The 57,671-nt window shown below is 44.3% G+C and carries 54 protein-coding genes, 3 tRNA genes and 3 pseudogenes (2 of these 60 only partly in view); 22 read left to right on the forward strand and 38 right to left on the reverse strand.

Annotated features, from left to right (window positions below; all coding sequences use genetic code 11):
* Positions 1 to 67 carry the 5' end (the start) of a glycoside hydrolase family 31 protein gene (locus ACVFI8_RS08200; protein ID WP_457873567.1) on the reverse strand. Its footprint begins 2,348 nt before the window's first position, so only the first 67 of its 2,415 coding nucleotides appear in the window; the start codon lies at positions 65 to 67; its stop codon lies off the left edge, out of view.
* Between the two features lie 374 nt (positions 68 to 441).
* Between ACVFI8_RS08200 and ACVFI8_RS08205 the strand changes: the two genes are divergently transcribed.
* Positions 442 to 2,139 (forward strand): hypothetical protein, encoded by a 1,698-nt coding sequence (locus tag ACVFI8_RS08205; RefSeq protein ID WP_457873568.1) that lies wholly within the window; start codon positions 442 to 444, stop codon positions 2,137 to 2,139.
* A gap of 49 nt (positions 2,140 to 2,188) precedes the next feature.
* Here the strand turns inward: ACVFI8_RS08205 and ACVFI8_RS08210 are convergent, their stop codons facing one another.
* Positions 2,189 to 2,362: a hypothetical protein gene (locus ACVFI8_RS08210; protein WP_457873569.1), complete on the reverse strand. Its 174-nt coding sequence runs from the start codon at positions 2,360 to 2,362 to the stop codon at positions 2,189 to 2,191.
* A 524-nt stretch (positions 2,363 to 2,886) separates the two neighbouring features.
* Here ACVFI8_RS08210 and ACVFI8_RS08215 point away from each other — a divergent pair.
* A complete protein-coding gene (locus ACVFI8_RS08215; RefSeq protein WP_457873570.1) occupies positions 2,887 to 3,198 on the forward strand; it encodes a hypothetical protein in 312 nt (103 codons plus the stop codon).
* 242 nt (positions 3,199 to 3,440) lie between these two features.
* Here the strand turns inward: ACVFI8_RS08215 and ACVFI8_RS08220 are convergent.
* The 5 genes and pseudogenes from ACVFI8_RS08220 to ACVFI8_RS08240 all read right to left on the reverse strand — a co-directional run.
* Positions 3,441 to 3,743: pseudogene (locus ACVFI8_RS08220) on the reverse strand (GNAT family N-acetyltransferase); the annotation flags it as partial.
* Positions 3,744 to 3,748: 5 nt separating this feature from the next.
* The gene (locus ACVFI8_RS08225; RefSeq protein ID WP_457873571.1) at positions 3,749 to 3,907 is read right to left on the reverse strand and encodes a hypothetical protein; all 159 of its coding nucleotides are present in this window, start codon (positions 3,905 to 3,907) and stop codon (positions 3,749 to 3,751) included.
* Between the two features lie 93 nt (positions 3,908 to 4,000).
* Positions 4,001 to 4,408: a GNAT family N-acetyltransferase gene (locus ACVFI8_RS08230; RefSeq protein WP_248713948.1), complete on the reverse strand. Its 408-nt coding sequence runs from the start codon at positions 4,406 to 4,408 to the stop codon at positions 4,001 to 4,003.
* 382 nt (positions 4,409 to 4,790) lie between these two features.
* The gene (locus ACVFI8_RS08235; RefSeq protein WP_248713947.1) at positions 4,791 to 5,228 is read right to left on the reverse strand and encodes a GNAT family N-acetyltransferase; all 438 of its coding nucleotides are present in this window, start codon (positions 5,226 to 5,228) and stop codon (positions 4,791 to 4,793) included.
* Between the two features lie 158 nt (positions 5,229 to 5,386).
* Positions 5,387 to 5,929, reverse strand: coding sequence for a DUF1993 family protein (locus ACVFI8_RS08240; protein WP_457873572.1), 543 nt, complete (start codon positions 5,927 to 5,929; stop codon positions 5,387 to 5,389).
* 68 nt (positions 5,930 to 5,997) lie between these two features.
* On the opposite strand from ACVFI8_RS08240, the gene ACVFI8_RS08245 reads away from it, so the two are divergent.
* Positions 5,998 to 6,261, forward strand: coding sequence for a hypothetical protein (locus tag ACVFI8_RS08245; RefSeq protein ID WP_457873573.1), 264 nt, complete (start codon positions 5,998 to 6,000; stop codon positions 6,259 to 6,261).
* Positions 6,262 to 6,384: 123 nt separating this feature from the next.
* Here ACVFI8_RS08245 and ACVFI8_RS08250 read toward each other — a convergent pair whose 3' ends face one another.
* Positions 6,385 to 7,740: a DUF4397 domain-containing protein gene (locus ACVFI8_RS08250; RefSeq protein ID WP_457873574.1), complete on the reverse strand. Its 1,356-nt coding sequence runs from the start codon at positions 7,738 to 7,740 to the stop codon at positions 6,385 to 6,387.
* 265 nt (positions 7,741 to 8,005) lie between these two features.
* On the opposite strand from ACVFI8_RS08250, the gene ACVFI8_RS08255 reads away from it, so the two are divergent.
* Complete coding sequence (locus ACVFI8_RS08255; protein WP_457873575.1) at positions 8,006 to 9,874, forward strand: choice-of-anchor I family protein; 1,869 nt, start codon at positions 8,006 to 8,008, stop codon at positions 9,872 to 9,874.
* Positions 9,875 to 10,325: 451 nt separating this feature from the next.
* Positions 10,326 to 12,545, forward strand: a complete 2,220-nt coding sequence (locus ACVFI8_RS08260; protein WP_457873576.1) for a glycoside hydrolase family 3 N-terminal domain-containing protein — start codon at positions 10,326 to 10,328, stop codon at positions 12,543 to 12,545.
* Between the two features lie 51 nt (positions 12,546 to 12,596).
* Here ACVFI8_RS08260 and ACVFI8_RS08265 read toward each other — a convergent pair whose 3' ends face one another.
* The 5 genes from ACVFI8_RS08265 to ACVFI8_RS08285 all read right to left on the reverse strand — a co-directional run bounded on the left by ACVFI8_RS08265 (position 12,597) and on the right by ACVFI8_RS08285 (position 15,486).
* The gene (locus ACVFI8_RS08265; RefSeq protein WP_457873577.1) at positions 12,597 to 13,124 is read right to left on the reverse strand and encodes a DinB family protein; all 528 of its coding nucleotides are present in this window, start codon (positions 13,122 to 13,124) and stop codon (positions 12,597 to 12,599) included.
* Between the two features lie 15 nt (positions 13,125 to 13,139).
* Positions 13,140 to 13,601 carry a GNAT family N-acetyltransferase gene (locus tag ACVFI8_RS08270; RefSeq protein WP_457873578.1) on the reverse strand — a complete coding sequence of 154 codons (462 nt, stop codon included), beginning with the start codon at positions 13,599 to 13,601 and terminating at the stop codon, positions 13,140 to 13,142.
* An 88-nt stretch (positions 13,602 to 13,689) separates the two neighbouring features.
* Entirely contained in the window at positions 13,690 to 14,139 is a 450-nt protein-coding gene (yiaA, locus tag ACVFI8_RS08275; protein ID WP_457873579.1) for an inner membrane protein YiaA, read from the reverse strand.
* 127 nt (positions 14,140 to 14,266) lie between these two features.
* Positions 14,267 to 15,073, reverse strand: coding sequence for a DUF2145 domain-containing protein (locus ACVFI8_RS08280; RefSeq protein ID WP_248713938.1), 807 nt, complete (start codon positions 15,071 to 15,073; stop codon positions 14,267 to 14,269).
* A 32-nt stretch (positions 15,074 to 15,105) separates the two neighbouring features.
* Positions 15,106 to 15,486, reverse strand: coding sequence for a hypothetical protein (locus ACVFI8_RS08285; protein ID WP_457873580.1), 381 nt, complete (start codon positions 15,484 to 15,486; stop codon positions 15,106 to 15,108).
* A gap of 113 nt (positions 15,487 to 15,599) precedes the next feature.
* On the opposite strand from ACVFI8_RS08285, the gene ACVFI8_RS08290 reads away from it, so the two are divergent.
* Positions 15,600 to 16,346: a helix-turn-helix domain-containing protein gene (locus ACVFI8_RS08290; protein WP_248713936.1), complete on the forward strand. Its 747-nt coding sequence runs from the start codon at positions 15,600 to 15,602 to the stop codon at positions 16,344 to 16,346.
* Between the two features lie 75 nt (positions 16,347 to 16,421).
* Positions 16,422 to 17,792 (forward strand): alpha/beta hydrolase, encoded by a 1,371-nt coding sequence (locus ACVFI8_RS08295; protein WP_457873581.1) that lies wholly within the window; start codon positions 16,422 to 16,424, stop codon positions 17,790 to 17,792.
* Here ACVFI8_RS08295 and ACVFI8_RS08300 read toward each other — a convergent pair.
* A complete protein-coding gene (locus tag ACVFI8_RS08300) occupies positions 17,789 to 18,919 on the reverse strand; it encodes a GGDEF domain-containing protein (RefSeq protein ID WP_457873582.1) in 1,131 nt (376 codons plus the stop codon). The two genes, ACVFI8_RS08295 and ACVFI8_RS08300, sit on opposite strands and share 4 nt — an antisense overlap.
* A 492-nt stretch (positions 18,920 to 19,411) precedes the next feature.
* Between ACVFI8_RS08300 and ACVFI8_RS08305 the strand changes: the two genes are divergently transcribed.
* Complete coding sequence (locus tag ACVFI8_RS08305; protein WP_457873583.1) at positions 19,412 to 20,977, forward strand: AbgT family transporter; 1,566 nt, start codon at positions 19,412 to 19,414, stop codon at positions 20,975 to 20,977.
* A 61-nt stretch (positions 20,978 to 21,038) separates the two neighbouring features.
* On the opposite strand, the gene ACVFI8_RS08310 is transcribed toward ACVFI8_RS08305, so the two are convergent.
* From ACVFI8_RS08310 to ACVFI8_RS08340, 7 genes are all read right to left on the reverse strand, one after another.
* Entirely contained in the window at positions 21,039 to 22,322 is a 1,284-nt protein-coding gene (locus ACVFI8_RS08310) for a TRAP transporter large permease (protein WP_248713932.1), read from the reverse strand.
* Positions 22,323 to 22,349: 27 nt separating this feature from the next.
* Positions 22,350 to 22,865: a TRAP transporter small permease gene (locus ACVFI8_RS08315; RefSeq protein WP_248713931.1), complete on the reverse strand. Its 516-nt coding sequence runs from the start codon at positions 22,863 to 22,865 to the stop codon at positions 22,350 to 22,352.
* 78 nt (positions 22,866 to 22,943) lie between these two features.
* Positions 22,944 to 23,930, reverse strand: coding sequence for a TRAP transporter substrate-binding protein (locus ACVFI8_RS08320; RefSeq protein ID WP_457873584.1), 987 nt, complete (start codon positions 23,928 to 23,930; stop codon positions 22,944 to 22,946).
* A gap of 369 nt (positions 23,931 to 24,299) precedes the next feature.
* On the reverse strand, positions 24,300 to 25,103 hold the full coding sequence (locus ACVFI8_RS08325; RefSeq protein WP_457873585.1) for a pentapeptide repeat-containing protein: 804 nt from the start codon (positions 25,101 to 25,103) through the stop codon (positions 24,300 to 24,302).
* Between the two features lie 9 nt (positions 25,104 to 25,112).
* On the reverse strand, positions 25,113 to 27,098 hold the full coding sequence (locus ACVFI8_RS08330) for a DNA topoisomerase III (RefSeq protein WP_457873586.1): 1,986 nt from the start codon (positions 27,096 to 27,098) through the stop codon (positions 25,113 to 25,115).
* A 51-nt stretch (positions 27,099 to 27,149) separates the two neighbouring features.
* Positions 27,150 to 28,295, reverse strand: coding sequence for a glycerate kinase (locus ACVFI8_RS08335; RefSeq protein ID WP_248713927.1), 1,146 nt, complete (start codon positions 28,293 to 28,295; stop codon positions 27,150 to 27,152).
* Between the two features lie 40 nt (positions 28,296 to 28,335).
* The gene (locus ACVFI8_RS08340; protein WP_457873587.1) at positions 28,336 to 29,277 is read right to left on the reverse strand and encodes a LysR family transcriptional regulator ArgP; all 942 of its coding nucleotides are present in this window, start codon (positions 29,275 to 29,277) and stop codon (positions 28,336 to 28,338) included.
* A 105-nt stretch (positions 29,278 to 29,382) separates the two neighbouring features.
* Here ACVFI8_RS08340 and ACVFI8_RS08345 point away from each other — a divergent pair, with 105 nt between their 5' ends.
* Both ACVFI8_RS08345 and ACVFI8_RS08350 read left to right on the forward strand, forming a co-directional pair.
* Positions 29,383 to 29,961 (forward strand): LysE/ArgO family amino acid transporter, encoded by a 579-nt coding sequence (locus ACVFI8_RS08345; RefSeq protein WP_457873588.1) that lies wholly within the window; start codon positions 29,383 to 29,385, stop codon positions 29,959 to 29,961.
* A gap of 203 nt (positions 29,962 to 30,164) precedes the next feature.
* Complete coding sequence (locus ACVFI8_RS08350; RefSeq protein WP_248713924.1) at positions 30,165 to 30,977, forward strand: substrate-binding periplasmic protein; 813 nt, start codon at positions 30,165 to 30,167, stop codon at positions 30,975 to 30,977.
* A 65-nt stretch (positions 30,978 to 31,042) separates the two neighbouring features.
* On the opposite strand, the gene ACVFI8_RS08355 is transcribed toward ACVFI8_RS08350, so the two are convergent.
* The 4 genes from ACVFI8_RS08355 to ACVFI8_RS08370 form a co-directional block, all read right to left on the reverse strand.
* Entirely contained in the window at positions 31,043 to 31,519 is a 477-nt protein-coding gene (locus tag ACVFI8_RS08355) for a YcxB family protein (protein WP_248713923.1), read from the reverse strand.
* A 207-nt stretch (positions 31,520 to 31,726) separates the two neighbouring features.
* On the reverse strand, positions 31,727 to 32,131 hold the full coding sequence (locus tag ACVFI8_RS08360) for a DUF1801 domain-containing protein (protein WP_457873589.1): 405 nt from the start codon (positions 32,129 to 32,131) through the stop codon (positions 31,727 to 31,729).
* Positions 32,132 to 32,201: 70 nt separating this feature from the next.
* The gene (locus ACVFI8_RS08365) at positions 32,202 to 32,540 is read right to left on the reverse strand and encodes a thioredoxin family protein (RefSeq protein WP_457873590.1); all 339 of its coding nucleotides are present in this window, start codon (positions 32,538 to 32,540) and stop codon (positions 32,202 to 32,204) included.
* 278 nt (positions 32,541 to 32,818) lie between these two features.
* Positions 32,819 to 33,568: a metallophosphoesterase family protein gene (locus ACVFI8_RS08370; protein WP_248713920.1), complete on the reverse strand. Its 750-nt coding sequence runs from the start codon at positions 33,566 to 33,568 to the stop codon at positions 32,819 to 32,821.
* Between the two features lie 310 nt (positions 33,569 to 33,878).
* Here ACVFI8_RS08370 and ACVFI8_RS08375 point away from each other — a divergent pair.
* Both ACVFI8_RS08375 and ACVFI8_RS08380 read left to right on the forward strand, forming a co-directional pair.
* A pseudogene (locus ACVFI8_RS08375) lies at positions 33,879 to 34,793 on the forward strand (aspartate/glutamate racemase family protein).
* A gap of 249 nt (positions 34,794 to 35,042) precedes the next feature.
* A complete protein-coding gene (locus ACVFI8_RS08380) occupies positions 35,043 to 36,077 on the forward strand; it encodes a glycosyltransferase family 10 domain-containing protein (RefSeq protein WP_457873591.1) in 1,035 nt (344 codons plus the stop codon).
* Between the two features lie 48 nt (positions 36,078 to 36,125).
* Here the strand turns inward: ACVFI8_RS08380 and ACVFI8_RS08385 are convergent.
* Positions 36,126 to 36,262, reverse strand: a pseudogene (locus ACVFI8_RS08385) (ISAs1 family transposase); the annotation flags it as partial.
* Between the two features lie 92 nt (positions 36,263 to 36,354).
* On the opposite strand from ACVFI8_RS08385, the gene ACVFI8_RS08390 reads away from it, so the two are divergent.
* Together ACVFI8_RS08390 and ACVFI8_RS08395 are read left to right on the forward strand one after the other, a co-directional pair.
* On the forward strand, positions 36,355 to 37,134 hold the full coding sequence (locus ACVFI8_RS08390; RefSeq protein ID WP_457873592.1) for an aspartate/glutamate racemase family protein: 780 nt from the start codon (positions 36,355 to 36,357) through the stop codon (positions 37,132 to 37,134).
* A 299-nt stretch (positions 37,135 to 37,433) separates the two neighbouring features.
* Complete coding sequence (locus ACVFI8_RS08395) at positions 37,434 to 38,360, forward strand: choice-of-anchor A family protein (protein ID WP_457873593.1); 927 nt, start codon at positions 37,434 to 37,436, stop codon at positions 38,358 to 38,360.
* A gap of 56 nt (positions 38,361 to 38,416) precedes the next feature.
* Here the strand turns inward: ACVFI8_RS08395 and ACVFI8_RS08400 are convergent, their stop codons facing one another.
* Together ACVFI8_RS08400 and galM are read right to left on the reverse strand one after the other, a co-directional pair.
* Positions 38,417 to 38,962, reverse strand: a complete 546-nt coding sequence (locus ACVFI8_RS08400) for a YSC84-related protein (RefSeq protein ID WP_248713915.1) — start codon at positions 38,960 to 38,962, stop codon at positions 38,417 to 38,419.
* Positions 38,963 to 39,066: 104 nt separating this feature from the next.
* Entirely contained in the window at positions 39,067 to 40,095 is a 1,029-nt protein-coding gene (gene galM, locus ACVFI8_RS08405) for a galactose-1-epimerase (protein WP_248713914.1), read from the reverse strand.
* 276 nt (positions 40,096 to 40,371) lie between these two features.
* On the opposite strand from galM, the gene ACVFI8_RS08410 reads away from it, so the two are divergent.
* Positions 40,372 to 40,740, forward strand: coding sequence for a hypothetical protein (locus ACVFI8_RS08410; RefSeq protein ID WP_457873594.1), 369 nt, complete (start codon positions 40,372 to 40,374; stop codon positions 40,738 to 40,740).
* On the opposite strand, the gene ACVFI8_RS08415 is transcribed toward ACVFI8_RS08410, so the two are convergent.
* From ACVFI8_RS08415 to ACVFI8_RS08445, 7 genes are all read right to left on the reverse strand, one after another.
* The gene (locus tag ACVFI8_RS08415; protein WP_457873595.1) at positions 40,737 to 41,603 is read right to left on the reverse strand and encodes a hypothetical protein; all 867 of its coding nucleotides are present in this window, start codon (positions 41,601 to 41,603) and stop codon (positions 40,737 to 40,739) included. The genes ACVFI8_RS08410 and ACVFI8_RS08415 overlap by 4 nt on opposite strands.
* 1,034 nt (positions 41,604 to 42,637) lie before the next feature.
* Positions 42,638 to 42,714 (reverse strand) — tRNA-Pro (locus tag ACVFI8_RS08420).
* Between the two features lie 163 nt (positions 42,715 to 42,877).
* Positions 42,878 to 42,953: transfer RNA gene (locus ACVFI8_RS08425), tRNA-His, on the reverse strand.
* A gap of 30 nt (positions 42,954 to 42,983) precedes the next feature.
* Positions 42,984 to 43,060 (reverse strand) — tRNA-Arg (locus tag ACVFI8_RS08430).
* Positions 43,061 to 43,211: 151 nt separating this feature from the next.
* Positions 43,212 to 44,753: a glutamate synthase-related protein gene (locus tag ACVFI8_RS08435; protein ID WP_248713911.1), complete on the reverse strand. Its 1,542-nt coding sequence runs from the start codon at positions 44,751 to 44,753 to the stop codon at positions 43,212 to 43,214.
* 82 nt (positions 44,754 to 44,835) lie between these two features.
* On the reverse strand, positions 44,836 to 45,282 hold the full coding sequence (locus ACVFI8_RS08440) for a DUF3291 domain-containing protein (RefSeq protein ID WP_248713910.1): 447 nt from the start codon (positions 45,280 to 45,282) through the stop codon (positions 44,836 to 44,838).
* Positions 45,273 to 45,788: a GNAT family N-acetyltransferase gene (locus tag ACVFI8_RS08445; protein WP_248713909.1), complete on the reverse strand. Its 516-nt coding sequence runs from the start codon at positions 45,786 to 45,788 to the stop codon at positions 45,273 to 45,275. The genes ACVFI8_RS08440 and ACVFI8_RS08445 overlap by 10 nt, the downstream gene beginning before the upstream one ends.
* A 232-nt stretch (positions 45,789 to 46,020) precedes the next feature.
* Here ACVFI8_RS08445 and ACVFI8_RS08450 point away from each other — a divergent pair, with 232 nt between their 5' ends.
* Positions 46,021 to 47,343, forward strand: a complete 1,323-nt coding sequence (locus ACVFI8_RS08450; protein WP_457873596.1) for an MATE family efflux transporter — start codon at positions 46,021 to 46,023, stop codon at positions 47,341 to 47,343.
* A 63-nt stretch (positions 47,344 to 47,406) separates the two neighbouring features.
* Here ACVFI8_RS08450 and ACVFI8_RS08455 read toward each other — a convergent pair whose 3' ends face one another.
* From ACVFI8_RS08455 to ACVFI8_RS08465, 3 genes are all read right to left on the reverse strand, one after another.
* Positions 47,407 to 48,378, reverse strand: coding sequence for an aldo/keto reductase (locus ACVFI8_RS08455; RefSeq protein ID WP_457873597.1), 972 nt, complete (start codon positions 48,376 to 48,378; stop codon positions 47,407 to 47,409).
* A 147-nt stretch (positions 48,379 to 48,525) separates the two neighbouring features.
* Positions 48,526 to 49,803: an NAD(P)/FAD-dependent oxidoreductase gene (locus ACVFI8_RS08460; protein ID WP_248713906.1), complete on the reverse strand. Its 1,278-nt coding sequence runs from the start codon at positions 49,801 to 49,803 to the stop codon at positions 48,526 to 48,528.
* A 49-nt stretch (positions 49,804 to 49,852) separates the two neighbouring features.
* Positions 49,853 to 51,223: a glutamine synthetase family protein gene (locus ACVFI8_RS08465; protein WP_457873598.1), complete on the reverse strand. Its 1,371-nt coding sequence runs from the start codon at positions 51,221 to 51,223 to the stop codon at positions 49,853 to 49,855.
* A 234-nt stretch (positions 51,224 to 51,457) separates the two neighbouring features.
* Between ACVFI8_RS08465 and ACVFI8_RS08470 the strand changes: the two genes are divergently transcribed.
* The 6 genes from ACVFI8_RS08470 to ACVFI8_RS08495 form a co-directional block, all read left to right on the forward strand.
* The gene (locus tag ACVFI8_RS08470) at positions 51,458 to 52,792 is read left to right on the forward strand and encodes a glutamine synthetase family protein (protein WP_248713904.1); all 1,335 of its coding nucleotides are present in this window, start codon (positions 51,458 to 51,460) and stop codon (positions 52,790 to 52,792) included.
* A gap of 32 nt (positions 52,793 to 52,824) precedes the next feature.
* Positions 52,825 to 54,183, forward strand: coding sequence for an aspartate aminotransferase family protein (locus ACVFI8_RS08475; protein WP_248713903.1), 1,359 nt, complete (start codon positions 52,825 to 52,827; stop codon positions 54,181 to 54,183).
* A 47-nt stretch (positions 54,184 to 54,230) separates the two neighbouring features.
* Entirely contained in the window at positions 54,231 to 55,340 is a 1,110-nt protein-coding gene (locus ACVFI8_RS08480; RefSeq protein WP_248713902.1) for an extracellular solute-binding protein, read from the forward strand.
* Between the two features lie 63 nt (positions 55,341 to 55,403).
* Positions 55,404 to 56,543: a putrescine ABC transporter ATP-binding subunit PotG gene (potG, locus tag ACVFI8_RS08485; protein WP_457873599.1), complete on the forward strand. Its 1,140-nt coding sequence runs from the start codon at positions 55,404 to 55,406 to the stop codon at positions 56,541 to 56,543.
* Positions 56,540 to 57,466, forward strand: coding sequence for a putrescine ABC transporter permease PotH (gene potH, locus ACVFI8_RS08490; protein WP_248713900.1), 927 nt, complete (start codon positions 56,540 to 56,542; stop codon positions 57,464 to 57,466). Before potG ends, potH begins: the two co-directional genes overlap by 4 nt.
* Positions 57,466 to 57,671, forward strand: partial view of an ABC transporter permease subunit gene (locus ACVFI8_RS08495; protein WP_248713899.1) — the 5' portion only. Its footprint extends 640 nt past the window's final position; only the first 206 of its 846 coding nucleotides appear in the window; it begins with the start codon at positions 57,466 to 57,468; its stop codon lies off the right edge, out of view. Before potH ends, ACVFI8_RS08495 begins: the two co-directional genes overlap by 1 nt.

Genomic DNA, 57,671 nt, shown 5'->3' on the forward strand with positions numbered 1-57,671 from the left:
TAAACGCCCCCAAGCTAATGAGCAGTGCCAACACTACGTTCGCAATAAATTGCCCAGCCATTTTCATGCTTATTCCTTTAATCCATGCCACATTAAACTACCGACATTATCAGTAATTAACTCGCTTAATAAGTTAATTCACCCAGCCCTTGTAAAACTGTGAGATAAAATTGAATAGGTCTTAGTGATAATCTAAAAAACTGCATAAATGCCCAATACTCTCAAACAATAAGGCGTCCAGCGAGAAACTAACAGCGCAGCATTTAAAGCATAATTAATAACAAAAATTAGACTTATCAACTACCAATTTATATATTTGTAACTTTTAATAGAGCTTTAGTGATAAAAATATAGTTTTACTTTTTGACTCAAATAAAAGACATTCTCAACCTTATAGTTCAGCATTTGCTGATCTTTTAATATAATGGATTGAGAGATATTATGAATAAGTTTTTGGTACTCACCAGTAGTGCCTTAGTAACTTTAGCCCTAAGTGGCTGCGGTGGAAGTGATGGAAACAACGATGATGAAAAACCACCTATAGACGAAACCATCACGGGCACATTTATAGATGCTGCGGTAGAAGGTTTGTATTACAGCGCATCACCTAGTGGCACTAATGGTTACACCGACGCTGAAGGTAATTTTAACGCAGCACCTGATGATGTAGTGTCTTTCTACTTAGGTGGTAAAGATGGCATGTTTATCGGTAATAGTTCTTACCGTAAAGTCGTTTCACCTTTTGAAGTTACCGCCGACAATACGTCTGCAATGAACTTAGCTCGTATCTTACAATCATTAGATGACGCCAGCACTGGCAGCATTGTAATCCCAGAAGACATTGCTAAACCACAACCAGAGAGCAATACCTTAATTGCTTTGCAACAGGTAAAGCTAAATAATTTGGGCTCGGCTGATGCCTTACTTGAAGAAGTAGAAGCAAATGAATGGGTGAGTGAAGAAGACGCAGCAGCTCACCTTGACGAATCTTTAGATGGCATTGAGCGTGGCGATAGCAACGTAATAGCGGCCTTTAGTCAAGGTAGCGGCGAATACTTACGTTTATCGGAGGTGGTTATTACCAGTAAGAATGGCAGCAACCCTAGCATGCAAAATGTGCATATGGATCGCACTATTCCCGATGAAGCCTTTAAAAATAGTAGCTTCGGAATCAGCTCTGAGATACTGCATTTAGCACCACAAGCCTTAGTCATTAAAGCAGGGGCATCTGATCATCGTTATAGCTCTGTATATGCTCAAGAATTTATTGCTTGCCACTTAAATGGTGGTGACTTTGACATTGAGCAATCAGGTCCAGAATGTCACAACAATACGTCTAATGATTATCACGCCAATGATTTTGCGATTGAAGCAGGTTTTGAGCTGGTAGTTAAAGATCCAAGTAAAGTGAATGAAGAAGACGAATCCATTGCTTACGAAGACGTAGCTGGGTTTGGCGGTTTATTCGAGTGTATGAACCAGAAAAACTGTACTCAAGCTTCCCTGACTACACGTGGTAGTACTCAGTTTGACGACGAAGAACAGCAACAACAGTTTTACAACACCAGCTACGATACCGCTACTGGCATCTATACCGACAAAACCACAGAGCTAACCTTTGACGGCGACGGTAATACCATTCGCGAAACAGAGTCTATTGCTTACAGCTACTTAGTAAACCCTGGTGTTGATAACGCAGAGCGTTATATTGATTTTACTGGTACATGGACAGCCAATACCAACATCGAGGGTTGTAGTTTACGTGGCCAGCTTAGCTACACATTTGGTAAAGATAATGTGCAGGTTGTGGGTAAAGAACTTCATACTCAACAGGGTGGCGAATGTACTTTAGAAGACATGGACGAAACCGTGTCTTATGCTGAATTAGCTAACATGGCATTTTGGTGGTTTGGCGTTAATGAAGGTCAACAAACCAAGGCTACATTGGCTCAATTGAATTCGACAGTTCGTTGGTGTGATGATGACGAAGTGCTCGAAGGTCAATTATGCCAACAGCCCAAAATTGAGCAGTGGACTTATGTTGCTGCTGGCCAAAACTGGGATCAAGGTGTATTGACTTCTACAGCGTTTATTCAAGGTAAACAAAGCTTCATTACCACTTTCAGTAAATCTATCTAAGCGAAAAAATTCATCAAGGCGCTTTAGGGCGCCTTTTTTATTGACGCAATTATTGCTTAAGCGGCTCAATCACTTCTTTAAGGGCTACAGCGTGTAATTGCATAATACATGTTGTCGCTTTAGCATTTTTATAGCTTACTTTCATGTCGCATAAAGCATACATGTGCTGGAGATTTCTGCCGGTATTGTAAGCTTTAGTTAAGGCTTGCTGCGCTTTGTTCACCTCGAAGGGCTCTAACGATAAACCATATACATACCAACAATGGGCATTACTTGGCTCAAGCTCGGTAGCTTGCAGAAAGTACTCAGTCGCTAACTCCGCTTGTTTTTGCCTTCACACACTCAAACCTGCGCTATAGCGCAACACACCACTTTGTTGGCTGAGCGACTATCCCTTATTGTAAGGAATACACTGAACTCGACCATCAGCAAATTCCACCAGGTAATGTTGTAGGGGATAAAACCAAAGGTGAAACTAACAGGGTAATTATGAAATAAGCCATCTGGACCTTCAATGTTCACCCATCACTGCTCATCTTTACGAAATAAGCGGTTGTTTTTAAAAGCAAATTAAAAACAGGCAGCGTCAAAATCACCTAACGCAGACTCCTGATCCGCATGGCGCATTGCCATATGATGCTCTGCGTCGTTTTTGTACGTTAAGTACCAAGTAACATTTTCAAGCCGTTCACATGCGTACTACTCAATGTATACTGGACGGCTTTATAAATATTATTTGGAGCGACTATGTTCAATATAAGTGATACCGATTGGCATCTAGCTGGCATCGAAAGTGAATTGAGAGAACAAACTCGTCTCATGAAAGAAGCCAGAAGGAAGAAGTCCAAGAACAACACCGCTAAAGATGGTGAAGTTCAATTTACAATTCCTGCCTACGCAAAGTGCCCGAAGTATAAAGCTTCGTTACGAAAGCCTGTAGCTGAACATCAAAAACCAATTTTGCAGAATTCAAATGAAACCTTTTCTATTGATTCTATGTTTTCTGGCTTGCGGGATTCAGTCCGCTCAAGCCTCAGAAAGATTGCCAATTCAATCTAGATAACAAGCTAGAGAGGCAATGCGTTGTGAAGTATATAAACAACGTGCTGATAGAATGGCGACTAATGAAGCTCGCCATAAAGCTACACAAAAGTACACTAACACTAAAAATGGTGTTAATGATGTGAACTTTGCCATTGTGTATACTGCTCTTCATAGTAGTTGATGCAGGCCCGCATATTCTGCAGCCACCAACGCTCTGCTAAAACCAGTAGTGACCAGATGTACCGCATTCAGCTACATCAAGTAATATCTGCCAAGCGCTTACTCATAAACTTACTGTAAGGGTCTGCTTGATAGCTAGCAAAAGGGCCACAAAAATCAAAACCAAAAGACTGATACAAAGACCAAGCTGGGGCAAATGCCTCCATTGAGCCAGTTTCTAAACTTAATTTCTGATAACCGCGAGATAGAGCCTCATCCAATATATGGCGCAGCAACGCTGCTGCTACCCCTTTTCGCAAATGAGCATTGGCAGTGCGCATTGATTTAAGCTCTGCATGTTGCTCATTGAGCTGCTTTAGTGCGCCACAGCCGGCCAATTCATCACCTAACCATAAACACCAAAGCTCACATCGCCGGCCTGTAAGCCACTCACATCTAGAGTATGAACACTTTCAACCGGGGAGTGACAAAGCATATCTTTGTGATGCTCTTCCAATAAAGCGCGCACTTGCGGCTCCGTTACGTCGCTTAATCGTATATCCATCACAGCATCTCCCTATGTTTGGCTTAGTTTTTCTTCACTTTACCTTAGAGCTGAGCTTGAAACCAAGTAGAGATTAGAGAGGGTAACAGAGTGTTAACCACGCTCCATATGGATCTGCGGATCACTCATCGGGTTAAACCCAAAGGCACGATATAATTGCTGGGCATCTTTACAAACTAATTTAAAACGACGAATATCCTGCAACTGAGGATGCGCCATAATACGGTGCATCATGGCTTTAGCTAACCCCTTACCTTGATGCTCTTCTAACACAAAAACATCAGCTAAGTAGGCGACGGTAGCATAATCTGAAACAACCCGAGCAAATGCAACTTGCTGTTGGTTTAAATTGAATGCGGCAAAGCATAGAGAATTATCAATTGAAGTTTTAACAGCACCTTTAGATATTCCCTTGGCCCAATAGCTTCGCACCAATACTTGGTGAATTAACGACACATCAAGCTGAGCTTTATCAGTGCCTACGTAGTATCCCTGTTGCATTGTTAGGCCCTCCTCATTCCATGAACTAAACATGACACTTGCCAAAGTTCTGTAAATCTAGCTAGAGCTTAAAAAACAAACAAGTTGGAGAAAGTAACGTTTAGTAACTTTGAAATTAGCATTTGTAACAAATATGAAACAAACCTTCGCCAAGCCTATAACAGCCAGCCGTTCACTGATTTAAACCAATGGTGACCAATAGAGTAAGCCAACAGAGATTATTAAAAAATGAGACACAAGGCAGGCAAGCCTTCATCTGTACATTTACATTTTTCGGGATATTAGCTGGCGCGATTGCGCCAACTGGTCACCGAACGCTGTTAGCCAATATCCGCGTGAACCTATAGGCAATAGGTTTATCTCGCCGTTTTACGGGCTTTAATTAGCTTTTAGGCAACAAATAAAAATTGGGCTGCCAGCGCTCCATGTGGATTTCGGGGTGAGCCAATTCGGTAAAACCAAATTGTTCATATAAAGAATGAGCATCTTGAGTGGCTAGTTTAAAGCGGCGAATACCCTGTAATTTTGGGTGAGCCATAATACGGTGCATTAAAGCTTTAGCTAAGCCCTTGCCTTGATGTTCCTCTAATACAAACACATCGGCTAAATAGGCAAAAGTGCTATAGTCACTAATCACTCGAGCAAAACCCACTTGCTGTTTATTGTAATCATATACCGCGAAGTTTAACGAGTTTTCGATAGACTGCTCTACAGTAGCTTTAGGGATACCTTTGGCCCAATAAGAATGATGTAGCACATGATAAATAAGGTCTATATCTAACTCGGCCTTATTAGTGCTAATGTAATATTCTGGATGCATTTAACAACGCTCCCTTCAGCTGAAAAATCAGTACCCACTACAAATAATCTACCGATAGTCCGGCTTTAACACAAGGTTTTAACAGTGATTCAGTGTTGAAAATGGCTTTATTGCTATAGGATTATAAAATTCATAAACTTAATAAAAAGTTATTGTTTTTAAAAGCTAAAATCACTGGGGTAGAGGTGAAAACCATCAAAATCCTGCTTACTTAACGGGCACCCTAACTGACGTAAAATGGCGTAACACATCGAATAATGAAAGAAAAAGTTTGGCAACATGTAAAGCTGTAAGTAGCGCAAGCCGGTCAACTCCAATTTGGCAAAGCCCGCAGTGGTAGTTATGCGTAACTCTTCGGCACCAATAAACTGTTCAGTCTTTAGCTGTTGTAAATATTGAATAGAGTGTTGAACTTGTAACCTTAAGCTATCCACACTTAGCGTTTCAGCATTGAAGCTCACGATGTCTTCCCTCGCTAAAGGGCAACAAGCGCGCAGGGAAAAATTAATAGCGGTACTCAATTGCTGGCCCAGCGAAAACATGTTGTCGGCTAAGCGAGCGTCCAACAACGCCGATTCTGCTAATTGCTGTTCGTTAGCAAAACTGTCCATCTGTTCCAGCAAATGGGCTATTTGTCCTAAATAATGAATAAACACCGGCACCGACGCCGAGTACAAGGTAATGTTAGAATAAGGGGGCATGACACATCATCCTTAAATCAATCATATGGTATAACAACTCTTAATCAGTAAACTGGCAAGATCTTATTATGGAATTATCCATCTGGAAGCGATTCAAAAAGCTAATCGGCAAAGCGTTATTAGAGCAGCAGCGTGTTTGGATTATTTCCCGCCACGACAGTTTGGCACAACAAGATATTTACCCTTTAAGCGAATCAGAATTAAGCCAACGCACTTGGCAACAGCGGGGCTTCTCTGTCAATGCGGCCAGTCGAATTGAGCGCCTGTTGCCGGGTTCATTAATCGAGCTACCCTGCCAAGAACATCATGTCACCGTGACGAGAGTCAAATAACTTATTCGAACGAAGCACAATGGGTGCAGACCGAATGATGATTGGGTTTCAAGCAAAGGGTTGACCAGTAAAATGGCACTAAAAAAGGGCCGCTAAGGGCCCTTTAGAAACAAAGGTAATGGCCTAAGGAGCCATAGTGTCCACGTTAAGCACTAGGCCTGTAAAATCATCGGTAGCCACCGCTGAGTATACTGCGCCATTGGCCACAGTAGCCATGCTCATGACCGCTGGGGTGTAAGTATCATCACTGGCCAAAATCACAGCAAAGGTGTATGCGCCTGCGGGTACATTAAGTACAGCTGTACCTTTAAAATCAACCCCTGACAATACCGCCGTATCTGCGCTAAAGTTGCCATCGGCAGAGGCATGAATGTCTACCAAACCTAAGCCTGCGGCGGTAGGGCTAGCATGCACTACACGAATCTTAGAGTATAAGGCTACCGAGCGTAAATCTTCGGCTATCACTAACGGTTCAATGGTATTATCGCTAACAGCGTTTAGTTTACCCACCGCATAGATACTGGTTTCAGCGCCGGCGTCTAACATCACTCCAGGGGCATCAATCACCACCAAACTATTATCGGCACTGGCAGCCACACTTAGGTCATAAGTCGTGGCCGGTAAGTCGATGCTACGAAACTCTTTAAACATAATATTGGTTAGGCCAGCTACCGCCGCATCACTAGCCAAAACATCAACCGCTGGCGCGTCATCTACAGCATGTACAACCCGAACATGGCTGGTTTCGCCCATGTCTCGCACAATACCGACTTCGTTACCGTCGGCCAACAATAGGTTTACCGGAGACAAGCCCCCCATGTCGGTATTAGGCACGGCGGTTAGCATTAAGTCACTACCACCAGCAATAGCTATGTTTCCACTATCAAACACCACGGTTTTGTCACCAGTACCGGTAATGCGAATTCGGTAGGTATCTGCTGGTACGGTTACGGGTAAATCGGCACTGTCGATTTTAAATTCTAGGTTAGTCACTGCTGCGTCTACACCAGTAATATCACCTTCGGTAGACAGGTAGATATCTACACCACCTACTCCTGGGTGGCCATGTAATACATCAATACGTACACTGCCAGAATCTACCGCAATGTTACTTCTCGACAAGACAACCGGCTCAAGTGCAGTAGCCGTATTTAACGCAATAATGTCATACTGCATTTCCGGCGAGAACTCCAAGTTTGCAGCTATCACTTCAGCATTATCACCAGGAAGAATGGCGTCAACACTAATATCATAACTACCAGAAGTAACCGGTACCCAAGCGCTACCTTGGCGGTAATCAACCATATTTAATCCAGCAAATGTTTCACCGTTGGCTTTTACTTCTACCATGGGCGCATCGGCACTGGCATGGGTGACACGAACAAACGACAAAGGTACGGTAACGTGGTCATCGTCGCTGCCACATGCTGCTAGCAGAACTGCAGAGCCGATTAGTAAGCCTGATTTTACAAGTTTCATCTTCATTCCTTAACTATTCTTGTTTTGGTTTCACAGAGATCTACGGCAAGGAATTTGGTTACGATCACTACTGAGTTTTTCAACGCTGTAGCTATCACCGCATTTCACAGCGCAGTGGCAAATATTCACAGCAAGTCTTGGCAGGTAAATCTATAGCCAAGGCATTGAAAAGGATGGGGTACATCTTACTGCAACAATAGCGACGCAAAAATGTCACATAAAAGTCATAGGCTACTGCTTTATTTGCCAGCGACTCGAGATAAACATGGAACGTAATCAATCTACATTTGTAGCCTGTAGCTTTGGCTTATTGCTAGCTAGCGCTTTTACTATTAGCCCTGCTCAGGCGATCAAGCAGCCAATAAGCCCAGTAAAAAAATTACAGGTAAGCTGTAAGACTAGTCAGCAGCCACCGCAAACTACGTCGCTACAAAGCCTAAAGCTAGAATTAGTCGCCAGTCATTTTTCAGGAAGTGAGTTTGATACTTCATCCGCTGAAATTGTTTCTTACGACGCCTGCAGTGACAAACTGTATGTGGTTAATGCCAAAGATCAAAGTGTTGACGTTTTAAGCCTAAGTGACAGCAACAGCGCCCCCAGTAAACACGGTAATATCAATCTGCAGGCCGCCGCCCATAAAGCCGGGATTGAAATCGGTGACGCTAACAGCGTAGTGGCTAAAAATGGCCTAGTGGCAGTCGCCATTCAAAACCAAAATAAGCAACAAAATGGCATTATTGCTTTATATCGCTCAGACGACCTCAGCCTAATCAATAGCTACCCAGCGGGCGCCCTACCTGACATGGTTACCATGACTGAGGACAGTCGTTACTTGCTCAGTGCCAACGAAGGCGAGCCAAATGGTGATTACTCTGTTGACCCAGAAGGCTCCGTTACTATCGTAGATCTCGCCACAGGCTTTAGTGATCAACAAGCCACCGTGACCCAAGTTGATTTTAGGCATTTTAACCAAGATCAGCCCCGTCATAATGAGTTAGACCAGGTACGCTTACCAAGCCCGTTGGGCGCGAGTGTCGCTCAAGATTTAGAGCCTGAATATCTCGCCTTAACCAGGCATGGCAAAGTGGTGGTCGCGTTACAAGAAAACAACGCTATCGCGCTTATCGATATTGCCAGCGGCAAGGTAGACTCGATAAAAGGTTTAGGGCTTAAAAGCTGGGCATCAGTGGAAGATGGTGGCGATGGCGCCAAACTAGACCTAACCAACAAAGACAAACAGTTTATCCAAGCTAGCTATCCGCAACTGGTGGGTTATTACATGCCCGACTCTATCGCCACCTTTAATATCAAAGGCAATGATTACATCATCACTGCCAACGAAGGTGATGGCCGCGAATATGTCTATGCGACTACTCAGGCAAAATGTGAGGGAATGGACCACCAATGGGATGGCCAAAAGTATCAAGTAGGAGGCGGTGACGAAAACGCCAAGCACTACCAAAACAAAATTGGCGACTGTATTTCTTATACCGATGAGACCCGCGCTTACAAACTTAAAGTGGATGCTAAACACCCCTTAATGAATCAAACAAGCTATGGCCAAAAGGGCACCATTGCCAATAAAAAAGCGCTGGGGCGGATTAAAGTGGTGGCGGACAACAAAACAATTGGTGAAAATGATCTGGTTTACACCTTTGGGGCCCGCTCGTTCTCTATTTTTGATTTACAAGCCAAGCGTATCTTTGATAGTGGTAACCAACTGTCAGATTTAGCTAATTCAAATAAACACTGGAATAGCAGTAATGACAATCAGTCCAGTGACAATCGCTCTGATGACAAAGGCGTAGAACCAGAAGCCATTGCAGTAGCAAACATCAATGGCTCAACCATTGCGTTTATCGGCTTAGAGCGCCAAGGGGGAATTGCCGTTTATGATGTGTCTAAACCATCCTCACCAATAATGCTAGATTTCATTAACAATCGTGACTTTAACCAGCCTGTTTGCAGCAAAGTTGACCAAGATGGTGATTGTGAAAATAACCGTTATAACCCAAAAGCGGGCGATTTGGGCCCCGAATCTATTGCCTATTTTTCGCGCCTAGGCAAGCACTATATTGCCGTGGGTAACGAAGTGTCGGGTACCACAACAGTTTATCATTTGGCGATAAATTAACGCTTGATGCTACCCACCTCAAGCACTTGAGGTGGGACTAAGCACCACTGGTGACTACTTACAGCAAAACCTTTAAGAAAATACGCCTTACATTCATCGCGCTGATAACTCTGCAATATAAAGACAACAATACCACTTAACACTCAATCAACATCAAGTTTAAAGCTCACTATTAGGCCTTTATTTTTAGGCTTAAGCAGGTCAGTAGACACTCATCGGGCAACAACAGAATTGGGTTTAAGCACCATCAATAGTGTTTTTTGTTTTGCTGAATGTTAACTATGCCTCAAAAACTGAAGCAACCGTCGTGAAACCGCTTACTTTTTCTTAATTCCAAGCAAAAATTCTCTAAGATAAGCGCCATAAAAGGTTACCCAGCAATAATAGCAACTTGAGTTGCATGCTAAACGCCGACTATATTCCACGAAAAACCAACCAGAGGATCAGCAGCATGTCGCAGCCGTATACCAACCCATCTCTCAGTACCGCTGAGCGAGTCAAAAACTTACTGTCTCTTATGACTGTGGAAGAAAAAGTGGGGCAAATGCTGCAGCTACCCGCCAATATGCCAGGTAACATGGATAAGTTGGAAGCATGGAATGTCGGCAGTTATCTTCATTGCACTGGCAACATGGCAACCGATCTACAGCGGCGCGCCGCCAAATCGCGTTTAGGCATTCCTCTAATTTTCGGTATTGATGCGATTCATGGGCACTGCTTTGAAAATAGCGGTACTGTGTTTCCAACTCAATTAGCTTTATCTTGCGCTTGGAGTAAACCACTTGCCGAAAGCATGGCGCATATCACCGCTATCGAAACTAGAGCTTGTGGGCTACATTGGACCTTCTCTCCGGTATTGTGTGTAGGTCGTGATAGCCGCTGGGGCCGCATAAACGAAACCTTTGGTGAAGATCCTTGGTTAATTGGTGAGTTAGCTGTAGCCACTATTCATGGTTATCAAGGGGATACTCTAGCCTCTAATCAAACCATTTTAGCCTGCGCTAAGCACTATGTGGCGTACGGTGAGTCTAGCGGCGGCCGAGATTCCTACGAAGCAGATGTTTCTCCACGTAAACTCATGTCGATCTTTTTGCCTCCTTTTGAAAAAGCGGTAAAACAAGGCAAAGTGGCTACTTTAATGGCCGGATACCAAGCCATTGACGGTGTACCGTGCAGTGCTAGCAGCTGGCTAATGCGCGAAATCCCTAAGCAACAATGGGGCATGGAAGGCTTTATTGTTACCGATTGGAACAATATTGGATCTTTATACAAGACCCAAAAAGTGGCTAACGACTACCGTCATGCATCAAAAATAGCTGTAGAAGCTGGCAATGATATGATCATGAACACCCCTGAATTTTATGAAAGCACCGTTGACCTAGTGCATAAGGGCGAACTAGACATTGCCTTAATCGACGATGCAGTGGCCCGCATGCTCACCAGTAAATTCGACTTAGGTTTGTTCGATGATTTCCGCTATACCGATTTAAGCCAGAAAGACACCATTTTAGGTAAAGCTGAACATTGGGAAGCGTCTTTAGAAGCCAGCCGCCAATCGCTAACCCTACTGACCAACAACGGCATACTGCCACTGGTAGAGGCTAATAAGCCTAAAATATTGCTATGTGGTGCTAATGGCGATGACTCCATTGCCCAACTCGGAGACTGGTCATTTGGCTCTATTCAAGCAGATGCTGCCGACGACAATTATCATCGAGACGATACCGTAACGATGCGTTTAGGCTTGCAAGCCGCAGCCGATGCGGGTCGTTGTGAACTCAACTATGTAAGAGCTGCCGCCCCAGCTGAAGCCGATTTTGAAGAAATTGCCCAAGCGGTAGCCGCCGCCAATAACAGTGATATTGTGATTGCCTGTGTCGGCGATACTTTAAGCCAACATGGAGAGTTCCATGACCGAGCGAATCTAGACTTAAGCGGCCAACAACAGGCAATGTTAGAAGCCTTAAAAGCCACCGGCAAACCATTAATTGTTATTTACATCGCCTCTAAACCGCTGACCATTAGCTGGGTAAAACAGCATGCCGATGCCTTAGTGTGTGCCTTTAACCCTGGAGCAAAAGGTGGCACCGCCTTAACAGAATTACTGTTTGGTGATTTAAACCCTAGTGGCAAACTCACCATTAGCTTTCCAGAACATGTTGGGCAAATGCCGGTATTTTACAATAAGTACGAAGGCTGGCACGCCTACTTGTCAAAACGCACTGACCACCAAGAGCGTTACATCGACATGCCAAGCTTACCGCTATTTTGCTTTGGTGAAGGGCAAACCTATACCCAGTTTGAATACTCTGAACTGACCGTTGAAACGCCAGTTCTAGAGGCTAATGATGACCTTGATAATGGGCCTAGCTTAGAAGTATCTGTCACCTTAACCAATACCGGCGAACGCAGCGGCACTGAAATTGCGCAGCTGTACATTCATGATTGTGTAGCATCGGTAACGGTGCCGGTAATGCAATTACGTGGATATAACAAGGTAGCGCTTGCAGCAGGCGAAAGTCGTAAGCTGTCGTTTAGCGTACCTTACCAAGATTTATCGCTGATAAACGCGCAGCTACAAAAAGTAGTTGAGCCGGGAGAGTTTAAAGTACTCGTCGGGGCATCGTCCAAAGCAGAAGACTTGCTGAGTGCAGACTTTAGCGTCAGCTAAAGGGCAAAGCTGTTGTTCAAAAAGCCCTTAGCTGTAAGCTTAAGGGCTTTTTTAGGCCTCGGGGATGTGTAACAGCAAATCCGTTACCCCAAGATCGATGCCTTGCTGAGATAACAAAGTACTTACTTGACCACGATGATGAGTTTGATGATTAAAAAAATGCAGCACTAAACTGCTAAACAGCTGGCAATGAGCAACACCTTTGCTGTTGAGATAAGTTAAATTGAGTTGTAAATCTTGTTCCGTTAACTGCTGTGTAAACGCCACTATCACTTTATCCATTGCCTCTCTTGCCGCCGCTAAGCGAGAGAGATCGGTGTGTATAATAGCGTCTAATGCCTTAGGGCTAGGTAAAGCCGACATATCCGCCAAACAACCGAAGCCACGAGGATGTGCAGCGAAACGCTGCAACCACAGCGTATCACCGACTAAAATATGGTTTAGAGTGGCAAAAATAGAGCCAAAGAACGCTCCTCGATTTTGCTCTAGTTGCTGCTGACTAAGCTGTTGCGCTGCGGTATAAACTTGCAGATTCATCTCTTGGTTGTATTGCGCCATCAACTCAAAAGCCGGTTTCATTGCTTTGCTCCTGCCTTATCGGTTTACATCTAGCTCATAATGATAAAACTCAAGATCTTTCTTATAGCCAAGGCCTTCATATAAGGCTTGCGCTGGGTGATTATCCAATGCAGTGGCAAGCTCTAGGGCGATAGCATCAACGTCAAGCGCATGTTGCTTGGCTGCATTCATTAAGCTTCTTGCCACGCCTTGGCCGCGAGCGGCTTCACGCACATACAAGTCATTCAAAATGAGTATCGGCTTAGCTCGAGTCGATGAAAAGCTAGGGTATAACTGGATAAAGCCTAAAGCTTGCTGCTGTTGATGGTCAGATAAGGCTATCAAAATGGTCGACTGTTGGCCCTGCATCCGCTGTTCGATAAACGCTGTAGCTAATGACAAATCATCGGCTTGCTGGTAGAAAATTCGATACTGATTAAATAGCTCGGCCACGGTATCCAAATGCATTAGACCGGCTTTAATAACGTTTACTGACATCCGTTAAATTCCTTATAAGCTAACGTTTATATGTCGAACCCTTACGCTAGCCAACATTGTCACTGTTGGCTAGCAAAAAAGCTTCGCGCTAAGCTTTATCTGTTAGCTCGTCGTCTAATACTTCGGTGGTATCGTCTTCACTGAAATACGCCATATCACGGGTATTTTTTTGCACTGCAATAGCGGCAAACAAACATAAGCTAAAAGCCATGGCATAAAAGCCTTTTTCACTCAATAACAGCGTGGCGTTGAACAAACCAATGGCCAGTAAAGCCACTGCGGTAGCCAATGAAAACCAACTCAAGGCAAAATAAATAGCCGTCACTTTAATCCCTTCCAGTTTATCACGAACCGATTTCTGTAGTGAGACAGCAGAGAACAAACCAAATAACAGCAGAGTGAAGTAATAGCCTTTTTCATTTAATTGCATTTCTGCATTCCATAAACCCAACAAATAAGCCCCGGTTCCAAGTATTAATGCAGCCCAAGATGCGCCAATAAATGCAGCGGTAGGCTTAGCTAAGTGATGATTTTCCATTTTGTTGTTACTCCTTAATGATGCCGCTAAAGCATCATTATCTAATTGATTAATAAATAGGGTATCGCAATCTGCTTTTAGCCAACGGAACGCTTAAGCAGCTTAGTGGTGGTGTAATCTAGGCGAATTATAAAAGTGCTTGAGACGCGTTGTGTTGGTAAAGCACCACCGAATGTTGTAATAAATCTTTGTCGTTTAAGTAGCGAGCTATACTGGTAAAAGTAGCTGTTTGTGGCTTGCCTTGGTGGTCTTTAGTGGTGACGTCATCAAGAAACAAGCCACCCATAAACAATTTGAAACGGCTCACCTTTACCGGCTGTGGCGTAAAATCTGATTTGGCCAACCATTTCAGCTCTTCGCGGTCAGTGGTGTTAAAAATAGCCGCATTTAGCATATCTAAAGTATGTTCTGTACAATTTTGATATTGCCCGTTAAAAGGATTGGCCAGTACCGAGTAATTGCTGTTGTGTACGACATGGTTGCCGCCATTTTGGATTAGCGCCAACAAACCAGCTTGTACTTCGGGCTTCGGTACAATAATACCCGCTTTAAGGCTATCGGCCCCCCAGAAGAAATCCACCGGATAATCTGTGACTAAGCTGCTATGGCCAAGATCACCCTGATTTTGGTAGAGGTTATAGATGGCATAACCTTTGGTGCTCTCCCCGGAATCTAAAGTAATATTTGAATACACCGCTAAGGCTGTGTGAGTAAATTGAACGCCTTCAGGCAAGTCTTTTTGTGGTCGCCCTACTCGGCCAATAATAAATACATTGGCACGCTGCTTGGCGGCGTATTTCTCAACATCTTTAGAAAACTTAGCAATGGCCTCAGGCTGATGTTTTGCGTCCTCGACTGGTGCACTGCCCGCAGAACAACACGCACTGAACAAAGTAATAGAAGCAAGCATGAGTAGTTGTTTAAATGGTTTCATGGTCAATATCCTTATAATTAGTAATCAATGGCTTAGCGGATAACGATTAACTCACCAATTTCAAATGGTACAGGTGCATCTACCGAGTTAGCGACTTCTGCAGCACTGGCGGCAACCATACTGCCAGGCACCGCAACTGAGGCAGCAGGCACTATAATAGAGACACCTACAGGACCACTATCAGCGCCACTTTGAGCGGCGGCACTTCCGACGTTCGCACTGATTCCTCCGGCTATCATTACTGGGGTAGTTACTGCACTCACTGCTACTTGACCACTCCCTTTTAGTCCAGTAGAACCCGCCAAGGTAGAATGTTTAGCTGATTGATTAAAATTTTGACCTGACTCTGCAGCAAATGTATTCAAGCTAGTGAGTGCAATAGACGTGATTAACAGTGATTTCCATAGTTTCATAATTTGTCCCTCTTGGTTAAGTTCGCAATAACCATAAAGTCTGGGATTTTAAGTGTAAACGCCGTTGTAATATGTATATTATGAATAAACACCAAGTATAGCATTTGTATACCATGAGCCAGTTAAAGCAGATCCGCGACACCCTTAAGCAAGTTTTCCGTCAGCAAGGTTTAACCTATAAAGACATTGCTGAACGGCTAAATATGAGTGAAGCTAATATTAAGAGGATGTTTTCAACCAACAGCTTTTCGTTGGAGCGGCTTGAAGATATGTGCCACGTGGTCGATCTTAATTTGATTGATTTATTTCTATTGGCCGACCAAGAAAAAGAAAAGCTCACTCACCTTACCAGAGAGCAAGAGCAAGAGTTGATCGACGACCATAAATTATTTTTGGTCGCAGTTTGTGTGCGCGACTCTTGGACTTTCAAGGAAATTATTAGCAAATATGCCATCAGTGAGCACGAAGGCATTCGCCTATTGGCGCGCTTAGATAAGCTAAAAATGATTCAACTATTGCCAAATAATGCCTATAAGCTACTTATTGCCCAAGATTTCCGCTGGATATCCAACGGCCCTTTGGAACGCTTCATGGAAAAGATCGTACTGACCGAGTTTATGAACTCTCGATTTAATGATGATGACAGCTTTCGCTTTTATCTACGTGGACACTATTCTCAAAGCTCCATTGAAATCATTCGTCGTAAGCTCAACCAGCTCACTAAAGAAGCCGCTACTTTGAACCATCAAGACGCCTCTCTACCATTAGAGAAACGTCGCCACACCGGTTTATTATTGGCTTTGCGCCCTTGGGAAATCTCAATTTTTGAAAGCTTAGCCAGAGAACCCAACACCGCCTAACCAGTGCTAGGATTCATCCACACACTTTATATACCTCACCGCTACAAGGTGAAATACCATATTAAGGGATTAGTAATGCAGCGTTTAAAGCAGCTCACTGAGCAATATTTTGGCAAGCTTTGCCTGATCATGAGTTTGGGAGCCGTGAGTACATTCGCTCATGCCGCCACAGCGCAAGAAAACTGCGTGAACATTAATTCGCAACACACAATCATTGAGCAATACATCGAACAAGCCCCTTATCGTCAGGCGCTAGCTCAAATCCCAGCGAGTTTTTCGTACTCTTCAGAACAAAGTTATCAAGACTACCTAAACTATGCTGAAACACTGATTGCTCAGCGTAACCCTCGCGCAATGATGGCTTGCCCTATTTCAACTCAGAGCTACCAATTGCTGGCGAAACAGCAACAATGGTTAGGCACACCAAAGGTAATTCAACTAATTGCTCCCTTTGAGTTGCGCCATCCCAATAACCACAAAGCCATTTTGCTGATTCATGGTTTGACCGATTCACCCTTTCACTTCCATGATTTAGCTTGGCAGTTTTACCAGCAAGGCTTTGATGTAAGAACTTTATTATTACCAGGCCATGGTACCGCGCCTTCAGATTTGGTTGAGCTAAAGTACCAACAATGGCAGCAAGCAGCTGACTATGCTATCAAGCGCACGATTGATGATTACCAGCAGGTGTATTTGGGCGGGTTTTCTACCGGCGGAGCTTTGATCCTAAGCCATTTAATCAATAAGCAAAACAATGCCCAGCAGATACAAGGAGTGATGCTTTGGTCGCCAGCATCTAAAGCCAGTAGCGGTTTAGCTTGGATGGCAAAATACGTCAGTTGGGTAAGTACTTGGCTGGATAAAGAAGGCGATATTGATTTTGCTAAGTATGAATCTTTTCCTTATAACGCTGGCGCCCAAGTCAATAGCTTGATGAAGCAGTTAAACAAACAAATTGCCAAGGCTAAACACTTACCTAAGGTGCCCTTATTGGTCGTTGCTAGCCAATACGATCAAACCATTGATACTCAAGCAACACTGGAAATATTAGAAAAATGGCAGCAACCCGGTCAACAAAATCACTTGGTATATTACGGTGATAAGTCGCAGATCCCCGCGAGCATTGTTGATCAGCTTCAGCTAGAGATCCCGCACTGTACCACGGCTTCATGTTCTGCCATCAAGCAGGTGGCTCATACCGCCACTATTAACGCTCCCAGCAACCCGCATTATGGTGAAAATGGTCACTACAGAAACTGTAGCCATTATCTCAGTGACTTAACTCTTTACCAACAATGTAAACAAGGCTCTAAGGCGGTAAAAGGCGAAAAAACCGAAGCGAACTTAGCGCAATACCCAGGTATACAACGCTTAACTTACAACCCTTACTATCAACAAATGCTGAGCAGTATTCAGCTATTCATTGCTAACACTAGCGGCAGTTAAGCGACAACCGGCATTTTTAAGCCTTCAGGCAACTGATAATGGTTATGTACTTGATGCTGGTTTCGGCCGCTATGTTTGGCAATATATAAGGCCTTGTCAGCATATTTACATAATGATGAGAAGTCGTGGTTAACCGCCGAGCTGGCCACGCCAATACTGCAGGTAAGATACATAGAGCTTAATGATTCGGGATGAGGAATCATTAATTGCTCTAAATTTTGCACTATTTGTTCGGCCAGCTGAGCGGCTTGCTCTTCTCCAATACAACCAGCCAATACAAATTCTTCCCCTCCCATTCGGCCCACGACTAATTGTTGCGGCTTGGCCAGGGTTAATAACAGTTGGCCAAATCGTTGCAACGCTTCATCGCCCGCCGAATGGCCCATGCCGTCATTAAGCAATTTGAAATAATCAAGGTCACAATAGAGCACCGAAAAGGCTTTTTTGTCACTCTCAGACAACAGAGCTTCAGCTTTAATATCAAAGGCATGGCGGCGTAAACATAAACTTAATTGGTCTACATCGGCGACATATTGCAATTGCTTGCGTTGCTCCACCAATTGACTAAACACACCCACGCGATGGCTAAACAGCAACAATGACACCATTACGCTCATACCTAGACCAAAGCTGCAATGCACCAGCAATCGAGTATCACTATGCATATTCATGTGCATCACCATACTGGCCCAAATCACCAAGCCACTAAACAAAGATAATAACAATAAGCGCCGCTCAACCATAAAGCCGCCTAAGGCGACAATCACCAACATAAGCGTACTGCTTTGCCACAGGTTATTGCTCAAATACATATGAGTAAGGGTATTAAGTAACATTGCTAGCACCACCACCAGATGCATAGCGGAAGTAGCGGGGTTCATAAACCGCGGTAAATAATGGGCGCTAGCAAAGATAGCTAAGCTAGAAAACAAACCTAAAGAAATCAAAATTGATTTATCAAGGCCGGAATTTAATACAAAAAAATGCGAAATACTCACCAATAGGTAAACAACACTCACCACATAAGTGAGGCGTTTAGTTTGAGGAAAAGCCAAATCTTGCAGCAGTAGATGCTGGTCTTCGTTAAAGGGCTGAAACAAGCCCCCGCTCTTTATTTTGTCAAACAATCCTTGTCTCCAACAACCTATCGATATACTTGTGAAAGCAACATCAAGCTTAGCAATTTTGTTTTCCACAAACTGCTAGTTAGCTACCAAGTTTAAAAATCTGTACAGAGCTTACTAGAAAGCGCCCAACACCTAAACACAAAAAACTCAATAAGGTTGATAAATATACATATAATTAGAAATACTTTGTTAAAATATCATTTTGGCTACCAAACCGATCAGAAAACACCACCAGCAGCGGGTCCTTCGCTAACATAAAATATTAGCGTCGGCGGTGCTGGAAACTATTATAATTCACACGGATTCATAGAAAACATAGCAACCGCAACTCTTTTAACCTTATAATTGGCATAAATAGGTTTTATTAACTTAAATCAAAGAGAATAACAGCCAAATAAACTACCCTGAGTAGATGAGTTTATTTTTCACTCAATTGATCAATCACAACCAAGATAACTAAACCGAAGAGTTTAGCAATAACTAGAGGTATATATGAGTTCTTCCACCACCAGCGATGCGCTACCCAAAAAAGAGGGGATCGCGCGCTTTTTAGACGCCATTGAACGTGTTGGTAATAAGCTACCTGATCCCGCCATGCTTTTCCTCGGCCTCATGTTTTTCGTTTGGCTACTCTCCGCAGCACTGTCCAACGTCAACTTTAGTGAAATAGACCCCCGTAGTAGCGAAACCATCGTCATTAACAACCTAATGAGCGCCGAGTGGCTGACCACATGGATGACGAGTATGGTGAAAATCTTCACTAGCTTTGCTCCCTTAGGTGTAGTGTTGGTGGCGGTACTGGGTGTTGGTGTTGCCGAACGTTCTGGCTACATTAATGCGGCATTAAAAGCGATGCTAAAAGTAACCCCAGCCAAAATGATTACCCCAGCGGTAGTATTAATTGGTGTTATTTCTAGTGTTGCTACCGATGCCGGTTATGTTGTGGTTATTCCTTTAGCTGGGGTTATTTTCCACGCTGTAGGCCGCCACCCAATTGCAGGTATCACTGCAGCCTTTGCTGGTGTATCTGGTGGTTTCTGCGCTAACTTCATTCCCTCAGGGCTAGATCCTTTACTACAAAGCTTTACCCAGAGTTCGGCGCAATTATACAATCCAGAAATGCAAGTAAACCCGCTTAATAACTGGTTCTTTGCTTCCGCTTCTTGTTTACCAATTGTGGCGACTATCTGGTATATCACCGATAAGATTGTTGAGCCTCGTTTGTTAAAAAACAGCCCTATTTCCGATGATCTGGAAGTGGCTTCAGACATGCACAGCACCTCTAAACAGGAAACCTTTGCCTTTCGTATTGCCAGTCTAGCCATGCTAGCGTTGATCGGCTTGTTAGTATTTGCGGCCTGGGGAGAATCATCCTCTCTTCGTGATGCTCAAGGCTCCCTCACTAGCTTTAGCGCACCGATGATGCAAATAATCGTACCGCTAATCTTCATCTTTTTTGTCATTCCAGGGGTGATATTTGGCTACCTAAACGGCAGCTTCAAAAATTCAAACGATGTCGTGGCAGCCATGTCCAAAACCATGGAAACCATGGGCCACTATATTGTAATGGCATTTTTCTGTTCAATGTTTGTATGGGCTTTTGGTCAATCAAACATTGGTGTATTAATGGCGGTGAAAGGGGCTAACTTACTACAAGCCATTGGTATGGCAGCGCCTGCCACCATTATTGGTATGATTGCATTAGTGGTTCTGATCAATCTATTTGTGGGCTCATCGTCAGCCAAATGGGCGCTCATTTCACCGGTATTGGTGCCGATGTTAATGCAAATGGAAATTTCGCCAGATTTAGTGCAAGCGGCTTACCGTATCGGTGATTCTAGCTCAAACATCATTACCCCGTTGATGCCTTACTTCCCATTGGTGGTCGTGTTCTGTCAGAAGTATGCTAAGAATATGGGTATTGGAACCTTGGTAGCAACCATGATTCCTTACTCCATCGCACTGGCGATTTTCTGGACCTTCTTCCTATTGGCCTATTGGAGCTTAGGCTTGCCGCTAGGTTTGGGAGCAAGTTACGTTTACCCTGCGCCGCTATAAGTAGTACAGAGATAAAACTAAAAACGCGCCGAACGGCGCGTTTTTTATTTCACTTTCTGCGTCACCCCGCCAACCAATAAGGCAAGCTTAACGACACTGCAGGTACAAATGTGGTGAGTAATAAGGCCATGAAGATGGCGATATAGAATGGCCATATGGTTTTCACCGCTACTTCAATAGGGACTTTGCCTACGGCACAGCCGACAAACAAGCAAGCCCCCACCGGTGGAGTACATAAACCCAACCCTAAGTTCATCATTAAAATCATACCAAACTGCAGCGGGTCAATTCCCAAGGATTGAGCAACAGGCAAAAATATCGGCGTACAAATTAAAATCAGTGCTGCCATATCCATAACCATGCCTAGAACTAACAACATCGCATTGATCATCAAGATAATAACAATCGGGTTATCAGAAACCCCATGCAAAAAATCGATCATTTTGCTCGGCACTTGAAAGTAAGTCAGCATATAGGCAAAAGCTGCTGCACAGGCAATCAAGACCATTACCATAGAAGTAGTTTTTACAGAATTAATCACTGCCGTTTTAAACTTCTCCCAGGTTAACGCGCGATAAACCAGCACCGTAACCAACACCGCGTAAATGGTGCCAAAAGCGCCAGACTCTGTAACGGTAAATACCCCAGACAACACTCCACCAACAATAATTACAGCGGTTAACAAGCCTGGAAGCGCCGAAACAAAATGTATGAATAGCACCATGAAACCGGGAAATTTCTCGGCTTTATAACCCCGCTTCACCGCCACAATATAGGCGGCTACCGCCAAACAAATACACATCAATACGCCAGGAACGACTCCAGCCAAAAATAACTGCGAGATGGATATACCACCACCAGCTGCCACTGCGTACAAAATCATATTGTGACTGGGTGGGATCATAATACCCGCGATCGAGGAGGTAACCGTCACATTAACTGCATAGTCTTCGTCGTAGCCTTTCTCTTTCATGACCGGAATTAGAATCGACCCTAAGGCCGAAATATCAGCGACAGCCGAACCTGATATCCCTCCAAATAACATCGAAGACATGACATTAACGACCCCTAAGCCGCCTCGCACAGCCCCTACTGCCGACGAAGCAAAACGCACTAAACGCACTGCAATGCCACCGTGAAACATCAATTCGCCAGCAAAGATAAAAAATGGAATAGCCATTAGTGAAAACACACTGATGCCTGCTGTAATCCGCTGAAACGCAATCAGCATCGGCAAGCCTTCATAAAAAAATGCTGAAACCGCGGCAATGCCCAAGGCAAAGGCAACGGGTGTACCAATCACTACACCTATGGCAAACACCGCCATCAAAATAAACAAACCCATGAAACCAATCCTTAGTTCGAAACGCTGCTATTTCGTATCTGAGCGAAACCGCTTGAATAGATGAATTAAATGACCAATTGAATAGAGCATGGTTAAGCCTCCACACAACATAATAGGAATTGCGCGCACTCCCTCAGGAATGCCTAACAGAGGAATATCCGAGCCCCATTTGAATATCACCAACTGATAGCTGTTCACCATCATCACCGCGCCAAAAATGCTCAGAGATAACAATGAAATCAACTCAAAAATGTTTTGTAACCAGCGCGGGCTGCGCTCTCGAAAAAACGATACTCCTAAGTGGGTGCTTTTGTGGATCCCCACCGAGGCTCCCAGAAAACTTATCAGCACCACCAATAGCAGTGATAATTGCTCTACCCAAGTGGGCGTTGAATTTAGTACGTATCGCCCAAATACCAACCAACCAAAAATAACCGTTAACAGCACCAAGGCCGAGCCCGCAATAACTAGGCTAATTCGGCATAGCAGGTCTAAAAATTGGTCATATTTTGAGAGTTTTAGCTCAGAATTTAGATTTGCCATGAGCACCTCGATATCTACCTACTCAAACCAAAAAAATAGCCACAAACTGCCATGCAGTTTGCGGCTAATCTCATCAGCTTATTTGGTATTTTGAATTAACATAACTAAAGGCTTGAGCTCAGGGTTGTCACCTAAGTACTCATCGTATACTGGTTGCATTGCTTGTTGAAACTCAGCTTTATTCGGAATGTCATTCAACTTAATACCAGACTCCAGTACTTTATTTCGGCTAAATTCTTCCCTAGCGGCCCATAAATCTCGCTGCACTTGAGCCGACTCAACAGCAGCTTCTTTCAGCATGGTTTGCTCAGCTTCAGACAATTTACGGTAGGCACCAGCATTTACGCACAAGCACTGAGGAATGATTAAATGTTGTGATAAAGAGTAAAAGCCCGCTACTTCAAAGTGCCCCATTGACTCATACTCAGGCCAACCATTTTCAGCACCATCTACCACGCCCGTTTTGAGTGACTGGTAAACTTCAGAATAGGCAATAGGAGAAGGATTCCCGCCCAGGGCAGACACCATGCCTGAATACAAATCGTTGTTCATCACCCTAACCTTCATGCCTTGCACATCAGCGGGACTGGTAATGGGTTTCTTAGAATTATAGAAAGAACGAGCGCCGGCGTCATACCAGGCTAAACTAATGAGCCCTTTCTTCTCCATTGCGGCATTTATTTGTTCACCAACCTCACCCTCCATCGCTCGGTGCATATGGTCTACATCATTAAATACAAAAGGTAACGACAATACGTTAGCTTCTTGAACAATCGGACCAATTGGGCCTAAGCTAAAGTTGCCAATTTCTAAGCCACCAATACGTACCTGTTCAATGGCATCAGGTTGATTACCTAGCACCCCCGAGTGATACATTTTTATGGTAAAATCACCGTTAGATTTTTGCTCCACTAACTCAGCAAATTTGTCCATGCCCTCAGTATTGGGATAGCCCGCCTTGTGAATGTTCCAACCTTTCCATTCTGTAGCTTGTACTGAAAGTGAAGCCCCCGCTAACAATGCAATAGCAGTTAATGAAAACACCGCTTGTTTAATCTGGCTCATGTAACGTCTCCTAATTATCCTTAATTAAAGCGTACTCACCTGAAGACTCTCTGCTCAGGTAGCTGACATAAACACGTAGCGACCACTCAACTGCTCGTATTAATAATACAATATTGCTAAAGATGGATTTTTCTGCAAGAAAGGATTTATTTTTATAAAAGAAATGCCACAAAGCCATCAAATATACTAAAGGCTATAGGGCTTAAGAGAAAAAAGCCTACAAAGTTAGATCTTCACCTCAAAATTGTAATACTTTATGAGTTATAAGGCGAAGATAGTGACAAAAAAGTCAAATAAGGTGCTTGTTCACCCTATTCCACCGTTCCTTAAAAGGGCGCAAGCCGCTCTTTCAGTATCACTAAGCTAAAATCAATTATCAGGAAATACCACAATACCCAACTGTTCCATTAAGCCGACCATTTGCCAATTAAAGATTTTCACCCCACTAAAATCAATACTGCCAAGGTTTATCCCTGAAATATCGGCATTGCGTAAGTCGGCTTGAAACAGCTGTAAGCCTTGATAACAACTCGGCGAAAATTGAGTATTAGTGAGGTTGGCGCCTTCCAAGTTAGCACTGGTTAACACCACCTCATTTAAATTGCAGCCCGACAAGTTACACTTAGCTAAGTTAACGCCTTCAAAGTCACTCAAGCTAAAATTGCTATCGAGTAAATGCGCTGAACTAACAATAACCTTTCGACTGATCGCTTTCGAAAAATCAGCGAACTCAAAGCGGCAGCCTTGAGCGTGACACTTGTCTATAGACACATCAAACATCTCGCTGCGGCTAAAGTTAGCGGTAGATATATCACAGCCCTTAAATTCTGCATGGCTTAAATCAGCAGTGCTAAAATCGCAACTCCGCTGACGTTTGCGATCATACAAACTGCAATGAATAAACTGACTAGCGTTCAAATCCGCGCCACTGAAATCACAGTGATGGAGCTGACAATGTTCAAAGCGAGTCTCGTTTAGCTTGGCTTCACTGAAGTCACAATCAATAAACGTACAGTGCTTGAACAGCAAATGTGCTTGTTCAACCATCGCCCAATCAAGATCAGCAAAACAACGCCTCTCAATCAAAAATTCGCTATCATCGAGATCTAAATACGACTCAATCGACGCTTGATGGGCTAATAATTCAATGTTGCCTTGTTCACACTCTGTCATTTATCTTACTCATTGATTAGTAAGCTTACGCCCACGAGATTTGGGCTTAGCCTTCGCTTTGACACTACTGGCTAAAGCCTTGGTTTTACCGCTAACGGCGCTGCTTTTGGCTTTACGGTAGCGTTTTTTACTGGCTGGCGCAGCGATACCAGCAAAAGCTTGCGCGTTTACACTGGCACTTTGCTCAACAAGCGTGTTGAGCTGGCCCTGCATACCTTGCATAAATTGTCCGTAGCTTTGCTTACGCTGGCTAATCGCGTCTAGTTGCATCTCCCACTGTGCAGTCATATCAGGCCAAGTACAGATGGCAGGTAAAGCGTTCACGAGCGCCTTGCCACTATCACTGGCATAAATGTGCTTACTTTGACGGAACAAAAAGCCGCGCTTAAACAATAATTCAATAATCCCTGCACGAGTTGCCTCCGTCCCCAAGCCATCGGTTTCTTTCAGCACCGCTTTTAAAGCGGGATCTTTTACAAATCGAGCAATACCCGTCATAGCGCTTAGCAACGTCGCATCGGTAAAAGCTTTAGGTGGCTGAGTGTGTTTATCTAACACCACCCCTTCACTGCAGTGCAGGCTTTGGCCTTCTTTTAAGGCGGGTAACAAAGCTTGCTCATCGGCTGACTTCTTCTGCGGAAATAGTACCTTCCAGCCTAAGTCTTGAATTTGATTAGCACTCGCCTTAAACAAGCCATCAGCAATGCTGATCATCGCTTCTGTATGCGCGTAGCGATAATGCGGATAAAACTGGGCGATATACTGGCGAGCAATCAGCTGGTAAATACGCCGTTCAGCTTCACCCAGCTTAGCGGCTGCATAATATTTTTCGGTAGGAATAATCGCGTGGTGAGCATCTACTTTGGCGTCATTCCAAGCTTTACTGCGCAGACTAGGGTCTGCGTTAGTGCAGGCTTTAGCCAAATCTTGGCTATTGGCTTTAATCGCCGCTAAAACCTGAGGCGCATCGCGGTGGTGCTGCTTGGGTAAATAGCGGCTATCGGAACGTGGATAAGTAATAAGCGTATGTCGCTCATACAAGGCCTGACAAATATCAAGCACCTGCTTTGCGCTATAGGCAAAGCGTTTTGCCGCGTCAATTTGCAAGCTAGACAAATTGTATGGCAGCGGTGGCGCTTGCTGTTTGTCTTGCTGTTTGAGGCGGGTAACTACAGCGGCTTGCTGGGTGATTCGCTTAGCGACATGCTCGGCTAACGGCCGACTTAATACTCGGCCGTCTTCATCTTGGTAGGGCTCGCAGGCTTCACTGGGCTGCCACATGGCGCTAAATGACTCAGCCAGTTCAGTATGCAGTTTGGCTTCAACTTGATAAAAGGGTCGGCTGACAAATTCAGCGATCTCTTGGTCTCTACGTACCACCAAACCTAAAATAGGTGTTTGCACCCGGCCTACCGATAATACCCCTGAATACCCTTGTTGCTGGCCCTTTAAGGTATAAGCACGGGTGAGGTTAATGCCATATAACCAATCGGCGCGAGAACGCGCCAAAGCTGAGGTAGATAGCGCACTAAATTCTTGGTTAGATTGAAGCTGTTTTAAGGCTCGCGCCACCGCGGCAGGGTTGAGATCGCTAAGCAATACCCGTTGGCATTGTTGCTTAAGGTTTAGTTTGGCTTTGCAGTGCTCAATCACTAAATCGACCAGTAACTGCCCTTCACGATCGGGGTCACCGGCGTGCACTAAACTACTGGCTTGCTTAATTAAACCTTTAATCACCCGCAACTGAGATGCGGTTTTGCTTTTGGCTTTCCACTGCCACTGCTCTGGCAGAATAGGTAAGTGTTCCATACGCCATTGCTTAAAACGGGCGTCGTAATGCTCAGGCTCAGCTTGCTCTAATAAGTGGCCAATACACCAAGTGACGCAGTCGCCATTGGCCAACTGAATAAAACCATTCTGTTTTTGCTGAGGTTTAGGTAAGACTGCCGCAATAGCACGAGCAAGGCTGGGTTTTTCTGCAATATAAAGACGCACTAGCTACAACACCTGTTTTTTTATACAGCCATTGTAGCCACACAACGGTGCTTAGCCAAATATTTGTTTGCTCAGTTTAAGGGTTGCCGCCACATTTCGGGCACAAACAAATAAGTTTTGTTCCGCTTCAATTAAAGCTTGTTCTAGGTCGCAGGTGCCCGGCACAATAGAAAATACCGCATCAATACCGTGCTCGTGTACGACCTCATACCCTGGCAACATAGCCCCCGCTAAGGCAATCACTGGCACATTATATTGCATGGCAATTTGCGCCGCACCATAGGGCGTTTTACCGGCAATGGTTTGACTATCGATGCGCCCTTCACCGGTGATAAGCAAATCAGCACCTTCGACACTGGCAGCCAAATCAACCGCGTCGGTCACGATCTGCACCCCCGGGCGCAGCTCTGCCTGTAAAAAGGCCAATAAACCTGCGCCCATGCCACCCGCAGCACCACTGCCAGCGGTATGCATAATATCTATACCAAATTGGCTAAAGACAATCGAAGCAAAACGGCCTAAAGCGGCGTCGAGTTGTTTAATCATTTCGGGTGTAGCACCTTTTTGAGGACCAAAAATGGCACTGGCACCTTGTTCACCACATAGTGGATTGTCAACGTCACAAGCCACTTCAATGTCTACCTCGGCTAGGCGCGGATCAAGCCCCGAAATATCAATTGAAGCCAGGTCAATCAGCTCGCCACCACCGCGTTTTAAAGGCTTATTAAACTGGTCAACAAAACTCGCCCCTAAGGCTTGTAACATGCCCACACCAGCATCATTGGTGGCACTGCCGCCTAGACCAATAATCAGCTTACTCGCCCCTGCATCTAAGGCGGCACTAATCAGCTCGCCGGTGCCATAACTAGAGGTTTTTCGCGGATCACGCAGCGCGTGGTCAACCAAATGTAGCCCCGAGGCCGCGGCCATTTCTATCACTGCCGTTTGTTTGTCGCCCAGCACACCAAAAAAAGCTTCGACTTGATTACCACGTGGTCCCGCTACCAACACAGGCATTATTTGCCCGCCAGTAGCATCCACCATTGCTTGTACAGTACCTTCTCCACCATCGGCTAATGGCACTTTTTTATAAGTGGCATCGGGAAAAACGTCCTTAAAACCTTGCTCAATCATATCGGCCGCTTCCATGGCACTAAGGCTTTCTTTAAATGAATCAGGGGCTATCACAATTTTCATCGGCTTTCCTTAGTCAGTCATCAAGCATCCCGCTAGCAGCTTATAGTTGCGGTAAGCAAGTTTGTGTATAGGTGCGTATTTGTTCGCTTAGCTGTCTCATTAACTTACCTGCTAATTGCCAATGATGCCAGTATAGCGGCACTCTAACTTGATGTTCTGGTACCAAATTCACTAGGCTTCCATCGGCTAAATGCTTAGCCACATGCAAGCGTGGGTTTAAGCTATAAGCACCACTAGCCAAAGCAAGTTCCATAAAGGCTTCAGATGAACGTACTGTATGGCAAGGGTACTGACCGGGGCGTAAAGAAAAATGCTCTAGTAAAAACTGAATATGCATATCATCGTGTTGATCAAACGACATACCCGGAGCGCGGCTTAGGCTTTGTCTATCCACCCCATTGGCAAAAAAGCGTTCGATAAATGCTGGTGTCGCCACACATAAATACTCCATATAACCCAAAAAATGACTATCGCTCCCAGCAATGGGTGTTGCTTTACTGGTAACGCACGCCAAGGCTTCACCGCTGCGCATACGCTGCCAAGTGCGAGATTCATCCTCTACGTACAAATTCATTTCAACCCGCTGCTGTTGCAATAGTGGGCTTAACGCCGGAATTAACCAACTAGCCAAACTGTCTGCATTTACCGCCAGTGGCAGCGATTGAGCCTGCTGTTCATCGACATTAAGCTGATTGCTTAACTCTGTTTCAAGCTGAATGACGCGTTGATAATGGCCTAATAATTGTTGTCCCAAAGGGCTGGGATGCAAAGGTTGACCACGAATCAACAAAGGTTGTCCTAACTGGCTTTCTAGTAACTTAATCCGCTGTGAAACTGCCGACTGGGTGAGGTGCAGGCGCTTAGCTGCCCGTTCAAAGCTTTGCTCACTCACCACCGCATCTAAGGCTTTAAGTAACTTGTAATCAAAATCAGGAAAGGCCATCACTACTCCCATCACACATAAGTAAAACTTATTATGCATTAATTTTATTAGTTTTATTAAAGCAGAAACACTGGCTATAGTCCTGTCATCATTTAGTTAATCAGCGACACCATGTTTAGCAGTTACTTTACAGGCCTCACCCTAATGGCCACTCTGATCATGCCTATTGGTATGCAAAACGCATTTGTCTTAAACCAAGGTATTCGCCGTCGCCACCATTTGTTGGTAGCGGGTATGTGCTCGATGGCCGATGTGTTTTTTATGTGTATAGGAGTATGGGGAGGCGCCAAACTATTTAGTGCTTACCCATGGTTGCTCTATACCATTAGCGTATTAGGGGCAGCGTTTATGATGGTGTACGGCTACCAATGCTTGGTAAGAGCGTGGAAAGGCGAAAGCAGCTTAGAGCAAGGAGAAGCAAAACATGAACTAAAGGCAATTTTATTAGCCTGCTGCGCCTTTACCTTTTTAAACCCCCATGTGTACATCGACACTATTGTGATTTTAGGCGGTTTTGCCGCCAACATTAGCGCAGAACAGCGGCCATTATTTGTGGCTGGAGGTATTAGCGCCTCGTTTGCTTGGTTTTTTAGTTTAGCCTTGTTAGGCGCCAAGCTCGCTCCTTGGTTAGCTAAACCTCGCGCCCAGCAAATCATTGATTCTCTTATTGGAGTGATGATGTTTGGGCTAGCCATCTACTTACTTAAATTTGTATTTGCTTAGACGCAACAACGCACGCTAACGCCAAGTAAAGCTAGAACACGCCACTAAACTATCAGTCACTCCCTCCCTCCTCAAAGATCGCTAGCGAGTGTTCAGTATCAAGGTGATATTATAAGTACTATAGTTAAGCTAATTATTAGGGATAATGCAGCATTGCTTCGGCTCTGCCAAATTTCTTGATTAAGCAAGCAAAGGAATAGTCGATGAAAGGTATACCAGATATCACTGTTAGCGCAGTGTGTATTGCTTTGTCCCTTATGTCATTTTCTAGCGCCTCACAAGACAATCAATCGATCGTTATTGCCACCACTCCCGCAGCGGGGAGCGCAGCCGGCCCCTTTTTCAATCACCAACAGCAGTTAGCAAAGCGGCCCGGTTATCGAGCCCAGTTATTATTGCAAGCGGGTGAGCGGTGCCATGCCGATATAAATTTTTTGATAGTGCCTTGGAAAAGAGCGCTGGCGTTGGTTGAACATGGCGGTGCAGATGCGGCTTTTTCTTCTAGCTATAAAGCAGAGCGAGCAGTCTATGGGGCTTACCCTATGAAAAACGGTAAGCCAGATACCTATAGGGCAATTAGAGGCTATTCTTACCTACTATTCACCCATAAAAACAGCGACTTAAGCTGGGACGGTAAAAAAATAAGTGGAGCGGAAAGGAAAATCGCAGTAGAACGAGGTTCGGCTGGCGTAGACATTGTCAAAAGTCATAATTTGGACCCCGTTGAGTTAACCGACGAATCACAAATGCTAGACATGCTAGCAGCCAAGCGCGTGGACGGTATGGTCGCTATAGATGGGAACGTTGAAGCCGTAATTGCCCTAGATCCGCTACTAGCTCGTCAAATAAAGGCTCAACAGCCGCCGCTCCAATCAAAACACGGCTATTTGATGTTTTCTAAAGCGTATTATTTAGCGCATACCACACTCAGCGAATGTGTTTGGAATGCGGTGGGAGATATACGAGCCTCTGCGGACTATAAGGCGCTAGTTAAATCTTACAATAACGGGCAATAAACTCGCAGTGCCGCAAGCTATTAGCCGCTGAATAGTAGCAACGCTACAGCCTATTTAAGCAAAGCTTAATTTTTATTGTAAGCCAATATCTCGCTAATTAACTCAGGAGAGAATAGCGATTTAGACAGATACTGCTGTGCCCCTGATTTAGCCACCAAAATTAGCCCTAACTCAGTGTCTATTACCCGTTCAACATCAGCCCATAATAAGGTGGTTTGTGTATAAGGGTTCTGAGTTTTCACCCCTTCAGCATCGATGCTTAGTTTCACTTCACTGTCAGCACTTCTTCCCCACATTTGCCGTGTTAACCACCAAGCGCGTCGAAATCGAATATGCACTAGCTCTAGCACTGACATGGCAATTAGCAAGTTGCCCAGCACCTTGGGCTGCTCAGTAAAGAACACTAAGCCCACGCCACCCACAAACAATACCGCCGGAAATAGGTAATTGGGTTTGGCATTTTTGCCATAGGGTAAAGACTGATCAAAGCACTCAGCAAGGTATGCGCGAGATAAGGTAAATTGAGTATTATAAGCCTGCATTGCCACCACTGCTTGGGTCTGAACATTCGCCTTATTGTAAGGGTTTTCAATGTTATTTCATTGAGAATCAGTGTATTTCTGCAATATGCAGCAGCCGTGCTTCATTACGTTGCACAAAACCGCGAACTCAGCCATTTACCGAACACGTTTAAGCATACTGGCTTAACAGCCAAATAATGCCAACCGTGTTGCTTAGCTGAATAGCGATTACTCGCCTAACAGTGGCAAGTGTTTAACTTTTTGATAAGTGAACGCTAGTGTTATGCAGTGCTTGATGGCGGCTTCGGGTAGTACTTCATCCAGCGTTAGCACTATCGCTCTATTGCCCTGAAACGTTAGCTGGTCGCGATACAATTCTCGAAAGGTATCAAGCAACCGAGTTTGGCAGTTAAAGAATAAATAGTAATGGTGTGGGGTTTTCGGCTTCCAGTCAATACGCATTGGGCTACCAGATTTAACAGCAAAACTAGGCTCGCCCCATTTGAGCGTTTCGTTTACTTCACCTAAATCTAGCTCAGCAGCGGTATTCAAAATCAACGCCCTAAGATAAACAAGTTTGGCGCTCACTTCATCGGGATATTGATTAATCTTGAGTAATACTGCTTGCTCCATTGAGCCCCCACTCTTCACACTTTAGCACTCCCCTCATTTTTTGTTTTGGCTCTGCAACATCAAACTGCGCTTATGCTGTTATGTTCGCCAACAGCGCCTGTACTTCATTCACCTTAGTTGGCCTCACTATACGGGCGATCTCATGGCCACCTTTTAGCAAAATTAAGGTAGGCCAAAGTTTCACCTTAAACGAACGTCCTAAACGCTTACCCTTACCGTCAAACACCTTAATATGCGGTAAATCTGAGTTGGATAATACCTGTTCAACAGCAGCTGCAGCAGCTTTGCAATGGCCGCACCAAGGCGCACCAAATTCTAACACCGCATAAGCGGTAAGTTCTGCTAGTTGCTCTTCGCTTGGGGCTTCTTCGTGATACTCTGGGTTAAAACCCACTTGGCATGCATTCATGTTATCTCTACCAGTTTGAATAAAAATAAGAGGGCGAGTTACATGAGTAAAATCACCATTCTCTCTGCACTAAATATAGTGACTAACGCGCGACTTTGGAACGACATAGTGGAAGGTTGTTAGCCTTATTTTGCTGCATGTATTTCCCAAGCGCTTACAACGAGTGAAAGCTTTAAGCTTTTATTCTTCATTCTTCACATCATGATTAATGATAAGAAGGCGCATCGGGCTTGCTCCCCCTCATGCACACTCTCTGCACGTAACACCACTGTCGTTTGTTATAAACACCGACCAGTGGACAAAAAGTGTACCCAATCTGCTCTGCCTTGCTTTTTAGCTGCACATGTCGCTTCGTGAACATCATAAGTCACTTTATGAAACACAATGTCCCATTTTCCATCTGACTTTTTCTGCAATGTTGCATAAGAAGCTTTTGATGAATAATTTTGCATAGAGTGAATAGTCGGCTCATCATCAGTGTATGCTTGCAGCCCTACACTTCCAGGATTAATGACTATCTGTCCGGTCGATAATTCGACACACCTTGGGATATGAGTATGACCACAAAGAACGATTGGCGAAGATACACCATCTAATAATTTTATTACTTCACAATCAGCACGAACCACTGGCTTACCAGTCACTACATTTTCTAATAAATACACAAGATCATCATTAGGTGTTCCATGACACGCATAAATATCAGGGCTTACTTGCGAATCAAATGGTAACTGCTTCATCCATTCTAATGGTGACTTGCCCAAATCAGTTAAGATAAATTGCATTGTTGGGTTTAAGTCTATTTCAGCTTTGTTCGCCTCATAAATCTGCCGATCTTGATTACCTGAAATTGTTACAGCATTTAAAGACAACAAGTAATCGTAGGTCTCTCTTGGAGCTATTGGGCCATATAGAATATCTCCGAGATTAATAAAAGTGGTCACCCCTTTTGCTTTTGCGTCATCCACAACAGCTTTAAGTGCAAACACATTGCTATGGATATCAGACAATACTGCAAATTTCCCCACTAAAATCTCCTTGTGCTGATGCCGCTCATTATATCGATAACTCTAGAGGTGAACCTATATTTCACCGTTCCACCCGGCTTATAGTCGTTCCATCTACAAATTTATCAGAAAATCAAAATGCTTGGCTAGCCACCTTTGCCGCCTTTATGAAACAAAAAACTCAAGAGGGTAGCAAGGCTTTAGCGAGAATAGCGCCGGCTGAGTCAATCAATCTAGATATGAAGGATTCAACCCTTCAAGTCTGATTTAGAGATTTGCGTCGATATCACTAATCTTGTCGTTCATTCGAACAAATACAAAGGCTTAAGTGATGAAAAAAGTACGATTTGGCGTTATCGGAAATATGGGCCCTGAAGCAGATGCTCTATTTCAGGATATTGTTGCAAAAAAAGAAATAGAACATGGAGCTCTTAAAGATCAAGACCATATGGGAATGATCGTCGTGAAGAATCCCGATATTCCAGATCGCTCTGAAGCGATCAACGAGGGCGGAAAAGACCCAGTTCCTGAATTGCTAGAATCGGCACGAATTTTAGAGCGCAACAACGTTCAATTCGCAGTAATGACATGTAATACCGCGCACTACTTCAGAAATGAAGTCCAAAAACACACCAATGTATATCTAGTAGACATGCTCAAGACCACTGTCGACCTGATTAAACAAAATAATGCAGAATCAATAGTCGGTATCTTATGCACCAACGGTACTTATAACTCATGTATTTACGACCGATATTTGAAAGACGCTAACTTAGCATTCATCAAGCCGGCTGAATGTGAACAAGAGCATTATGTTCACAGTGCCATATACGGAGAGACTACTGGCAAGAAAACCATTTCTGGTCAAGACCTTAGACAAAATAATGGGATCAAATCAGGGGAATTCTAGCACAATGCGGCCCTGCTTTCTAAAGCGATTCAAGCCTTAGTCGATCAGGGGGTTAGCACCGTTATTTTGGGCTGCACCGAGTTACCATTAGTACGAGATATTCTACAAAAGAATTTCGCTAACGTGACTTTTATCGATCCAATGGAAGCTGTAGCTGACAGAGTCGTAGACATTTACAAAGCGGTTGAGCAGCGCCTCAATACGACCAATAATTTTCTTCAAGTTAACAATATTGAGAACATCCATAGCGTTGAAGACACTGTAAATTATATCTTAAGTCAAATAGCCAATGACTCAAGAGTTCTTCCAATGATGAATGATCAAAAAATTGCGTAAATAGCGTAAAACATTTTTCACGACAAGAGAAATAGCGCGAGTTTATTTATTCATACTACTACGACACTTGCTTGCCAAGGGTCTTTCATTCAAGTTTTCTATGCCGATATTAATCGGTAGGTATAGACTTTGGCATGTTACGCGTGGGGAACATATTACCGTTTTAGTTTGCTAAATTCACACCGTTTTATACGACATTGTAATATAAAAAGAATAGTTTATGATATTTATCAGAAAGTATAACTATTCTTGGCAAAGGAGCTGCTCATTACATCTATTAGAATAGCATTTACTGATTTCCCCGGCCCTTTCAATCCGGATAGGATTTTAGCCTTACTTAAACAAAACTATACTGTCACAGTCGACCAGGAAAACCCTGATTATGTAATATATTCAGTTTTTGGTTATGATTATATGCAATATGATAAAGCTGTACGGATTTTCTTCACAGGTGAAAATGTAATTCCTGATTTTAACCTTTGTGATTATGCTTTTGGTTATAGTTGGATTGAATTTGGGGATCGTTATTACAGATGTCCTAACTACCAACTTTATGACCAATATAAAGACTTGCTTAATCGAAAGAGTTCTGTTCAAGCAGATAATATTCTTGAATATGAAAAACCTAAGTTTTGTAATTTTATTTATACTAATGGTGATGGCCATCCAATACGTGACGAATTCTTTCATCATTTAAGCGCTATTAAAAGTGTCGATTCTGTAGGTAAACATTTACGTAATGTTCAAGATACTATTGGAACGCCTTATCATGGTGATTGGACAAAGCCTAAAATTGATTTTCAGAAACGTTACAGGTTTACAATAGCTTTTGAGAATTCTACGTCTCCAGGTTACACCACTGAAAAGCTTATTCATGCGTTATCTGCTGACACTATACCTATCTATTGGGGTAACCCGCTAGTAGGTAGAGAATTTAATACAAAACGCTTTATTAATTGCCACGATTTCAACTCACTCGAAGAAGTCGCAAATCAGGTTATGCAACTTGAAAATAATCCGGCGCTTTTAGAAAGTATGTTAAGAGAACCTTTTTTCCCGGATAATAAACCAACTATAGGATTAAATGACGAAGATATTCTTGCTCAATTTAATCTGATATTTGAACAAGAACACTCTCTGGCCTTTCGTCGTAATTTTCACTATTTTGGTGAAATTTATGAAAAACAAAGAGCTCAAGAGGTCAATACATTTAAATTTGTCAATAGTGAGAATCTCCGCGGAAAAATAGTCAGAGGTATTAGAACTTTATCTAGTCAATTTTAAATTCATATATTAGTTCCCATGTGGACCCCGGGGTGAGAGCGTGAATGCTCATTTTTTTCCCACCAAGTTGAATCCAGCCCCAAAACCTTCTCAAGATAGGCGCTGTTCATTGCCGCAACCTTTTGTTTGCGCCGAATGCTGGCCTTTTGGGTTTACTCAGCCTTCAGCATGTTCAATGCAACATGCGGCATGTTCTCTGCGGCAGAGTGCATAGCACCAGATATCTCATACTCAATGTTACACGACCAGTCGGTCGTGATTAACCGGAGTATGCTGCATGAACCCTAGCCAACAACATCGTTATAATGCTTTATATAAACAACAGCTTACCAATTTAACCTTACAAGGGAAACGCCCTGCTACCATTGATGCGTATTCACATGCGGTACGTCGTATGACAGGTAATACCGCGCACTACTTCAGAAATGAAGTCCAAAAACACACCAATGTATATCTAGTAGACATGCTCAAGACCACTGTCGACCTGATTAAACAAAATAATGCAGAATCAATAGTCGGTATCTTATGCACCAACGGTACTTATAACTCATGTATTTACGACCGATATTTGAAAGACGCTAACTTAGCATTCATCAAGCCGGCTGAATGTGAACAAGAGCATTATGTTCACAGTGCCATATACGGAGAGACTACTGGCAAGAAAACCATTTCTGGTCAAGACCTTAGACAAAATAATGGGATCAAATCAGGGGAATTCGAGCACAATGCGGCCCTGCTTTCTAAAGCGATTCAAGCCTTAGTCGATCAGGGGGTTAGCACCGTTATTTTGGGCTGCACCGAGTTACCATTAGTACGAGATATTCTACAAAAGAATTTCGCTAACGTGACTTTTATCGATCCAATGGAAGCTGTAGCTGACAGAGTCGTAGACATTTACAAAGCGGTTGAGCAGCGCCTCAATACGACCAATAATTTTTATCAAGTTAACAATATTGAGAACATCCATAACGTTGAAGACACTGTAAATTATATCTTAAGTCAAATAGCCAATGACTCAAGAGTTCTTCCAATGATGAATGATCAAAAAATTGCGTAAATAGCGTAAAGGTCATTGGTTAACATTGTGGCTAGGGAAAGCCGATTTATTCCTTTCGAATGACCCGTTAACCAACAATACAGATGGCTGAAACTTCAGCGGTTCAAGCATAATCTCACCACCGAAAGCGGTCTATATAGTCCGTTTCTAACACTATTGGCGTACACCTAGCCAGTTTATTTTGATTAATTTTCAATCACACTTGGCACAAACAGCAGCATTATGTAGAATAGCGCCGCACAGAAGTTAGACTCGCGTCACAAAAATCGGTTGGACCAGTAATAAGGACTTTGTAGTAAATGAAACATCTTAAGCAGTATTTGCTCATTAGCTTAGCCACCATAGCTTCAGTGCTGATGTCACTAAGTAGCCATGCTAGCATTCTTGGACTCGCCGGTAATTACAACACTTTTATCTTTAATGACTTCTCTGGTAGTTCTGATACTGAAGGCCGCTTAGCCGTCGGCGGAAATGCCCACTTACAAAACTACAGTGTTGGTGACAAACTTGGCACAAGCAGTGATCAAGTGGTGTTAACAGTAGCAGGAAATTTACAAGCAGACTACGGCCGAGTCTACGGTGCCGCAGAGGTAGGCGGTAGCGCAAATGTTACCCAAGCACATGGCTATGCCGATGGCGGCATCTCTGAAAATAGCCACATTGCTATCGATTTTGCTGCAGAACATACTTACCTGAATGGCGTGAGTAATCAGTTAAGTAGCCTATCGTCTAACGGCAATGTACTCCAGCAATGGGGTGGCCTTTATTTAAGCGGTGATGGTCAAAGCCAACAACAGGTATTTGAATTAGATGGCAATGACCTGCTTAATGCGCATACTTTCGAAGTGAGCAATCTTGCTGACGATGCTGAGATTATCTTTAATATTTCAGGAGATAGCGCCGGACTAAGCAATATGAGTATGGCCTCTTTGCTACCCTCTCGAGATAAAGTATTGTTTAACTTTTATGAGGCCACTGAATTACTGTTGTCAGGAATCAGTGTTGAAGGCAGCATATTAGCGCCCTTGGCCAATGTTCAAGATCCCCAAGGCGTGATCAATGGCACCGTGATCGCAGCGTCTTGGGATGGCGCCATGCAGCAAAATCATGTGCCTTATACTGCAACACCACCTCCGAGTAGCGTTCCCGAACCAGGGTCTGTCTTGCTGTTTGCAGCCGCTATTTTTTTACTCGCTTGGCAACGCCGCTTTAGCCTGAGTAAATAGCTTAACCATAAAAAAACGGACCGCTAGGTCCGTTATTGAATGGCAAGTACGTAAGCTTAGTTGGGGGTGAAGTTAAACTTTTGCCCGCCAATCGCGGCTTCATACATTAGGCCGCCTTTCGCTAAAGTAAATACCGCATAACCACTCACGTAGTGGGCTTTTGATTGGGTACTCCCCGCAGCAGCTCCGGCGCCAGAAGTGCCCGCTTGCGCTGAAGCACCGGCAGTTAAGGCTACTGCGCTAGCTTGGGCGGCAAATTCAAAGCTGCCACTGGTAAATTCGTCGTAAGCACGCTTATCTTGTAAGAAGACAATTTGGCTAAATGCTTGGCCACCTAATTGAAAGCCAAGAGTCACTTGGCCCATATTTACAGAGCCCGTTGGCATACCACCTAAGTAAACTTGCCCCTCACCGTAGGCACCACCAATGCCAATACCGCCTTTACCAATGGTAGGAAATACGGCGTACCCATAGGCGCCATTAAAAAATTCTGCGGTTCGGTCTGATTTTTTGAACTGCTGAATTGTGGTTTGGTAATCGTCTGCGAATGCTTGAAAGCTTAACGCGAGAACACCAACACATAGTGCCAACCATTTCTTCATAGATAAACGTCCTTAGGCTTTAAATAATCAATAAGCAGCATACACGATGTCTATGACATTCGGTATGCTGTATATAATGTATTCAACGTGCCAACACCACTCACTTAGCTAGGTTGGTATAAACGATAGCGTGTTTGGTATCGGTAAGTTTCGCCCGGCGCTAACCAGCAGCTTTTATGTGGCCAATCTGGGCGGTTTGGCGAATCAGGTAGAAATTGGGTTTCTAAGGCCACACCGCTATGTGCTTGGTAGATCTCGCCGTTATGGCCAGGGTTCCCCTTTAAGAAGTTGCCGGTATAAAGCTGAATAGCCGGTTTGTCGGTATACACCTCCATCGCAAGCGATTGGTCATCTGCCACTATGCGAGCTACCGCTTTGCCTTTTTCGACCACATCTGCTTGCAGCAAGTAGCTATGGTCGTAACCCCCTACTAACGCTTGATGTTCATCTTTAAGCAGATCTTCGGCAATGGTTTTGCTTTGTCTAAAATCAAAGCTGGTATCGGCGACAGTATGTAATCCATCAAGTGGAATACCATCGCTGGCTACCGGTAGATATTGGTCAGCGGCGATAAACAGTTGGTGTTGCAAAATAGTTGAGCTCGCGGCATTTAGGTTAAAGTAACTGTGGTCAGTTAAGTTAACAGGGCAGGTTTGATCTACCGTGGCTGAATAATCCATCACTAATTGGTTATCGTCATCTAAGGTGTAATCAAGCTGAGCTTGCAGGTTACCGGGAAAACCCATTTCACCGTCGGGTGATTGAATAGTGAAACGCACTTTGTTATCGGCTAATAATTCACCCTGCCAGTCACGGTGGCTAAGATCATTGGCGCCATGTAATTGGTGCATATCTTGGTTGGCGGTTAATATAAACTCTTCACCTTGAAAGCCAATTTTAGCTTGATTAATACGGTTCGCATAACGGCCAACCGTGGCGCCTAAATAAGCATTTTGCTTGAAGTAATCATCAAAGCTATCACAGCCCAATACCACTTGACGTAGCTCACCACTGTTTAACTTAATCTTGAGGCTAGCTAAGGTCGCTCCCCATGCTAATACAACGGCTTCGCTCCCTTGGTTATTTTTCAGGGTAAACGTTTGCCCAGTCAGGTCCTGTTGTATTGTTGGCATGAAGAACTCCTAGATAATTAGCACGAAGATAGACGAATGCGTTTCAATAAACGCTGAGAATTGCAGATAAAGCCCGCATGTTAACAGCGAACATTGACTGCGATTAAAACAAGATAATTGATTTATTCAACAATTCTACCTAAGTACAAAAATCATAATAGGCTTAACAAGAGATTTGTGAGGAGCGTCTACTTATGATTAGATGCTTTAGCACTTGTTTCATAGCTCATCTCACTTACCTTTATAATACGCCAACCCCACCAATAAGGATGCCCCTTGCTAGTCTCAACGTTTCATCGATGTTTTGTCGCTGTTTGTATACTGCTTCTTAGCGCTTGCTCTACTGGCTATCATGGCTCTTTTGTAGAACGTAGCTTTTATCAGGGTGATATAACAGGTTTGATTTTGCTTGGACCGGCACAAGCTGAACACTGCCAAAGCTATGCCTTGTACCTGTTTCCATTAAAACATAGCCCGTCGACTCAGTTGGCGATAAAGCAAGCTAAACGCTCGCAGCCTAATACAGTAATGTTGGCCGATATTAGCATTAGCGATACCACCCATTGGAAAATCGGCTACGCCCAAAAGTGCATCAATGTGACAGCCGATGCTTATGGAAAGCCGCCCTCAACGAGCAATGGTTAGTGTAGCTTTATCCACAAAGGACTTTGCTCACTGGGAGTGTCAGGATGTAAATAGGGAGTATCAAGTTTAATGACTCGACGATGTTTTAGTTTTTCTACCAAGCTATCGTAAGCATAACGACTAAACAATTCGTCAAAGCTGCCATCATCAATAGCGGCCCAAAGACCCTGTTCTATTCTTGTCGCAAGTTGCTGGTTGTTGGTATTTACAAAAAAATAAATCGGTGCTCGATAACTTAAAACCAAATTAGGCTCTGCCACAAAATCTTGTTCTCGGTGCTGCTGTAACTCATGATAAATATCACTCACACCACGCGGAAAATAATCAAAGCGCTGACGCTGTAACATGCCAAACAAACCATCGTAGTTGATCCCTTTAATCACATTAAGGCCATTAGCCTCCAATATCTGATTATCAGGCCAGCCTCTTCCTTGCCCTGCACTAAAGTTACTTAAATCTTGCAGTGTTTTAACCTGCGCAAAACGCTCGGTATCTTGACGACGGATCATCAGTAAACGTTGCCCCAGCAAACCCTTTAGTAAAGGGATACGAATTGGCAAAAAATCATCCTCTCGCTTGGCCGAACTCATTGTCCAAACTACGTCTATTCCTTGGTTTTCTCGTAGTTGTTGTAATGAGCGCTCTTGAGTCATTCTCACGTTATTGGGCGTGAGTTTATAGTTACCGTATGCAGCCTGAGTTTTATCTAAGGCGAGTGTGAGTAATTCTATAAAGTAAGCGCTGCGATAATCTTTATAGCTTTCAGGGCTAACATGCCGCACCAATAGTGGATCTTGTCCGCGGGCAAAAGCCGAAGGAAAACTAAGCACAATACCGAGCAGTGCAACCAAAAAACACTTCATCTATTTAAGCGACTAAGTAAGTAAAACAATACCAAAATATAACAAAATTTAATGACCCGTTTACTTACTTACCACTCATAACCTTTAGATAGAATAAAATTTAGTCATCTTTCTAGATAAATAAAGTGAGAAAAATAGGCGTTTGTGAAAGGGATATCAGTGAATAGTAAAGCGGTAATAACGCACCCTGTTCTTCAACATCATCAATACTCATCAATCGCTGATACAAAAAAAGCCTCGTCATTACTGACGAGACTTTAAAGTGTAGTCGGTGATGAGCCAAGGCTAGAAGACGAACTCCCGACTTAACAAACACAAATTTGGCATACCGCTTAAAAGTAAAAAGCCCGCTCAATGAGCAGGCCTTTTGTAATCTGGTCGGTGATGAGCCAAGGCTAGCAGACGAACTCCCGACTTAACAAACACAAATTTGGCATACCGCTTAAAAGTAAAAAGCCCGCTCAATGAGCAGGCCTTTGTAATGTGGTCGGTGATGAGCCAAGGCTAGAAGACGAACTCCCGACTTAACAAACACAAATTTGGCACACCGCTTAAAAGTAAAAAGCCCGCTCAATGAGCAGGCCTTTTGTAATGTGGTCGGTGATGAGCCAAGGCTAGAAGACGAACTCCCGACTTAACAAACACAAATTTGGCACACCGCTTAAAAGTAAAAAGCCCGCTCAATGAGCAGGCCTTTTGTAATGTGGTCGGTGATGAGCCAAGGCTAGAAGACGAACTCCCGACTTAACAAACACAAATTTGGCACACCGCTTAAAAGTAAAAAGCCCGCTCAATGAGCAGGCCTTTTGTAATGTGGTCGGTGATGAGCCAAGGCTAGAAGACGAACTCCCGACTTAACAAACACAAATTTGGCACACCGCTTAAAAGTAAAAAGCCCGCTCAATGAGCAGGCCTTTTGTAATGTGGTCGGTGATGAGCCAAGGCTAGAAGACGAACTCCCGACTTAACAAACACAAATTTGGCACACCGCTTAAAAGTAAAAAGCCCGCTCAATGAGCAGGCCTTTTGTAATGTGGTCGGTGATGAGAGATTCGAACTCCCGACCCTCTGGTCCCAAACCAGATGCGCTACCAAGCTGCGCTAATCACCGTTATGTTCTTGGTATTTACCAAAGTTACCCTCTGGTCCCACTCTTTATGAGCTTCGCGACGATGCGCTACCAAGCTGCGTTTAACGTCGATTAAGTTACTTTTTGGATGAATCCAGCGCCTAACTTTAGCACTTTAGATTAACGATATTCGCTAATCTGAATATGGGGTGAGTAATGGGGCTTGAACCCACGACAACCGGAATCACAATCCGGGGCTCTACCAACTGAGCTATACCCACCATAGAGTTTTCGAGCATCTTCCGAAGTAATGGCGCACCCGACAGGAGTCGAACCTGTGACCTTCGCCTCCGGAGGGCGACGCTCTATCCAGCTGAGCTACGGGTGCTCAATGCTGGCGGAGGCGTATATTATGGCTTTCGCCGCGCCCTGTCCAGACTTTTTAGAAAAAAAATGGTAATTGCGGATTTTTCCTACAAATGATGAAAAATCTCGCAATTTCAACGCGCAGTAAGCCGCATAAACGACGTAAGCGTAGTTTAGTCTAAAGGCCTAAAACCCGCGTAAGCGATCCCACTTAAATGTGCCATCTCTCGATGCCAAGTCGCTAAATCATTTTTATTAAACTGATTGAGGTGATCATGGCCACAGGCGCGGGCCATTACCTGCATTAATTCCACTGAAGCATTAAAGAAATTACTCAATTGCTGCGCTGATTTTTCTACATTGAGCCGTTGGCGTAAATCTGCGTTTTGGGTGGCTATCCCCGCTGGGCAGTTATTGGTATTGCATATCCTTGCTGCCACGCAACCTATTGATTGCATAGCGCTGTTAGATATAGCAATCCCATCTGCGCCTAGCGCCATAGCTTTCACAAAATCCATGGGTAAGCGCAACCCACCAGTAATAATTAAGCTCACTCTGCCACTCGCGCCCTGTTGATCGAGGTAGCGGCGCGCTCTCGCTAAAGCAGGAATAGTGGGCACACTGATATGGTCGCGAAAAATTTCAGGCGCAGCGCCAGTGCCACCGCCCCTGCCATCGAGAATGATATAGTCTGCACTCGCATCTAGTGCAAACTGAATGTCTCGCTCAATATGATTTGCGCTCAGCTTAAAACCAATCGGGATCCCTCCGCTGACTTCTCTTACCCTGTCGGCAAAATACTTAAAATCTTTGGCACTGTGTAAGTCTTCAAAGGTAGGAGGCGAGATAGCCGCTTGCCCTTCTGGTATGCCTCTAACTAAAGATATTTTGCCTTGATTTTTATTTCCGGGAAGGTGCCCACCGGTGCCTGTTTTGGCGCCTTGACCACCTTTGAAATGAAAAGCCTGCACCTTTTCTAGCAGCGATTCTTGGTAGCCAAATTTGGCACTAGCGAGTTCATACAAATAACGAGAATTTTGCTGTTGCTCTTCAGCTAACATGCCTCCTTCCCCCGAACAAATACCGGTACCAGCAAGTTCAGCGCCTTTGGCTAAGGCGGTTTTGGCTTCTTCTGATAACGCGCCAAAACTCATATCTGAGACAAACAAGGGGATGTTAAGCGCTAAGGGTTTCGCCGCCTCTGGGCCAATCACTAACTTGGTACCTACCGACTGGTTTTCAAATAGCGGCTTAGTGGCCATTTGTGCCACCATAATCTGAATCTCGTCCCACTGTGGTAATAAGTGTCTGGGTACACCCATCGACGTCATCGCACCATGGTGGCCCAGCTGCGATAAGCCTTCGCGGGCTAATTGATGAATAAACGCCACGGTCGGTTCTTCAGCGGTAGGAGTCGCTTGCGGAACAGTATCTTTAACCGTAATGTCTGGAACTTCTTGGCCAAGTTGCTCGGCACTGATCTGTTTGTGGCTACCATCACAAAAGGGGCTATTACTGGTGGTTTTACAGGCGCATAAATAGGCGTCGCCCGATTGTTCAGCAGTAAATGCTTTAGGCTTAAGCCCTGTTCCGGCGTGGCTACCATCGCAAAAAGGTTGGGATTTAGAACGACCACAACTACAGAAGTAGTATTGATCACCTTTAACTAAACTGACTTTTTTCGGTTTGTTGTCAGCGATAATAGCCTTACTCATAAGGACTCCTAGCTTTTGATATGCCAAGCCAACTGGCCTTGCTTGCTATCCATTAGCTTAGACGTTTTTTTGTGCACTTAGCTTAAATTATATCGGCTGCGGTAAATTGGCTTTTAAAGGTGAAGGCAAAGGGACTTTCACCATGCGTTCTAAGATGATCTAAACGCTCTAACGCTTCTTCTAAGCTTGGCTGATGGTTGGCTTCAACCCACCAAAGTACATAAGTCGCTAAGGGCTGTTTTTCAAACCATTCGGCGCGCCGTTTCATCATATCGATATGATGGGTTTTAAACATAAATTGCTGCAAACTCGCCACCGATTGCCACACTGACATATTCACGATCATTCTAGGATTGGCAAATGCCTGAATCTCGGTGGCATTACCGCTGTCGTCTTTTAGCCGCCATATAAATCCGTCACAGGCTTCGGCGATAGCATTAATAGGCTCAAGATTATCAACAAAATCTTTTAGCAAAGGGGAATCTAAATCATCTCGGGCGGTGGCGATATTAAGTTGAGCTAGTTGCATTGTTTCTCCTTAGTGAGCACTTCTTCAATGATTAAACGCATAGGCACATCAATGATGCCTTTGTTTTCACGCCGCTCTTGCTCAGCCACAAACCCCCAAGCTTGATACATCGCTTTTGCCCCAAGTGAGGCATTGACGGTAAATTCACCTTGATTGCCATTAGCTAAGCAAACCGCTTTAGCCTGTTGCCACAACTTACCCGCTAAACCTTGACCTTGAGCAAGCTCGGCCACAAATAGGTGATAAAGGTGGGTATTATCTCGCGTCGCCACCACGCCCAACAATTGGGGCTGACCATACTCGTAAAACTGCTCAGCTAAGTGATAACAAAAGCCCTGCTTAATATAGGAGACGATCGACTGTTCTGTCATCGCTGCTAACAAACATTGGCTACCGGCTTCAGTAAAGTCTTGCACTAAAAAGCGTTGTGCTAATTGCGTTAACAATGCACTGATAGCACTGGCATCGTCTAGCTTGGCTAAGCGGATTTTTATATTTTGATTCACTCAACAACCTCCGCGCGACTTAGATACACCCATATAGTAAACAACAGCTTAAACCGATGACTCGCGACGATAATGTTCACTTATGCTGCTGATATAACTAAGTGGTGAACAATTATTTAGTTTATACCCTAATATCTAGTTTTCCCTCTTGTCTGGTAAATAAAAGCGAATATGATGAGCACTCACTCGGCTTTAACTGCTCCCAATCACTTGCACCCGATAACGGCGACTCATGCTTAGTAACAACATAACCAAACAATTTTGGCGCTATTCTATTCCATCCGTTATCGCCATGGTGGTAAGCGGTGTTTATTTGATTGTAGACGGGATCTTCATTGGTCATGTGCTGGGCGCGTCAGGCTTAGCCGCCATTAATCTCGCCTGGCCGATTATTTTTTTGGTCACCGGTTTAGGTTTAATGGTGGGGGTCGGCGCAGGGGCGCTAATCTCAATCGCGAGCGGTAAAGCACAACAGACTAAGGCGCAAAGTTTGCTTAGCCATGCCTTACTACTGATGTTCGTGATGGCAGCCTTATTTACTAGCTTATTGTGGGCCCTGGGGGAGACGCCGATCAGGGTTCAAGGCGCTAGCGGCGATATACAGCAAATGGCCGAAAGTTACCTCAGCATATTAGGCAACGGCGCTTTGGTCGTACTTTGCAGTTGTGCCCTCCCCATTTTGATTCGCAACGACAACTCCCCTAACTTTGCTACGGTATTGATGATAATTGGCGCAGTGGCTAACATCGGTTTAGATTATTTGCTCATCGTTCATTGGAACTGGCAATTAGCCGGAGCAGCTTATGCTACTTTGGGGGCGCAAGCCCTAGTGATGCTATTAGCCTTAGGCTATTTTTTCTCACCCTATAGTACGTTAAGCTTTCAGTTCAGCCGCTTTACACTAAACACTGGCTACTTAGCGAACATTGCCAACTTAGGCTTAAGTAGCTTCTTTACTACCGTGTACACCGCCTTCATTACGGTGATCCATAACTATTTATTTCTACGCTACGGCAGCATTACTGAAACAGGCGCCTACGCGATTGTGCTCTACCTCAGCGTTATTTATTACTTTATTGCAGAAGGCTTTGCTAATGGCATGCAGCCGCTTATTTCCTACAATTACGGTGCCAAACGTTACGACAATGTACTAAAAGTGATGGCTTTGGGTTTTAGTATTATATTAGGTACCGGATTGGCGGCGGTGGTACTGATTAACTTGTTCAGTGAATTGAGTGTTGGCGTTTTTAACAACAACGACCCAGAGTTACTCAGCGCCACTGTAACGGGGATCCGCTTGCACCTGTGGGCGATGCCCTTTGATGGCTTAGTATTTACTGCCGCAGTGGTGTTTCAGTCGATTAACATGGCCAACCGCGCAACACTCATTTCGCTGGGCAATATGGCCGTTCAATTGCCATTTATGCTGATTTTGCCGATGACTCTTGGAGTGACAGGTATTTGGTTGGTTATGCCGGTTTCTACGGTGTTATTAAGCATCTTGGTGACGGGGTGGTTAATCAAATTAGTGAGCAAACTCAAGGCCGAAGCGTAATTGGTGTACGCCAATAAAAAACCGAGCACTAAATAGGCTCGGCCTTGTCAATAATAAACAGGCCTATGGCAAGGCTTGGCCACGCGAAGTCACATAAAGCTGATACCACTGCTCTCGGCTTAACTGTACTTTAGTCGCATCAGCGCAAGCACGAATACGATCTACGTTAACGCTGCCAATCACTGGCTGAATACCGGCTGGATGGCGGATTAACCACGCTAACACAATGGCTTCAGTAGAGCTTGAATGTTGCTCGGCATATTGCCGAACCAACTGAGCAGTATCTCGCTGAGCTTGACTAGCATTTGATAAATCTGCCCCACTAAATAAACCACGCGACAGACTGCCCCAAGCCTGAATTTGAACCTTGTTCATCGCACAATATTCTAAAGTGCCAGCAGTAAAGCTGTGGCCTAAGGCTTGTTGGTCGTTCACGGCAATATTGTGATTTAGCCAATCTAACTTAGATAAACTCATTTCTAACTGATTGGCCACCAGCGGGAAGCTTAATGCTGATTGCAAGTAAGCAAGCTGAGTCCCACTCATATTCGATACACCAAACTGTTGCACTTTACCGCTGTCTTTCAAGGCTTGCAGCACTTCAGCCACTTCGTCCAATTCAGCCAAAGGATCAGGACGATGTAACATCATCATCTCAATACTGTCACTTTGTAAGCGTTTTAAAGACGCTTCAGTACTGTGGCGAATATAATCTGCCGACCAATCGTAGCGACCACACCATTGGTCATCGCCAAAGCGAATCGCACACTTGGTTTGCAAAATTATTTGATCACGCAACTCAGGGCGCTGCGCCAACACTTGACCAAATACCTGCTCGGCTTTACCCATCGTGTAAATATCGGCGTGGTCAAAATAATTAATGCCAATGTCTAAGGCTGCATCAATGGTAGCATGAGCTTGATTTAAGTGTTCTTGATTAACAGGAGAGTTATCCCAGCCACCGCCTAAACCCATGCACCCATATACGAGTCGACTAGCCTTAGGAAAAATTGAATTGATTGGTGATGCAGCCATGATTACATGCCTTTGTTTTAACGAATATTGGGCAAGTATAACGAGAATTCAGTAACAGCAGATAGGTTTATAGGCAGATTTTTCGTACTATAGTACGAATATGGCAAGTAAAGACAGCACTAAACCTGCTTAGTGCTGCCGACTGGCTTACAAAAGATCTCTAATGCGGTAGTAAGTCATTGCCATCACCAACGCTGGGGTACGGAGCAAGCGACCACCAGGGAAAGGCATATGAGAAATTTTATCAAAGATATCAAAGCGCTCAGACGTTGCCATGATGGATTCGGCCATCAAAGTGCCGGCTAAGCCTGTAGCGGCAATACCATGACCAGAAAAACCTTGGGCAAAATACACGTTAGGCGCAATTCGGCCAAAATGCGGAGCACGATTAATGGTAATGCCGACATTACCGCCCCAAGCAAACTCCACTGGCTCACCCGCTAATTGAGGAAATACCCAATCCATTCGTTGCTTCATGGTAGCGGCTAGGTTTCTTGGCTCGATCCCAGAATAACTGACACGACCACCAAACAACATGCGGTGATCAGCCGAGCAACGGTAGTAATCCAATACAAAATTGATATCACATACCCCCATATTGTTGCCAATTAAGCTGCGAGCACGCTCTTCACCTAAGGGTTTGGTGGCGCAAATGTAAGTACCCACCGGCATAACGCGGCTTTCAAGTTTACTATTTAAACCTTCCATATAGGCATTGCACGCTAACACCACGTGTGAACAGGTCACTTTTGCCTGAGCGGTATGCAAGGTCACTTTACTGCCGTGCTCAATTTTTATAACCTTGCTGTCTTCATATATCTCTGCACCAGCTAATGCGGCCGCTTTAACTAGGCCTAGAGTGTAATTAAGCGGGTGTAAGTGGCCACCATTTGAATCAAACATTCCACCTAAATAGCGCGGGCTATTTAATTCGCTAGCCAGTTTTTCTTGGTCCCAATACGCTAAGCTGTGGTAAGCATAATCGTCTTCAAGCTGACGGTGCCAAGCTTTAAGCTCCTCAACGTGGCGCTCTTTAATCGCTACGTGGATTTGACCGTCTTGCCAATCACAATCAATGTTGTGTTTTTTGATGTTGTCTTTGGTAATGGTTAAGGCTTCAGTAGATAAATCCCACATTTTTCTAGCGTCGTCTTTACCCATCATCTTTTCTAGCGTGGATTGCTCAGACGCCCAACCAAAAATAGCTTGGCCACCACTCCGACCAGAAGCCCCCCAACCGACGCGGGCGCCCTCTAGCAACATTACTTTGTAGCCTTTTTCAGCTAACTCCAGCGCGGTTGTTGCGCCAGTAATGCCAGCACCAACCACACATACGTCAACCTGGTGCTCGCCAGTTAACTGCGGATAATCGAGTTGCAGGTTAGCACTCGCAGCATAATATGAAGAAGCGTGTTGCGCTTTCATGTTCTCACCTTTGATGTTATTACGAAATCCTTGCTGTCCTTGGCTTGGCTTACACCATTTGTTGGTACCATTGCTGCTCTAACGGTGTAACGGCGGCTTCAAATCGCTGCCATTCATTGAGTTTGTTTGCATGATACACATGGCTGAAATCGTCTCCGAGCAGATGCCATAAGCTTGACTGATGAAACTCATTTAGGGCTTGTTCCCATGAGGTAGGCAAAGCAGGTGCGTGTTCTTTGCTGGCATCCCCACTCACCGGTTCGGCGCAGGATAGTTGCTGAGCAAGACCGTGCTGAATACCAAACAGTAGCGCCGACATAACAATATAGGGGTTGCAGTCTGCGCCGGCCACGCGATGTTCAATCCGAGTATTCTGTTTGCTACCTGAAGGAATGCGTAGCGCCACGGTACGATTATCCCAACCCCAGTTGGCTTGTAAAGGCACAAACATATCGGGTTGAAAGCGACGGTAAGAGTTGGCATTAGGCGCTAATAAGGCTATAGCCTGAGGCATAGTGTCTAATAACCCCGCCAAAGCATAGTGCAGCACACCCAGATCTTCAGCGAAGACATTTTTGCCTTGCGCATCTAACATACTAATGTGTACATGGCAGCCGTTGCCTGAATGTTCGGCGTAAGGCTTCGCCATAAACGTGGCATTGTAACCATGCTTTTTAGCGACCGCTTTAATCGCTCGTTTTAACAATATGGCTTGATCACAAGCCAACAATGGGTCGGTTTGGTGCTGCAAGGTCACTTCAAACTGGCCAGGCGCATATTCAGCAATCACGTTGTCGCTAGGAATATTTTGGGTATGGCAATAACGTTGGATATCTTGAATAAACTCGGCAAACTCATCTAGCTCATCTAAGGAGTAAACTTGCGTTTGCTCCATTCTTTGCTGAGACAAGGGTAATAACGGCGGTAAAGGTTGCTCGGTATCGGCAGCCGCATCTAATAAATAAAATTCCCATTCAATAGCAACACAAGGGAAATACTCTTGCTGGTGTAAACCTTTTAAGGCTTTGCATAACAACTGACGAGGGTCTGCAAAAAATGGGCGACCATCAACCTCGTGCATGGTTAGCAAGGCTTGGGCGGCATCGTTTTTCCAAGGGATCATACTTAAGCTATGCGGCAATAAATGACAAATTCGGTCGCCATCTCCTTGGGCAAAACCTAAACCTGTTTGTTCAACCGTTTCACCGCAAATATCAAGTGCAAACACCGAAGCAGGTAAACACATGCCCTCTTCGGCAATTTTAAGCAGTGACCCCACTTCAATACGCTTGCCCCTAATAACGCCATTCATATCAGCGAGCATCAAATCAACGCTTTTTAACTGAGGATGGTCATTTAAGAATTCTTGCACTTGCTCAACCAGCGAAAGCGGCAAAGTTTGCGGCTTGTGTTTCAACATAATTAACAGTCCCCTTGGGTAAACATCCCTTTTACCCTTTAGATTTACACCATAGTGTTAAGTATAATGCAAACGTTTTTGTCTATAAGGCATATTTTAGCGAAAAAATTGGGTTTTATTTAACACTTGGTTGACATTCATCCCATTTCATGACAAATCTTAATAGCACGGAGCAAAAACGTCTCGTCCAGTAGATATGCCCCGCTTTACTAAACAGACTAATGACAGGTGATTATGGAAAACGTCAGGAAGTGGTTTGCTGAAAACCGAATAACCGAAGTTGAGTGCCTAATACCAGATATAACCGGAAATGCCCGCGGCAAAATTATTCCGGCGAATAAATATCTAAAAGAAGGAGGGATGCGACTACCCGAGTCGATCTTTTATCAAACGGTTACCGGGGACTGGCCTGATGACGACAATGGCCTGTTTGATTGGACCGAGAAAGACATGAGCTTAGAGCCTGACACCGATAGCTTACGTTTTGTTCCTTGGGCAAAAGAACCCACTGCACAATTGATACATGACTGCTACAACGCCGACGGTGAGTTGATCGGCATGGCACCGCGTTCAGTATTGAAAAAAGTTTTAGACTTGTATGAAAAAGAAGGCTGGAAACCGGTGGTTGCTCCAGAGCTTGAATTTTTCCTAGTTAAAAAGAATCTAGATTGGGATTACCCATTAGAGCCACCGATTGGCCGGAATGGACGCCCTGAAACTGCCCGCCAGTCGTTCAGCATTGATGCGGTAAACGAATTTGATCCACTGTTTGAAGACATGTACGACTATTGTGAAGCGCAAAATCTAGATGTGGATACCTTGGTGCATGAATCGGGTGCCGCGCAAATGGAAATCAACTTTGATCATGGCGAGCCGGTACTAGCTTGTGATCAAGTATTTTTATTCAAACGCACCATGCGCGAAGCCGCCTTACAACATGACACTTATGCCACATTTATGGCTAAACCAATGGAAGATGAGCCAGGCAGCGCCATGCACATCCACCAGAGCTTAGAAGACTTAGACGGCAACAACTTGTTTGCCAATGATGATGGCAGTAACAGCGAACTCTTTCTCAGTTTCATTGCTGGCCTCCAGCAATATACACCGGCTAGCATTGCCTTTTATGCGCCTAACGTAAATAGCTATCGCCGCTTAATGTTTGGTGATTCAGCCCCCATCAACTTGCAGTGGGGCGTAGATAATCGCACCGTGGGTTTACGTGTACCATTGTCTGATCCCCGTAACCGCCGCGTAGAAAACCGCTTTGCTGGTGCCGATGCCAACCCTTATTTAGCCATGGCGCTGACCTTAGCTTGTGGTTACTTAGGTATGAAAAACCAACTAAAACCAACAGCCCAAGAAACAGGCGATGTCAGTGAAGACCGCTACACCCTGCCAGGCACCTTAGAAGAAGCGTTAGTCGCTTTGGAACAGTGTGAAGAGCTAAAAGAAATTATAGGTGAGCGATTTATTAGCTGCTACGTAGCGGTGAAACGCAAAGAGTACCAAACCTTTTTTAAAGTAATCAGCTCTTGGGAACGTGAGTTTTTATTACTCAACGTATAGCAAACTAAATGACTCAGCCACAAGGAGGCGAAATGAGCAAAGCAACATTGACGATACAGCAGCAAGACAGCGCCCATTGCCTGCATCCCTTTACTAACTTTAAAGAGTTAAATGAGAAGGGTGCGAAGGTTATTGAACGCGGCGAAGGTATCTTTGTATACGACAGTGAGGGCAATAAGTTGCTCGATGCGATGGCTGGCTTGTGGTGTGTTAACTTGGGTTATGGCCGTCAAGAGTTGGTTGATGCCGCAGCCAAGCAAATGCAGCAGCTTCCTTATTACAATTTATTTTTCCAAACTACCCATAAGCCAGCGGTAGAACTGTCTACGCTACTCGCTGAACTGACCCCTGAGGGGCTAAATCATGCCTTCTTTACTGGCTCAGGCTCAGAGTGTAATGACACGGTAGTTCGCATGGTTCGTCACTACTGGGCAAGCAAAGGCCAACCTGAAAAGCTCAATATTATTAGTCGCAATAACGCCTACCACGGCAGCACAATGGCTGGCGCGAGTTTAGGAGGCATGGGCTTTATGCATGCTCAAGGCGGCTTACCCTTACCTAACATTTGTCATATCGACCAGCCCTACTGGTTTGAAGAAGGCCAAGGACAAGATCCTCAACAGTTTGGTGTGGAACGCGCCCGCCAACTAGAACAAAAAATTCTCGAATTAGGTGAAGATAAGGTAGCTGCATTTATCGCCGAACCTATTCAGGGTGCTGGCGGCGTGATTATTCCACCTGATAGCTACTGGCCTGAAATTCAGAGAATTTGTGATAAATACCAAATTTTATTGATTGTTGACGAAGTCATTTGTGGCTTTGGCAGAACCGGCGAATGGTTTGCCAGCCAAACCTTTAATATTAAGCCCGATTTATTGTGCATGGCCAAAGGCATTACTTCTGGTTATTTGCCGCTAGGCGCAGTCATGGTATCAGATGAAGTCGCCAATGGCTTAATTGAGGCCGATACCGAGTTTGCTCATGGCTTTACCTATTCAGGCCACCCAGCCGCTTGTGCAGTGGCAATTGAAAACATCCGCATTATGCAGCAAGAAAACATAGTGCAAAACGTCCGCGAAAAAACGGCGCCTTATCTGGCGAAACGTTGGCAAGAACTGGCCGAGCACCCGCTGGTGGGAGAAGCAAGGACTAAAGGCCTAGTGGGTGCCTTAGAGTTAGTGGCAGATAAAACCACTAAGCAGCGCTTTGCTAAAGATCTTAGTGCGGGCTCGGTATGTCGAGACCACTGCATAAACAACGGACTCATTATGCGGGCTTGTGGTGAAACCATGATTATTTCACCACCGCTAGTAATCACAAAATCAGAAATAGACCAGTTAATCACACTGGCGAAAAAGAGTTTGGATGACACTCTGCAGGCATTGAGTTAATCCGGGTAGCAGTACGAGTAATCACCTCAAGGAATTGGAGAACACAAATGAACAAAGCAACACTGAAGTTTACGCTCGCTTCGATACTAACTGCCACAGCGATGAATCTGCAGGCAGCTGAAGAGAAAGTACTAAACGTTTACAACTGGTCTGATTATATTGCTGACGATACTATCGCCCAGTTTGAAGCCGAAACCGGCATTAAAGTGGTTTATGATGTTTTCGACTCGAATGAAGTACTCGAAGCGAAAATACTTTCAGGTTCAACCGGTTTTGATTTAGTGGTACCGACATCAGACTTCCTAGCTCGCCAAGTACAAGCTGGCGCGTTTATCAAACTGGATAAGTCTAAGTTACCTAATTACAGCAACTTAGATCCTAAAATCATGTCAATGTTAGATGAAACATCCGACCCAGGTAACGAATATGCGGTCCCTTACCTTTGGGGAACTACCGGGCTAGGTTATAACGTTAATAAGGTAAAAGAAGTTCTGGGTGATGACGCGCCTCTAGATAGCTGGGATTTAGTTTTCAAGCCTGAAAACATGGAGAAACTACAACAGTGTGGCGTCGCATTTTTAAATGCACCTACTGAACTATTTGCGGCAGCTTTGCATTACTTAGGCGAAGATCCTAACAGTGTAGATATTAAAGATTATAAAGATGACTCTGAAGCCTTCAAACTGTTAAAATCGGTTCGTCCTTACATCACTTATTTCCACTCTTCGCAGTACATTAACGACTTAGCGAATGGAGATATTTGTGTTGCTGTGGGGTGGTCAGGCGATGTATTACAAGCATCAGATCGTGCTGCTGAAGCAGATAACGGTGTTGAAATTGAATACGTTATTCCTAAACAAGGCGCATTAGCTTGGTTTGATTTGATGGCAATTCCAGCCGATGCACCACATAAAGAGAATGCTCACGCATTTATTAACTTCTTGTTACAGCCAAAAGTAATCGCAGAAGTCTCTAACTATGTTTGGTATGCCAACCCTACCCCTGCATCAAAAGAGTTTATTGATCCAGAGATCATCGGGCACCCAGGTATTTATCCGACCGATGAAACACTGGCGAAACTGTATGGTTCTAAAGTCATGCCAGCTAAGGTCTCTAGAACAATGACTCGCTCTTGGACTAAGTTTTTACAAAACTAGCTTGTACGCTTGTCACCCGCGAGGGTGACAAGCGCGTTTTTGTTTCTTTTTGGAGGGCCTTCGATGGCGGCGGTATCACAAATTTCAACGGCACCCGTGTCTGACAAACCTGACCCGGAACCCTTACTGTATATCAAAAATATCAGTAAAGACTATGATGGCGCGATAGCAGTAGATAACGTTAGCCTTACGATTAATAAAGGCGAGATATTTGCGCTGCTGGGTGCGTCTGGTTGCGGTAAGTCCACCTTACTGCGAATGTTGGCAGGTTTTGAAAAACCCAATGCAGGAAAAATCATCTTAGATGGCCAAGATGTAATTAACGTTCCTCCGCATAAACGCCCAGTAAACATGATGTTTCAGTCTTACGCGCTATTTCCCCATATGACGGTCGAGCAAAACATTGCTTTTGGCCTTAAACAAGACAAACTGCCTAAATCAGACATACAAGACACCGTCGTTAACATGCTAGAGCTAGTGCATATGAAGGCTTATGCAAAGCGTAAACCTCATCAACTCTCTGGCGGACAACGCCAACGCGTAGCGCTTGCTCGAAGCCTCGCTAAACGGCCAAAATTGTTGTTACTTGATGAACCCATGGGTGCTTTAGATAAAAAGCTTCGCGGCCAAATGCAGCTAGAAGTGGTAGATATCTTAGAAAAGGTAGGAGCTACCTGTGTCATGGTAACTCACGATCAAGAAGAAGCTATGACCATGGCGAGTCGTGTGGCGATTATGAATCGAGGCCAATTTATACAGGTCGGCGAACCAGAAGAAATTTACGAATACCCCAACTCTCGCTTTAGTGCCGAATTTATTGGCTCGGTAAACGTATTTGAAGGCGTCGTACGCGACAATGACAACGACAGTGCCACTATTGATAGCCCTGAACTTGGCTACCCAATTAATCTAAACCATGGTGTATCAGCCGCACCAGGGGTGCCATTCATGATTGCTGTTCGCCCTGAAAAAATGAGCATATTTAAAACCTTGAAAGGCCGAAATAGTAATGTATGCCAGGGGATTGTTGAAGACATCGCCTATCTGGGTAACCAATCTATTTACTATGTGCGACTCGCCAGTGGTAAACGCGTCACCGCGGCGATGCCCAATAGCAGTCGCCACCGTAATAATATGCCCACATGGAACGACTCCGTTTATTTATGTTGGCAAGCAGACAGCTGCGTGGTGCTAAAAATATGACCACTATCCCTATATCAAAAACCAAGCAGCGTATTGCTAGGTTAATTCCCACCGGACGTTGCATGGTACTCGCCGTGCCGTACTTTTGGTTGTTACTGTTCTTTTTAATGCCATTTTTTATCGTATTTAAAATCAGTTTCGCCGAGGCGGTAATAGCTATTCCACCTTATACCGAGCTATTGAGCATGGTGGATGAGCAAATCCAAATACTGCTCAATGTAGGTAACTATTACTATTTAATTGATGATGGCCTGTACTTAAGTTCATATTTACAGTCTTTGCGGATCGCCGGAATTTCAACACTACTGTGTTTTATCATCGGCTTTCCGATGGCTTGGGCAATTGTTCACTCCAGCCCAGCCAATCGAAACATTTTACTGATGCTGATTATTTTGCCCTCATGGACCAGTTTTTTAATTCGGGTTTACGCTTGGATAGGCATTTTGAAAAACAACGGCTTTCTCAACAATATTCTTATATATACCGGTATTATTGATGAGCCTTTACGTATCTTACATACCGATACAGCGGTTTATATAGGAATTGTTTACACCTATTTACCGTTTATGATTCTACCTCTGTATACCGCCTTAATGCGCCTCGATTTCTCGCTGATTGAAGCAGCGCGCGACTTAGGGGCATCAACCGCCACGGTACTATTTAAAATACTGCTGCCATTAACTAAAGCAGGTATTATCGCCGGCTCAATGTTGGTATTTATTCCGGCGGTAGGAGAGTTTGTGATACCTGAACTACTGGGCGGTCCAAATTCAATTTTAATTGGTAAAGTGCTTTGGCAAGAATTCTTTAATAACCGAGATTGGCCAGTAGCTGCTGCGGTAGCATCGGTAATGCTACTATTGCTAATGGTGCCAATACTATTCTTCCACCGCTATCAGAAACGTGAACTGGAGGCCGGCTAATGGACGCAATACCGGTTTATAAAACCAAATGGAAATGGGCAATTTTAGGCTTGGGCTTCTCCTTTCTCTACTTGCCAATTCTTAGCCTGATTATTTATTCATTCAACGCTAACCGTTTAGTAACGGTATGGAGTGGCTTTTCTACCAAGTGGTATGGGGCGCTGTTTCAAGACGATTTGCTGATGAATGGCATTAGCCTTAGTTT

The sequence above is a fragment of the Agarivorans sp. MS3-6 genome (genome assembly GCF_054112545.1).

Coding starts and splice junctions, on each gene's coding strand:
- ACVFI8_RS08440 (WP_248713910.1), bottom strand. CDS start 45,282: ATGCAACTAGCTCAACTTAATATCGCCACCGCCCGAGATGATTTAGAT.
- ACVFI8_RS08455 (WP_457873597.1), bottom strand. CDS start 48,378: ATGGCTGCATCACCAATCAATTCAATTTTTCCTAAGGCTAGTCGACTC.
- ACVFI8_RS08345 (WP_457873588.1), top strand. CDS start 29,383: ATGGCCACTCTGATCATGCCTATTGGTATGCAAAACGCATTTGTCTTA.
- ACVFI8_RS08360 (WP_457873589.1), bottom strand. CDS start 32,131: ATGGAGCAAGCAGTATTACTCAAGATTAATCAATATCCCGATGAAGTG.
- ACVFI8_RS08250 (WP_457873574.1), bottom strand. CDS start 7,740: ATGAAACTTGTAAAATCAGGCTTACTAATCGGCTCTGCAGTTCTGCTA.
- ACVFI8_RS08280 (WP_248713938.1), bottom strand. CDS start 15,073: ATGAAACCATTTAAACAACTACTCATGCTTGCTTCTATTACTTTGTTC.
- ACVFI8_RS08215 (WP_457873570.1), top strand. CDS start 2,887: ATGTTCAATATAAGTGATACCGATTGGCATCTAGCTGGCATCGAAAGT.
- ACVFI8_RS08355 (WP_248713923.1), bottom strand. CDS start 31,519: ATGCAGGCTTATAATACTCAATTTACCTTATCTCGCGCATACCTTGCT.
- ACVFI8_RS08265 (WP_457873577.1), bottom strand. CDS start 13,124: ATGAAACCGGCTTTTGAGTTGATGGCGCAATACAACCAAGAGATGAAT.
- ACVFI8_RS08435 (WP_248713911.1), bottom strand. CDS start 44,753: ATGAGTAAGGCTATTATCGCTGACAACAAACCGAAAAAAGTCAGTTTA.
- ACVFI8_RS08290 (WP_248713936.1), top strand. CDS start 15,600: ATGAGCCAGTTAAAGCAGATCCGCGACACCCTTAAGCAAGTTTTCCGT.
- yiaA (WP_457873579.1), bottom strand. CDS start 14,139: ATGGAAAATCATCACTTAGCTAAGCCTACCGCTGCATTTATTGGCGCA.
- ACVFI8_RS08260 (WP_457873576.1), top strand. CDS start 10,326: ATGTCGCAGCCGTATACCAACCCATCTCTCAGTACCGCTGAGCGAGTC.
- ACVFI8_RS08475 (WP_248713903.1), top strand. CDS start 52,825: ATGAGCAAAGCAACATTGACGATACAGCAGCAAGACAGCGCCCATTGC.
- ACVFI8_RS08340 (WP_457873587.1), bottom strand. CDS start 29,277: ATGCATAATAAGTTTTACTTATGTGTGATGGGAGTAGTGATGGCCTTT.
- ACVFI8_RS08225 (WP_457873571.1), bottom strand. CDS start 3,907: ATGGATATACGATTAAGCGACGTAACGGAGCCGCAAGTGCGCGCTTTA.
- ACVFI8_RS08465 (WP_457873598.1), bottom strand. CDS start 51,223: ATGTTGAAACACAAGCCGCAAACTTTGCCGCTTTCGCTGGTTGAGCAA.
- ACVFI8_RS08295 (WP_457873581.1), top strand. CDS start 16,422: ATGCAGCGTTTAAAGCAGCTCACTGAGCAATATTTTGGCAAGCTTTGC.
- ACVFI8_RS08480 (WP_248713902.1), top strand. CDS start 54,231: ATGAACAAAGCAACACTGAAGTTTACGCTCGCTTCGATACTAACTGCC.
- ACVFI8_RS08365 (WP_457873590.1), bottom strand. CDS start 32,540: ATGAATGCATGCCAAGTGGGTTTTAACCCAGAGTATCACGAAGAAGCC.
- potG (WP_457873599.1), top strand. CDS start 55,404: ATGGCGGCGGTATCACAAATTTCAACGGCACCCGTGTCTGACAAACCT.
- potH (WP_248713900.1), top strand. CDS start 56,540: ATGACCACTATCCCTATATCAAAAACCAAGCAGCGTATTGCTAGGTTA.
- ACVFI8_RS08315 (WP_248713931.1), bottom strand. CDS start 22,865: ATGGCAAATCTAAATTCTGAGCTAAAACTCTCAAAATATGACCAATTT.
- ACVFI8_RS08285 (WP_457873580.1), bottom strand. CDS start 15,486: ATGAAACTATGGAAATCACTGTTAATCACGTCTATTGCACTCACTAGC.
- ACVFI8_RS08390 (WP_457873592.1), top strand. CDS start 36,355: ATGAACCCTAGCCAACAACATCGTTATAATGCTTTATATAAACAACAG.
- ACVFI8_RS08310 (WP_248713932.1), bottom strand. CDS start 22,322: ATGGGTTTGTTTATTTTGATGGCGGTGTTTGCCATAGGTGTAGTGATT.
- ACVFI8_RS08450 (WP_457873596.1), top strand. CDS start 46,021: ATGCTTAGTAACAACATAACCAAACAATTTTGGCGCTATTCTATTCCA.
- ACVFI8_RS08230 (WP_248713948.1), bottom strand. CDS start 4,408: ATGCAACAGGGATACTACGTAGGCACTGATAAAGCTCAGCTTGATGTG.
- ACVFI8_RS08400 (WP_248713915.1), bottom strand. CDS start 38,962: ATGAAGAAATGGTTGGCACTATGTGTTGGTGTTCTCGCGTTAAGCTTT.
- ACVFI8_RS08470 (WP_248713904.1), top strand. CDS start 51,458: ATGGAAAACGTCAGGAAGTGGTTTGCTGAAAACCGAATAACCGAAGTT.
- ACVFI8_RS08415 (WP_457873595.1), bottom strand. CDS start 41,603: ATGAAGTGTTTTTTGGTTGCACTGCTCGGTATTGTGCTTAGTTTTCCT.
- ACVFI8_RS08270 (WP_457873578.1), bottom strand. CDS start 13,601: ATGTCAGTAAACGTTATTAAAGCCGGTCTAATGCATTTGGATACCGTG.
- ACVFI8_RS08350 (WP_248713924.1), top strand. CDS start 30,165: ATGAAAGGTATACCAGATATCACTGTTAGCGCAGTGTGTATTGCTTTG.
- ACVFI8_RS08255 (WP_457873575.1), top strand. CDS start 8,006: ATGGAACGTAATCAATCTACATTTGTAGCCTGTAGCTTTGGCTTATTG.
- ACVFI8_RS08235 (WP_248713947.1), bottom strand. CDS start 5,228: ATGCATCCAGAATATTACATTAGCACTAATAAGGCCGAGTTAGATATA.
- ACVFI8_RS08395 (WP_457873593.1), top strand. CDS start 37,434: ATGAAACATCTTAAGCAGTATTTGCTCATTAGCTTAGCCACCATAGCT.
- ACVFI8_RS08335 (WP_248713927.1), bottom strand. CDS start 28,295: ATGAAAATTGTGATAGCCCCTGATTCATTTAAAGAAAGCCTTAGTGCC.
- ACVFI8_RS08245 (WP_457873573.1), top strand. CDS start 5,998: ATGGAATTATCCATCTGGAAGCGATTCAAAAAGCTAATCGGCAAAGCG.
- galM (WP_248713914.1), bottom strand. CDS start 40,095: ATGCCAACAATACAACAGGACCTGACTGGGCAAACGTTTACCCTGAAA.
- ACVFI8_RS08460 (WP_248713906.1), bottom strand. CDS start 49,803: ATGAAAGCGCAACACGCTTCTTCATATTATGCTGCGAGTGCTAACCTG.
- ACVFI8_RS08205 (WP_457873568.1), top strand. CDS start 442: ATGAATAAGTTTTTGGTACTCACCAGTAGTGCCTTAGTAACTTTAGCC.
- ACVFI8_RS08240 (WP_457873572.1), bottom strand. CDS start 5,929: ATGCCCCCTTATTCTAACATTACCTTGTACTCGGCGTCGGTGCCGGTG.
- ACVFI8_RS08325 (WP_457873585.1), bottom strand. CDS start 25,103: ATGACAGAGTGTGAACAAGGCAACATTGAATTATTAGCCCATCAAGCG.
- ACVFI8_RS08305 (WP_457873583.1), top strand. CDS start 19,412: ATGAGTTCTTCCACCACCAGCGATGCGCTACCCAAAAAAGAGGGGATC.
- ACVFI8_RS08320 (WP_457873584.1), bottom strand. CDS start 23,930: ATGAGCCAGATTAAACAAGCGGTGTTTTCATTAACTGCTATTGCATTG.